Genomic DNA, 54,690 nt, shown 5'->3' with positions numbered 1-54,690 from the left:
TCCCCGACTCGATGCGCGCCGCCGACGGGACGCAGGTCAACGCCGTGCGCGGCTTCGCCGACACCATCGCGCGGATCCTCACCGACCGGCGCCCCTCGCGGCTCGTCTGCTGCCTCGACGCCGACTGGCGGCCGCGGTTCCGGACCGATCTGCTGCCCAGCTACAAGGCGCACCGGGTGGCCGAGGAGACCGGCGGCGGCAGCCCCGACGTCGAAGAGGTCCCCGACACGCTCACCCCGCAGGTCCCGATCATCCTCGACCTCCTCGGGGCCTTCGGGTTCGCCACCGCGGAGGCCGCCGGCTACGAAGCCGACGACGTCATCGGCGCGTTGGCCACCAAGGAGAAAAAGGACCCGGTCGAGGTGATCACCGGCGACCGCGACCTCTTCCAGCTCGTCCGCACCGAGCCGACGCCCACTTCGGTCATCTACGTCGGCAAGGGCTGGGCCAAGGCCGAGGTGCTCGGGCCCGCCGAGATCGCCGAGCGCTACGCACTCCCCCGCGAGACCGCCGGACCCGCCTACGCGGACATGTCGGTGATGCGCGGCGACCCCTCCGACGGGCTGCCCGGCGTCGCCGGCATCGGCGAGAAGACCGCCGCCAAGCTGATCACGCAGTTCGGGTCGCTCGACGCGCTCCTCAAGGCCTCCGCCGCCAGTGACAACCGCGTCCCCCTCAAGACGCGGCTGCGGCTCTCCGACGCCGCCGACTACCTGGCCGTCGCGCCGACCGTGGTCCGGGTCGCCGTCGACGCGCCGGTGGAGCAGTCGCGCCCCGACACCGTGCCCGCCGCCCCCGCCGACCCGGAGCGCGTCGCCGAGCTGGCCGAGCGGTGGAACCTCGGCAACTCGGTCGAACGCCTCCTCAAGGCCCTGCCCGGCGCCTAGAAGTACGTGCCGCACCACGGTGCGGCGATCGTGGTGAACAGTTCGTCGGCGCGCGCCTCCGCACCGGGGTGCACGACTTCGACGCGGCCGGCGTGCGCCAGTGCGGTCGCGCTCCACTGCCCGAGGTAGAGCATGCCGAGGGTGTCGACGTCGAGGGCCAGGTCCGCGGCGGCGTCCGTGCGGCGGGCGCCGTCCGGGCCGACCTCGTAGTGCCCGGTGTTGGCCGGCAGCATCCGGTCGCGCACCGCGAGCACCACCGGGTCCGCCGCGCGGTAGCTGCGGGCCGCGAGCGCGGCGGCGACGTCGACCGGGCGCAGCCACAGGTCGTCCTCGACGTCGCGGGTCTGCGCGTCGCGGTGGTCGGTCAGCATCGGGGCCAGCGGCTCGTCGACCGGGCGGTAGCGGCCGCGGATCCCGGAGACGAGGTCGACCGACAGCAGGAACCGCCAGAGCGCGGCGTGCGCGGCCGGGTCCACGGCGTTCAGCTCGCGGATCTTCAATACGGCACCCTCGTCCGGCGACTCCATCGTGCGCCGGTCCACGGTGTCGTACACGACGTACCCGTCGTCGCCGTCCGGTCCACTGTGGACGGCCACGACGTGGCTGCCGTGCGGGCCCACGAGCCGGTCGTGCGCGATCGGCCACCACACGGACGGCCTGCCGACCATCCCGGCCCGGTGCAGCCCGAGCCGCCGGTACAGCACGGGAACCTCCCGCACGGCTTCCTCGGGCGTGAGCAGCCGGATGTCCCCGCTCACCGGCACGCGGTCGTGGAGCCGGGCTCGGGGCCGCGGCACCCACACGGTCTTGCCGAGCGTCGCCGAGCCGTAGCCGAACCGGCCGTAGATCGTGGGCTCGCTGGCGTGCAGGGCGGCCACCGGGATCCCGCGCGCGGCGAAGTCCTCCAGCTGCGCGGCCATCATCGCGGTGAGCACCCCGCGCCGGGTGCGGTCGGCGCGGACGCCGACGCCGTCGACCGCCCCGAGCGCCAGGACACCGCCGCCGGGCACCGCGATCTGCGTGTCGTAGGAACTGGCGATCCCGATCGGGGTGGCACCGTCGAACGCGCCGAACTTGTGCGTGGCGGGCCAGGATTCCCCGTACCGGGACCAGTTCTCGTCGCTGACGCGGTTGGTGTGCAGCGAGCGGCCCAGCAGGTCGAACGTGGCGCGGCGCTCGTCCTCGGCCACGGGGCGGACGTCGAAGTCGGTCATGCCGCCGATCCTGCCGCCCGGCCCCGCCCGCGGCACCTCGATTTCCGGGCGCGTCAGAAGTGCGTGCCGCTCCAGGCCGCCACCCGCGTCCCGAACAGCAGGTCGGCCGCCGCCGGAGCGGCCGGGTCCCGGACCTCGATCCGGCCCGCCTCCGCCAGCGCCGACACCCGCCACGACCCGAGGTACACCATCGCGAGGGTCGTGACGTCGAGGCGCAGCGCCGCGGGCTCGTCGGTGCGCCCGGCACCGTCCGGGGTGATCCGGTAGGCCCCGCCGTTGGCCGGCAGCAGCGGGTCGGCCACCTCGACGACGACCGGCTCGGCGTGCCCGTACGCCCGCGCGGCCAGCGCCCGCGGGACGTCGACCAGGCGGACCCAGTGCTCGTCCCCGATCCGGTCGACCGTGCTGCGGCGGTGGTCGGCGAGGATCAGCTCGATCGGCTCGTCGAGCGGCCGCGCCTCGGCGACGATCGTGTCGACGAGGTCGATACCCAGCAGGAACCGCCACAGCCCGGCGAACGCGGCAGGCGAGCCGGTGAACATGTCCACCACCTCCAGGCTCTTCGTCCACGGGTGCGCGTGCAGGCCGTCGACGAAGTAGGTGGCGAAGCCGTCCGGCCCGTCGGGCCCGTGGTGCACCGCGGCCCGCATCGGCTGGGTGTTGCGGCGCGCCTGAGCCTCGAAGAGCCGCCACAGGTACTCCGGGCGGGACATCGTCCCGGGCCGGGCCGCCACGCGCTCGTAGACGCCGGGCAGGACCTCCAGGGCCTCGTCCAGCTCCAGCAGCCGGACCTCGCCCGAGGCCGGCGCGTCTTCGCGCAGCCGCGCCCGGTGGCGGTCGACGCTGTACGACCGGTGCCGCAGCGAAAGCCCGTAGCCGAACCGCCCGTAGATCGGCGCCTCCGACGCCAGCAGGCTCGCGGTGACCACCCCGCGCGCGGCGAAGTCCTCCAGCTGCGTCGTCATCAACGCCCGCAGCACGCCCCGCCGGGTCCGGTCCGGCCGCACCCCGACCCCGGTGACCCCGGCCATCGGCACCCGCGTGCCGCCCGGCACCGTCAGCTCGGCGTCGAACGACCGCGCCGTGCCGATCAAGGCGGGGTCGAACGCCCCCAGCGTCCGGCCGGGCTGGTACGCCCGCGCCGTGCGCTCCCAATCGGCGTCGGGGCACGGCGGCACGTGCAGTGTCGCCCGGAAGAGGTCACCCGCCGCGCGGACCTCGTCGTCGCCCAGCGTCCGGATCTCGAAGTCGCTCATCCCCGGATCATCTCCGGAAACGACGGGATCCGGCCACCGCAATTCGCGGCGACCGGATCCCGGGGTGGAGCTACTTCGTCGCGGGCGGGGACACCTCGTAGTTGCCGCCGTCGCCCTTGACCGTGATCGGGATCTGCGTCGGCTTGCCCGCGATGGTCGCGGTGCACTCGAACTTCGCGCCGTCCTCGACCTTCTGCTCGGCCGGGCACGTCACGCCGGTGACGCCGTCGATCTTGTACGTCTCGGTGAGCAGCTTCTGCACGTCGGTCTGCATCTGCGTGTTGTTGAAGACCTGCGTCTTGAAGAAGCCGGGCGCCACGAAGCCGAGGACGCCGACCACCGCGACGACCACGACCAGCACGATGACGCCGATCAGCAGGCCCTTCTTCGACTTCGCCGGCTGCTCGCCCTCCGGCGCGCCCTGGCCGGGGAACTGCTGCTGCTGGCCGTAGTCGTACTGGCCCGGCTGCTGCTGCCCGTACTGCGGCTGCTGCTGGGGACCGCTCTGCGGGTACGCCCCGCCCGGCTGCTGCCCGTACTGGGGCTGGGCCTGCGGGCCGCTCTGCGGGTAACCACCCCCGGGCTGCTGCCCGTAGGGCGGGGGCTGCTGACCCCACTGCGGCTGCTGCGGCGGCGTGTACCCCCCGGGCTGCTGGCCCCACTGCTGCGGTTGCTGGGGCTGCTGCGGCTGGCCCCACTGCTGCTGGTTCGGGTCGTACGAAGGCGGCTGCTGCTGCCCCCACTGCGGCTGCTCCTGCGGGCCGCTCGGGGGGTACGCGCCGCCCGGCTGCTGCCCGTACTGGGGCTGCTGTGGGTCGTTGCCGCCATACGGCGTGCTCATCGTCTGCCTCCGCCTGCTTCGCTCATCTCACTGACCACCCCGAAACCGCCGTAAAGCCGCGTACGCACGGTGTTGCAGGCGATCCAACCACAGGTCGGAGCCGAGCACACGTGTCCACGCGCCATGCCCGACCATGCCTAACACGGAGTTCACGCGGCGCCCGCGGCGACGACACCCCGCCGCAGCGCTTTGACCGCGTCGGCGGCCGCCGCGCCCACCGGGTCGCCCTTGCCGAGCACGTCCCGGATCTGGTCGAGCAGGTCGATCACCTGACGCGACCAGCGCACGAAGTCCCCCGCCGACAGCTCCTGCCCGTTGGCCTCGGCCGCGGTGAGCACCTTCTCCAGCGACTCACCGCGCGCCCAGCGGTAGACCGGCCACGCGAACCCGGCGTCGGGCTCGCGGGTGCGGTCGAGCCGGTGCCGCCGCTCGTCCTCGGTGAGGTCCACCCACAGCTTCACCGTCTCCTGCCACGCCTCCGGCACCGCGCCACCCGGCAGCCGCGGCTCACCGGCGGTGTCGCGCCGGGCCTCGAAGACCAGCGTCGAGACGACCGCGGCCAGCTCGGCCGGCCCCAGCTTGCGCCACACGCCGTGGCGGATGCACTCCGCGGCCAGCAGGTCGGACTCGCTGTAGAGCCGGGTCAGGCGCCGCCCGTGCTCGGTGACGCGGTCCTCGCCATCACCTGCCGACTCCGGTCCCAAGTACTCGCGCTCGCCCAGCAAGGCGAGAATCCGGTCGAACGCGCGCGCCAGCGAGTGCGTCGTCGCGGCGACCTTCCGTTCCAGCTGCTGGGTTTCCGCCGACAGCCGCTGGTACCGCTCGACCCAGCGCAGGTTCGCCTCGCGCTCGGCCAGCCCGTGGCACGGGTGCGCCCGCAGCGCCCGCCGCAACGCCGCCAGCTCGCCGTCCTCGTTCGTCCCGGACCGCCGCTTCTGCCTGCCCGGCAACGAGATCCCGGCATTGCGCAGCGTCGAAGCGATGTCCCGGCGCGTCTTCGGCGACCGCAGCTCGATGTGCTTGGGCAGCTTGATCCGCCCCAGCGCCTCCACCGGCGCCGGGAAGTCGGCCACCGACAACGGCCCCGACCACCGGTCCTCGGTCACCACGACCGGCCGCGGCTCGCGGATCGGGTCCAGCCCCGGGTCCACGACCACGGCCAGCCCCGCCCGCCGCCCCGCCGGCACGGCGATGACGTCACCCTTTCGCAGCTTCTCCAGCGACTCCGCCGTCCCCGCCCGCCGGGTCGCGGTGTTCTGCCGCGACAACGCCTTCTCCCGCGTCGAGATCTTCGCGCGCAGCTCCACGTACTCGAGCATCTCGTCGAAGTCCCCGGTGATGGCGGCCGAGTAGCCCTTCAGGGCCTCCTTGTTCCGCTCGATCCGGCGGGCCGTGCCGACCACCGACCGGTCGGCCTGGAACTGCGCGAACGACTGTTCCAGCAGCTCACGGGCCTCCGCCGCGCCGACCTGGGCGACCAGGTTCACGGCCATGTTGTAGCCGGGCCGGAACGACGACCGCAGCGGGTACGTCCGCGTCGAGGCCAGCCCGGCGACCTGCTTCGGGTCGACCCCCGGCTGCCACGCCACGACGGCGTGGCCCTCGACGTCGATCCCCCGCCGCCCGGCCCGGCCGGTCAGCTGCGTGTACTCCCCCGGCGTCAGGTCGACGTGCGCCTCGCCGTTGTACTTGACCAGCCGCTCCAGCACGACCGTGCGGGCCGGCATGTTGATCCCCAGCGCCAGCGTCTCGGTCGCGAACACCACCTTCACCAGACCGCGGACGAACAGCTCCTCGACGGTCTCCTTGAACGCCGGCAGCAGCCCGGCGTGGTGGCCGGCGATCCCGCGCTCCAGCGCCTCCCGCCACTCCCAGTAGCCGAGCACGCCGAGGTCGCCCTCCGGCAGGTCCGCCGTGCGCTCGTCGATCACCCGGCGGATCTCCTCGACCTCGCCGGGCCCGTTGAGCCGCAGCCCCGACCGCACGCACTGCGCCACGGCGGCGTCGCACCCGGCTCGGGAGAAGATGAACACGATCGCCGGCAGCAGCCCGGCCCGGTCCAGCTGCTCGACGACCTCGACGCGCGACGGCGGCCGGAACCGCGGCATCCGCGGCGGCGCACCCCGGCGGCCCCGCGGCCCGCGGAACCCGGCGGGCGCGTACTGGCGGCCGATCTCCTCGGTGCGGCGCAGCAGGGTCGGGTTGATCCGCAGCTCGGCGCCGGGCAGGTGGATGTCCTCACCGGCGAACAGGTCGAGCAGCCGGTTCCCGACCAGCATGTGCTGCCACAGCGGCACCGGCCGGTGCTCGTCGACGACGACCGTCGTGTCACCGCGCACCTCGACCAGCCACTCGCCGAACTCCTCGGCGTTGCTGACCGTGGCCGACAGCCCGACCACGCGGACGTGCTCGGGCAGGTGCAGGATGACCTCTTCCCAGACCGCACCGCGGAACCGGTCGGCGAGGTAGTGGACCTCGTCCATGACGACGTAACCGAGGTCGGTGATCGTCGAAGAGCCCGCGTAGAGCATGTTCCGCAGCACCTCGGTGGTCATCACGACCACCTGCGCGTTGCCGTTGATCGAGGTGTCGCCGGTGAGCAGGCCGACGGCGTCGCTGCCGTAGCGGGCGACGAGGTCGGCGTACTTCTGGTTCGACAGCGCCTTGATGGGCGTCGTGTAGAAGCACTTGCGCCCCTCGGCCAGCGCCAGGTGCACGGCGAACTCGCCGACGACGGTCTTCCCCGCCCCGGTCGGCGCGCAGACGAGCACGCCGTGACCGCCCTCGAGGGCCTCGCACCCGCGGATCTGGAACTCGTCGAACTCGAAGGACGCTTCCGCGGCGAAACGCGTCAGCTGGGGGTACTTCCCACGACGCGAGGAGGCCACATAGGCCTCGGCCGGGGAGGGAGAAGGGCTACTGGCCACGTTGTCAGGGTTCCACATCCCCCCGACAGTCCGCACGCCGCGTGACCGTCGGCGCTCCCGGCTTCTTTTCGGTCGAGCGACGCGAGGTGGTGATCACCACCGACGGGCGCGGTATAGGTCGTTATACACCGGGAACCGGTACGCGGGTGGCGGCGTCGGAGGCTGCATGACCGAACCGTGTCCGAGCTGCGGGCAGCTGGACCAGGTGCAGCACGTGCCCGCCGTCTACCAGGGCGGGCATTCGTTCTTCCGCGGGCAGGGGCCGGTCGTGGGCGTGCCGGCCGGGGACGGCGTGATCTACACGAGCAGCCAGGTCAGCGGGGTTTCGGTGTCGGCGGTGGCCCGGTCGCTGGACCCCTTCCCTCCCCCGCGCCGCAACGGCGGCCTGGTGGCGGCGGTGCTCGCGCTGGTGCTGGCCGGGAGCTGTTTCCTGGCGTTGCCGCTGTCGTCGGTGGACGACCCGCCGCCGGGCGGGGCCGCGTCGCAGGTGCTGGGGATCGCGGTGATCTCGTTGCCGGCGTTGTGCGTGTACGTCGCCGCGGGCGTGGTGATCTGGCTGTACGTGCGGCGGGTGCGGGCCCAGCGGCGTCAGCGGCGCGGGGTGCCGGCGGCGCGGCAGGTGTGGGAGCAGGGCTGGTTCTGCCACCGCTGCGGCGGGGTGTACTTCGCCGACGCCGGGCGGTTGCTGACGCCGGCGCACTTCCGGCAGCTCGTGGCGCGGGCCGGCGGGTACGACCGTTAGGCCAGCACGGTCAGCGCGCCCGGGACGCAGCTGACCGTCACCGGGACGCTCCCCTGCGGCTCGCCGTCGGCGTAGGCCGGCCAGCTGTTGCCCGTCAGCGAGACCGACCGGGCGCGCAGCGTCCGGACCGCCGGGTGGGTGAGGTGCTTGCCCGTGCGCAGGCCCGGCAGCATGCGGATCAGGCCGCGGCGGGTCACGTCCCCGACCACCGTCACGTCGAAGACGCCGTCCTCGGGGTCGGCCGTCGGGCAGATCGGGACGCCGCCGCCGTAGAAGCGGGTGTTGCCGACCGCCACGAGCGTCGCGTCGAGCTCCAGGCGTTCAGTGCCGGTGTCGACCACGATCGGGCGGGAGCGGAACGCGGCCAGCTCGGCGAGGATCGCCACGTCGTAGCGGCGCGGTCCGGACGGCCAGCGCATCCGGTTGGCGCGTTCGTTGACACTCGCGTCGAAGCCCGCGCAGAGCACGGTCGCGAACCAGGTGTCGCCGAGGCGCCCGAGGTCGATGCGCCGCCGGGCGCCGGACTTCAGGGCCGCCACCAGCGCCTCGACCGCAGGCAGGGGCTCGCCGGGGACGCCGAGGGCGCGGGCGAAGTCGTTGCCGGTGCCCGCCGGGACCAGGCCGAGCGCGACGCCGTGGTTCGCGCAGAACTGGACGCCCTGGTGCGCGGCGCCGTCGCCGCCCAGAACGATCAGGACGTCGAGGCCGGCGTCGTGGGAGGTCCGCATCAGCTCGCGGGACTCTTCGACGGTGTTGGCGACCAGCACGTCGAGGCGGTCGACCGCGGTGCGCAGCCGGTCGGCGACGGTGTCGGCGATCCGGGCGGCCGCGCCGTGCCCCGAGGCCGGGTGCACGGCGAGCGCGGCGTGGAGCCCCACTACGTGATGTCGTCGGTGCCGGAGGCCCGGCCGCCGGACGCGGTCGGGGCGGACGGTTCGTCGTCGATCTTGCTCGGCGTGTAGTCGAACGGCGCGGCCTCGTCGTCGTCGAGCTGGTCCCAGCCCTCGTCGGCGCGCTCCCGGTCCTTCTTGCGGTCGTGGATGCGCGCGAGCTGGATGGACAGCTCGAACAGCACGGTCAGCGCGCCGGCCAGGCCGAGCATCGAGAACGGGTCCGAACCCGGGGTGACGAAGGCGGCGAAGACGAACAACGCGAACACAATGCCGCGGCGCCACTTCTTCAGCTGCCGGTACTTGACCACGCCGACGCGGTTGAGCATCACCACCAGCAGCGGGAGCTCGAAGCTGATCCCGAAGATGATCAGCAGCGACAGCATGAACGAGATGTACTTGTCCGCGGTCAGCGCGGTGATGAACTCGCCCTGGCCGAAACCCATGAGCAGCTGCAGCGCGTGCGGGAACAGGATGTAGGCGAGCACCGCGCCGGCGGCGAAGAGGATCGACGCGAACCCGACGAAGGTCAGCGCGTACTTGCGTTCCTTCGAGTACAGACCTGGGGCGATGAAGGCCCAGATCTGGTACAGCCACACCGGCGAGAACAGCACCGCGCCGGCGGCGAGGCCGACCTTGAGCTGGATCATGAAGGCTTCGAACGGCACGGTTTGCAGCAGCTGGCAGCCCTGGGCGCCGTTGAGCCGGCGGTCCGGCGGGATGGCGCAGTAGGGGTCCTTGATGATCTCGCCGAGCGACGGGATCACGCCCACCTTGGTGCTGAACCAGAAGAACCCGACGATGCCACCGATGACGACGGCGAGCATCGCGAAGCCGAGCCGGCGGCGGAACTCGTAGATGTGCTCGATGAGCGTCATCGTGCCGTCGGGGTTCATGCGACGGCTGCGCTTGCGCCGCTTCGACCGGCGGCTGGTGCCGTTTCCGGAGGCGGGTTCCGCCACGGGGTGTTCCGTTCTCGTCGGAGTCCGGCGGAGCGCGCCGGGCCGGCGCGCTCCGTGGACCAGGGACCGGGTGTGGCCCAGCCGTCAGCTGGCGTTCTTCTGCGGCTGGTCGGCCGCCTGCTGCTTCTTCAGCTCGTCGAGCTGCCGCTGCAGGTCCGCGACCTGCTGGTCGGTCGCGCCGGCGGCGGGGGCCGCGGGGGCGGGCGTGGCCGGGATCTGCTTCGTCTCGACCGGCTCGGCGTCCTCGTGCGAGGAGCTCTTGTCGCCCGCGAGGTCCTTGGTCTCGGCCTTGAAGATCTTCATGGACTTGCCGATCGACCGGGCCGCATCGGGAAGCCGCTTGGCCCCGAACAGCAGCACGACGAGCAGCACCAAGATGATCAAATGCCATCCTTGCAATCCGTTGGCGAACAAGATGGCCTCCTATCTGCGTCTGGTAGGGATGTTACTGGTTTTCCGGTTTCCGGCGGCGCTCCGCGAAGGCGACGCGCAGCGCGGCCGACCGCGCGCGGAGCAATCCGGCCCGGTCCTGGGTGTTCGCAGCCACCATGCTTGCGGTCCGCCGGAAACCACGCAAGACCTTGACGGTCCGCACCAGCAGGGCCACGAGCAACAGCAGGCCGAACGCGGCGAGCACGACGGTGGGCAGGTACGGCACGTCGATCACCCTAGTGGTCGCAGGTTGACGGAAGGTGACGGGCTCGGGCCACGGCGTCGGCCGCCCGGCGTCCGACGTCCGACGCGAGGTCGGCCGGGCTCTCCACCAGCGCTTCTCCGCCCAGACCCAGCACGAGGCGCACCATCCAGGACTGGTCGGCGTAGCGCATCCGGATCCGCAGACGGCCGCCGTCGAGCTCGTCGAGCTCCTCGCACGGGTAGTACTCGGCTACCCAGCGTGCGTCCGGGTCGAGGACGAGCACCGCCTCCCGCTGGTCGGCACGCTCGCGGAAGACGCCTTCGGAAATGTCGGTCGGGTGCGCGTGCGCGGGCGGGCGCGACGGCTCGTCGAGGATCGTCAGGTCGTCGATCCGGTCGAGGCGGAACAGCCGGACGCCCTCGGCCCGGCGGCACCAGGCTTCGAGGTACCCGACCGCCTGGACGATCAGCAGCCGCATCGGGTCGACCGTGCGCTCGGTGATCTGGTCCTTGGACGCGGTGTAGTAGCGCATCCGCACGGCCCGCCCGCCCTGCAGCGCCCGGGCGACCTCCTCGCGGGTCCGCGCGGTCTTCTTGCCCTCGCGCACTCCCCCGCCGACGACCACGCCGGCCGGCTGGGCCTGCCCGGCGGCGGCTTCGATCTTGGCGATGGAGCGGCGGACGGCGTCGCCGTCGACCACGCCCGGGGTCTCGGCCAGCGCCCGCAGCGCGACCAGCAGCGCGGTCGCCTCGCCACCGGTGAGCCGCAGCGGGCGGTTCATGCCGGCGTCGTGGGTGACGACGATCGTGTCGCCCTCGAAGGACAGGTCGATCAGGTCGCCGGGCCCGTACCCGGGCAGCCCGCACATCCAGAGCAGCTCGAGGTCCTTGCGCAGCTGCTTCGGCGTGACGTCGAAGTCGTGCGCCGCGTCGTCGATGCGGACGCCCGGGCGCGCCAGCAGGTACGGCACGAGCGCGAGCAGCCGCGGCATCCGGTCGGTCGACCCGCTCACCGGCCGCTCCCCTGCCGGGCCACGACGGCTTCGAGCCGGTCCTGGACGGTCTTGGCCAGCACGTCGGGCTCGAGCACGACGACGTCCGGGCCCTGGGAGGTGATCCAATCGGCCGCCGACTCGGGGAAGTAGAGCCCGATCTCGACGAGGTCGCCCTCTTCGCCGTCGATCGTGGACCGGCCGATGACGGTGCCGCGCCGGCGGACCCCGGCGGCGCGGCCGTCGGCGACCCACAGCCGCGCGGTGGTCACCGGGGCCGGCTCGGACTCCGACGTCACGGACACGAGCTTGAGCAGGTTGACGCCCTCGGGGCGCTGGACTTCACCGGGCTTGCCGACGGTCCGGACCTGGCCGGTGACGCGGGAGAGGCGGAAGCAGCGGGTGGCGCCGCGGTCGCGGTCGTGCCCGACGACATACCAGCGGGCCCGCCACGACACCACGCCCCAGGGTTCGAGGGTGCGCATGATGCGTTCGGGCGAGCCGCTGCGGCGGTACTCGAAGCGGACCGCCTGGCCGTGCTGCACCGCGGCCAGCAGCGGCCCGAACGCCGGTTCGGCGCGCACCCGCGGCTCGACGACGGTCGGCGCCTGGTCGTCGACCTCCAGGCCGGCGGCACGCAGCTTCACGAGCGCGCCCTGCGCCTGCCCGGTCAGCTCCGGCGAGTCCCACAGCCGGGAGGCGAGCGCGACAGCGGCGGCTTCGTCGGGGGCGAGGTCGATCTCGCCGAGCTCGTAGTCCCGGCGGGCGATGCGGTAGCCCTCGATGGCGTCGAAGGCGGAGTTCCGGCCGGTCTCCAGGGGGATGCCGAGTTCGCGCAGCTCGGTCTTGTCCCGCTCGAACGTCCGGAAGAAGGCGTCGTCGCTGGCCGCGTCGCCGTACCCGGGCACGATGCCGCGGATCCGCTCGGCAGTGAGGTACTGCCGGGTGGACAGGAGGGCCAGTACCAAGTTGACCAGCCGTTCGGCGCGTGCGGTGGACACCCGGTAGAGACTAGCCCGCGCCGCCCGGCCCGATCGTGAGGTCCGGGGTGCGCGCGTCGTAATCGGTCCGGGCGGCGGCCACCGCGTCGAAGTTCGCCTCGGCCCAGTCCTTGAACCCGGCCATCGGCGCGCGAAGGCTTTCCCCCAGCGGCGTAAGGGAATAGTCGACGCGGACGGGCACCGACGGAGTCACTTCGCGGCGGACGAGCCCGTCGCGTTCGAGCACCCGCAGGGTCTGGGTGAGCATCTTCTGGCTGACCCCGGCGATGCGCCGCGAAAGGTCGCTGTAGCGCTGCGGCCCGTCACCGAGCGCGACGAGGATCAGGCTGACCCACTTGCCGGCGATCTCGTCGAGCAGCTTCCGGGTCGGGCAGGCGGCGAGGTAGGCGTCGTAGGCGGCCTTTTCGGCTTGGCGCCGCTGTTCCGCCGTGCGCGTGGGCACCGGGCGAACCTCCTGGTACGTGGGGAACCTGCGAGTGCGTACTTCCCGGTGGAGAGTAGCTCCCCATAGGTTCGCGGGGAAAGGTTCCGGTCGGCGAACGGAGTGGTGATGCGGGCGGTCGTGGTCCGGCGGTTCGGGGGTCCCGAGGTGCTGGAGCCGGTGGAAGTGGCGGTGCCCGAGCCGGGTCCGGGGCAGGTCCGGATCCGCGTCGCGGCGGCCGCGGTGAACCCGGTGGATCTCGCGACCCGAGCCGGGATTTTGAGCGGGGCGGGGGTGATTCCGCCGCGGGAGGTGCTGGGGATGGGCTGGGACGTGGCGGGCGTGGTGGAGGCGGTGGGTAGCGGGATGTCCGAGATCGGCGGGCCGGGGGCTCGGGGTGCGGATGTCCGCGGCGACCGGGAGGGCGGCCGGTCGGGCTCCCGGGCCCCGCGCGCTCGGGACGGGGAGGCCACCGGCGGCCGGTGGGGCTCGGGGACACCGCGCGCTCGGGGCGGCGAGGCCACCGGCGGCTGGCCGGGCGCTGGATGGGCGCGGGGCGGGCAAGCCACTCCGGTCGGGAAGGTCACCGGCGACCTCGCGGCCGGTCGGCCGGGCGAAGCCGCGGGCCGGCCGGGAGGCGGGCCGTGGGCTCTGGACGGTGAAGCCACCGGCGGCCGGCAGCCTCCGCTCCGCGTGGGCGATGCCGTCATCGGGCTGCGCGACCGGATCGCCGCTCCCCTGGGCGCCTATGCCGAGCGGATCGTCCTCGACGCGTCGGCGGTCGCCCTCGCCCCGGCCGGCTTCACCCCCGCCGAAGCCGCCACCCTCCCGCTCAACGCGCTCACCGCCGCCCAGGCCCTCGACCTCGTCGAAACCGACGGGACCGTGCTGGTCACCGGCGCGGCGGGCGCGGTGGGCGGGTATGCGGTCGCGCTGGCCCACGCCCGGAAGCTGCGGGTGGTCGCCGTCGCGTCCGAGCCCGACGAAGCCCTCGTCCGCGGCTTCGGCGCGGACGAGTTCCTCCCCCGCGGGCCTGCCCTCGGCGACCGGGTCCGCGCACTCGTGCCCGGCGGGGTCGACGCCGCCCTCGACACCGCGCTCCTCGGCCTGGAGGCGCTCGACGCGGTCCGTGGCGGCGGCGAGTTCGTCGCCTTCGCCGCCGGTGCCGCTCCGATCCCGTTGCGCGGGGTCCGGGTGCGCAGCGTCTGGATCCGCGCCGACGGGCAACGGCTGGCCGAGCTGGCGAAACTCGCGGAAGAAGGTGTCCTGCCGCTGCGGGTCGCCGAGGTCCTGCCGCTGGCGGAAGCGGCGGCCGCCCACGAACGGCTCGCGAGGGGCGGCCTGCGCGGCCGGCTCGTGCTGACGCCCTGACCCGGGCGCCGACCGTTCCGTGCCGCCGCCGTCGATTCTCCCTAGCCTGAACGGCATGGATGATCGCGTTCTCCTCATCACCGGTGCCTCGCGCGGCCTCGGGGCCGCCACCGCTCGCCTCGCCGCCGCCTCCGGGTTCAAAGTCGCCCTCGTGGCTCGCAAGGCCGAATCCGTCGCCTCCCTCGCCGCCGAGCTCGGCGAGGACAACGCCCTCGCGCTCGGTGCCGATGTCGGGGACTGGCCGAGCATCTCCGGTGCCGTCGCCCGGGCCGTCGAGCGGTTCGGGCGGCTCGATGCCGCCTTCGCCAACGCCGGCATCGGCGTCGGGACCTCCTTCTTCGGCACCGACGACCCCGACCCGCGCCAGTGGGAGGAGATGGTCCGCACGAACGTCCTCGGCGCGGCCTACACCGCCCGCGCGGCCCTGCCCGCGCTCGAGGAGTCCGCCGGGCACCTGCTGATCACCGGCTCGGTCGCCGGCCGCTACATCCGCAACGCCAGCCTCTACTCGGTGACGAAGTGGGCCGTGACCGGGATGGCCGGCGCGATCCGCGAGGAGGCCGTCGGCACCGGGGTGCGCGTCACGCTCATCAACCCCGGCATCACCGACACCGACATCCTCAACGACGACCAGCGCAAGAAGCCCAAGCTCGACGCCGCCGACATCGCCCGCGCGGTGCTCTACGCGCTCCAGCAGCCGCCCTCGGTGGACGTCAACGAGATCATGGTCCGCCCGACCGGCCAGGTCCTCTAGCGAAGCCGGGCGACGCGGCCCTGGGCACCGCTCGCCCAGCAGGCCGCGCCGGCGCAGTCGACGCTGTCGAAGCTGCCCGTGTCGAACGACGTCCAGTGCCGGCCGCCGTCCGGGCTGTGGTCGCTGCCGCCCGGCCCGACGGCCAGCAGCGTCCCGCCGCGCCAGGCCACCCCGGAGCGGTACCCCGCCGGGTACTGCGCCGGCGTGCGCCAGGTGCGGCCGGCGTCGCCGGTCAGCGCGACGGCCGGGCCGGGCGCCGTCGGGTTCGCGAAGTCGCCGCCGATCGCGACGCCCTGGCGCGGGTTCCGGAACGCGAGCGCGAACACGCCGGCGGACGGGCTGCTCGGCAACGGCGTGTCGGAGACGCTCCAGTGGCGGCCGGCGTCGCCGGAGTGCAGGACGCGGGCGGTCGCGCCGCCGCCGGTCGCGAGCCACGCGTCGAACGGGCCCGCCGTCGTGATGCACTGCCCGCTGGCCGCGAACCCGGCCTCGCCGGGCAACGCGGGCGGGAAGCCGCTGTCCGGGACCTGCCGCCAGCTGCGGCCGCCGTCGAAGGTGGCCTGGACGCGGAACCGGCCGTCGACCGGGTCGCTCATCGCGAGGCCGCGCCACGGGTCGAAGAAGGCGAGGCAGTCGTAGAACGCCGCCGCGTCGGTGTTCTGGAAGGTCTGCCGCCAGTGCGCGCCGCCGTCGTCGGTCCGGTAGACGCGGGAGTCGGTTCCGGGACCGATGGAGAGCGTCACGGCGTGCTCGGCGTCGAAGGCTTCGATGTCACACAGCTCGAGCGTCTCCGCGCCGGGTGGCCCCACGGACTTCCACGTGGCGCCGCCGTCGGTGGTGCGCAGGACGGTGCCCTGCGTGCCGCTGACCCACGCGACCCGCCCGCTGACGGCGGACAGGCCGCGGAACTGGGCGGTGACGCCGGTCGGTTTCAGGTCCCAGGCGGGCCGGTGCTCAACCGCCGCCGCCGGGACCGCGAGGGAGACCAGCAGGGCGCACACGAGCAGCACGACACGCATGCCGGAGATCCTGCCGCACCCGCCCGGCGACTTTCGTAGGGAACACCGGGCGGGTACGCAGAATCAGAGCGAGCTGATCAGGCGCTCCACGCGCTCGTCGACCGAGCGGAACGGGTCCTTGCACAGGACCGTGCGCTGGGCCTGGTCGTTCAGCTTCAGGTGCACCCAGTCGACGGTGAAGTCGCGGCCCGCGGCCTGGGCGGCGGCGATGAAGTCGCCGCGCAGCTTCGCGCGGGTCGTCTGGGGCGGGGTGTCCTTGGCGGCCTCGATCTCGCCGTCGTCGGTGACCCGGCGGACCAGGCCCTTGCGCTGGAGCAGGTCGAAGATGCCCCGGCCCCGGCGGATGTCGTGGTAGGCCAGGTCGAGCTGCGCGATGCGCGGGCTGGAGAGGTCCAGGTCGTGCTTGTGCCGGTAGCGCTCCACCAGCCGGTGCTTGATCGCCCAGTCGATCTCGGTGTCGATCTTGCCGAAGTCCTGCTGCTCGACCGCGTCCAGCGCCCGGCCCCACAGCTCGACGACGCGCTCGTTCGCCGGGGTCGAGCCGTTGTCCTTGAGGTGCTGGACGGCGCGGGCGTGGTACTCGCGCTGGATGTCCAGGGCCGAGGCCTCGCGCCCGCCGGCGAGGCGCACCTGGCGGCGGCCGGTGAGGTCGTGGCTGATCTCGCGGATCGCCCGGATCGGGTTGTCCAGGGTGAAGTCGCGGAACTGGACGCCGGCCTCGATCATCTCCAGCACCAGGTTCGCCGAGCCGACCTTGAGCATGGTCGTCGGCTCGGCCATGTTCGAGTCGCCCACGATGACGTGCAGGCGCCGGTAGCGCTCGGCGTCGGCGTGGGGCTCGTCGCGGGTGTTGATGATGGGCCGCGAGCGCGTGGTCGCGCTCGAGACGCCCTCCCAGATGTGTTCCGCACGCTGGGAGAGGCAGTAGACCGCGCCGCGCGGGGTCTGCAGCACCTTGCCGGCGCCGCAGATGAGCTGCCGGGTCACCAGGAACGGCAGGAGCACGTCCGCGATCCGCGAGAACTCACCCGCGCGGGTCACCAGGTAGTTCTCGTGGCAGCCGTAGGAGTTGCCCGCGGAGTCGGTGTTGTTCTTGAAGAGGAAGATGTCGCCGCCGATGCCCTCGTCGGCGAGCCGTCGTTCGGCGTCGACCAGCAAATCCTCGAGGATCCGCTCGCCCGCCTTGTCGTGCGTGACCAGCTGGACCAGGTCGTCGCACTCGGCCGTCGCGTACTCGGGGTGCGAGCCGACGTCCAGGTAGAGCCGGGAGCCGTTCGACAGGAAGACGTTCGACGAGCGTCCCCAGGACACGACCCGCCGGAAGAGGTAGCGCGCCACCTCGTCGGGCGAGAGCCTGCGCTGTCCGTGGAAGGTGCACGTGACCCCGAACTCGGTCTCGATGCCAAAGATCCGCCGCTGCATCCCCCCAGAGTAGGCGCTGCACCCCCTTCGACGGTGCGCCGTTCGGGCGTCGACACGCCCCCGGTCTGCCACAGACGGTGAAATCTCCCCGATTCAGGCACGATTGGAGCACTGCTCTTGACGACTTGGGGAAGGCGACTCCTTGACACACCAGCTGATCCAGGCCTTCCGGCGGGTCGGGCGCACCGACCGCGCCCTCATGCGGCGCACCGCCGCCCTCCCGGCCACGAAAGCCGACGACGCGCTGATGGCGCTGTCCAGATCGGCGAACAAGTCCCGCCTGTGGTGGGGCGTAGCGGCGCTGCTGGCGGTGCAGAAGGGGCCGACGCGGCGCGCGGCGCTGCGCGGGGTCGTCGCGATCGCCGGGGCCAGCGCCGCGGCGAACCTGATCGGCAAGCCGCTCTTCCCCCGCCGCCGCCCGGCCGAGGAAGAGACGCCGATGCGCCGCCGCCTGCGGAAACGCCCGACGTCGTCCTCGTTCCCGTCCGGCCACTCCGCCTCCGCGGCCGCCTTCGCGACGGCGGTGGCGATGGAATCGCCGCGCGCCGGCCTCGCCGTGGCGCCGCTCGCGCTCGCGGTCGCCTACTCCCGCGTCCACACCGGGGTCCACTGGCCGTCGGACGTGGGCGTCGGCCTGGGCATCGGCGTCGGCGTCGGCCTGGCGACCCGGCACTGGTGGCCGCTGCACGACGACGTCCCGGCCCGCACCGCCCACGACGCGGACGCGCCGGAGATGGTCGACGGCGACGACATGCTCGTGCTGGTCAACCCGAAGTCCGGCATCGACGGCCAGGACCCGACCGAGGACGCCCGGCACGCCTGGCCCAAGGCCGAGATCCTCCACCCGGACCCCGACCAGGACCTGATCGCCCAGCTCGAAGGCGAGATCGACGCCCGCGGGACCGTTCGCGCACTCGGCGTCGCGGGCGGGGACGGCACCGTGGCCGCGGTCGCCGCGGTCGCCGCCGAACGCGACCTGCCGCTCGCGCTGATCCCGGCGGGCACGCTCAACCACTTCGCCCGCGACGTCGGCGTCCGGTCGATGCCCGACGCCGACGCGGCGACCGAAGTCGGCAACGCCGTCGGCATCGACCTGGGCGAGGTCGAGATCGAGGGCGGCGACGGCACCGCGCACCGGTGGTTCGTCAACACCGCGAGCCTGGGCGGCTACCCGGAGATGGTCCGGCTGCGCGAGAAGCTGCAGGAGAAGCACCCGAAGTGGCCCTCCGCGGCGATCGCACTGACCCGCACGCTGCGCCACGCCCGGCCGCTGACCGTGCGGCTCAACGGCAAGCGCACCCAGGTCTGGCTGCTGTTCGTCGGCAACGGCACGTACGCGCCGAAGGGCTTCGCGCCCAGCCGGCGGCCCGCGCTCGACACCGGCCTGCTCGACGTCCGGTACCTGCGTGCCGACCTGCCCTACTCGCGAGCCCGGTTCCTGCTGGCGATGGTCACCCGCAGCCTCGCGGCCAGCCACGTCTACCAGGAGCTGGACGTGGCCGAGCTGGACGTCGAGCTGCTGGACGGCCACCGCCGCGTCGCGACCGACGGCGAAGTCGGCCCGCTGGGCAACCGGTTCCGCTTCCGGTCGAACCCCAGCGCGTTGACCATCTACCGCCTTTAAGGGCTCTTTACCTCCTCTCAACGAACCCACAGCGTCCCCTGGCTAGCGTCTTGATCGAGATGCGGGCGACCCTGCCCGTGGCCAGGGGACGAGCGGGGATTCGATGGACGCGCACGGCCTGGCGAGCGGCCTCCACCGGGCCGTCGCCGACCCGGTGCTGCCCGGCGACGTCACCGCGCGCGCCCGTGACCTGGGCCCGTTCGAGTCGCCGCTCATCTGGCTCGCCTTCGCCTCGGCCGCCGTCGCGGTCCTCGCCGCGGTCATCGCGCTGTGGCACCGGCGCCGGACGCGCCGCTGGGGCTTCACGGCGTTCGGCGTCCTGCTGCTGCTCGCCGGGGTAACTGCGCTGAACAGCTACGTCGGGTACGTGCGCACCTCCGACGACCTCGCGCGGCTGCTCCAGAAGGGGCCCGGCGTCGTCAACCTGGCCGGGCGGCTGCTCGACGACGGCAAGGAGGCACCGGTGTCACGCCCGGGCGCCGGCAGCGCGGCCGCCGGCCAGCGGATCGACGTGGTGAACCTCCCCGACCCCGCGCACGGCGTCCCGTCCGGCAGCAACTACGTCATCCTCCCGCCGGGCTACAACGCCGACGCGGCCCGGCGGTACCCGGTCGTCTACCTGATCCACGGTTACCCGTTCGGCGGCCCGCGCGACTGGCTGACCTCGGGTGACGCGCCCGGCACGCTGCTGGCCCTGCAGCAGGCGAACGTGATCGCGCCGATGATCGTGGTGAGCGTCGACCTGACGGCCGGGGTGCCCAGCACGGACTGGGAGTGCCTCGACGTCCCGGGCGGCCCGCAGCTGGAGACGTACCTGGCGCGCACGGTGGTCCCGGCGATCGACCAGCGCTACCGGACGGTGGCCGACCGCAGCCACCGGGCGCTGGGCGGCATGTCCGGCGGCGGCTTCGGGGCGCTGAACATCGGCCTGCACCACGTGGACGAGTTCGGCACGCTCCTGATCGCGTTGCCGTACGACGATCTGAACGACTCGGTGGGCGTTCTGGACGGCAACCGGGCCGCGATCGCGGCCAACACGCCGCGTCGGTACTTGCCGACGATGGACTTTCCGGCGCCGGTTTCGGTGATGTTGGCGGTGGGCACGGGCGCTCCGACCGATGTCACGACGGCTCGTCGGATCGCGGAGGCGTTGCGCGCTCGGGGGCAGGAGGCGGTGGTTCACGCTGAGCGGGGGTTCAACCACACTTGGCATACGGCTCGGGCGACGTTGCCTTATCTGCTGGCGTTCGCCGACCAGGGCTTTCGGGCTTCTCCGGCCGCGTCTTGATGCCTGGGTGGGCTTCGGGCGTTCGTCGTTTTTTCGAAAGATGTCCTCGCCGGACGGGCAGGCTCTGGGATGGCCTCGGTCTTTGTGGGCTTCTTGCGTTCTCGTTTGGGCCGCTGGGTGGTCATCCCGTCGCCTGATTGAGGCCAATCACTTTGAGCCAGGCCCGCAAGGTTGCGTTGCCGGCTCGCTTCTTGCGGGTGGGTTGCGGGCCTGGCTCAAAGTGATTTTTGCGGCCTCAGGCGACGGGATGACCACCCAGCTCCTTTTGTCTGGGTTGGCCAGTCTGGCCGTTGTCATCGTCTGGCGCATGACGGCGGGGCGTGGCCGGTGGCCACGCCCCGCCTTTGGAAAAGTTCTTACTCGCCTTCCGGCTTGCTCTCCGGCTCCTCGCCCACCGGGTCCGGTACCGGCAGCAGCGCGTCCAGCGCTGTGCCCGTCAGGCGGCGGAACGAGCGGCGGGGGCGGTCGCGGTCCAGGACCGCCACCTCCAGCTTGATCGGGTCGGCCTCGCCGTTGCCGTTCGCCGACGACGACGACGACGCTGCCGAGGAGCCCGACGACGTCGTCGTGGACGGCTGGCTCGGGGTGCGCAGCGCCGCCACCGCCACGCCCAGCGCCGCCTGGAGGTCCAGGCCGTCCTCGAACGTCTCCTTCAGCTTCGTGGCGATCTTGTCCGTCTGGCCGCCCATCACGATGTACTGCGGCTCGTCGAAGATCGAGCCGTCGTAGGTCAGGCGGTACAGCTGATCCTCCGCCGCGCTCGCGCCGACCTCCGCCACGCAGACCTCCACCTCGAACGGCTTCAGCTGCTCGGTGAAGATGCTGCCCAGCGTCGCCGCGTAGGCGTTCGCCAGCGCCCGGGCGCTCACGTCGCGGCGGTCGTACTGGTAGCCCTTGAGGTCCGCGTGCCGGATGCCCGCCACGCGCAGGTTCTCGAACTCGCTGTAGCGCCCGACCGCGGCGAAGCCGATCCGGTCGTAGATCTCGGACACCTTGTGCAGCGTGGCCGAGGGGTTCTCCGCCACGAACAGCACGCCGCCCGCGTACTTCAGCACCACGACGCTCCGGCCGCGCGCGATGCCCTTGCGCGCCAGCTCGGAACGCTCCCGCATCAGCTGCTCGGGAGAGGCATACAACGGCATCGTCACGGTGTGCGCTCCAGGTCTTCCGGTGGTTCCACGTTCACTGGTTCTCCGCCCGCGTCAGGAAAGCCGGCGCTGCTGGCGCTCGATCCGCCCCGCCACCACGGCTTCCGCGACCGCGGCGGTCTCGGACTCCGACAGCTGCACGGCGCCGTGCTCGGCGGTGATCGTCACGACGCTCGGGAAGATCCGGCGCACCAGGTCCGGGCCGCCCGACGCGGTGTCGTCGTCCGCCGCGTCGTACAGCGCCTCCACGGCGACCCGCACCGCGCCCTCGACGTCGGCGTCCGGGTCGTGCAGCTTCTTCAGCGCGGACTTCGCGAACAGCGAACCCGAGCCGATGCCCGCGTAGCCGCCGTTCTCCTCGTAGCGCCCGCCCGCGGCGTCGTACGACACGATCCGCCCGGCGTGCTTGGCGTCCTCGGCCTCCAGGTCGTACCCGACGAACAGCGGGATGGCCGCCAGCCCGGCCATCGCCATCTCGAGGTTGCCCTTGACCATCCCGGCCAGCTTGTTCGTCTTGCCGTCCAGCGACAGCGAAACGCCCTCGATCTTCTCGTAGTGCGCGAGCTCCACGGCGTAGAGCCGCACCATCTCCACGGCCAGCCCCGCCGTGCCCGCGATGCCCACCGCCGAGTACTCGTCGGTGACGTGCACCTTCTCGATGTCCCGGCTCGCGATCAGGTTCCCCGATGTCGCCCGCCGGTCACCCGCGATCAGCACCCCGCCCGCGAAGGTGCAGGCGACGATCGTCGTCCCGTGCGGCACGCCCAGCTCGGCCACGCCCGGCGCCACCTTCCGCTGGGGGAGCAGGTCAGGCGCCTGCTCGCGCAGGAAGTCCGAGAACGACGACGTCGCCGACGAGAAGTACGCGGCCGGCAGCGCGGGACCCGAGATGCCCCTGGTGTTGTCCATACGTGCTCAAAAATCCCATCTGTGCGGGCCAGAGCGACCAGAGCCCCCCGTGCGGCACGCCGTCACGCGGAGCCCCGGCCGCCGGCTGAACGGTCGGCAAGGGCGCGGGGCCCGAGCGGCTTACTCGCCGCCCTTCTGCACGTAGGCCCGGACGAAGTCCTCGGCGTTCTCCTCGAGCACGTCGTCGATCTCGTCCAGGATCGTGTCCACGTCCTCGCCGAGCTTCTCGCGCCGCTCCTGACCCGCCGCGCCGGTGTCGTCGAACTCCTCGTCGGAGTCACCACCGCCGTGCTTTTCGATCTTTTCCTGGGCCATCTCGCCTCCCGGTCTGGCTGATGTTTCCTAGCCTACCCAGCGGCCCCGACATTCGGGGCAACGCCGCGATCGCTGGTGCGTCACGCCTAGTCCGAACCGGTGAGCGCCTCCACCAGGTCCTCGGCGGTCGCCGACTCGTCCAGCAGCTTGCCGACGTGCGCCTTCGTCCCCCGCAGCGGCTCCAGGGTCGGGATCCGCACCAGCGACTCCTTGCCCACGTCGAAGATGACCGAATCCCACGACGCCGCGGCGATCGAGGTCGCGTACTTCTCCAGCGCCCGGCCGCGGAAGTAGGCCCGCGTGTCCGACGGCGGCGTCGTCACCGCGGCCACCACCTCTTCCTCGGTGACCAGCCGCTTCATCGACCCGCGCGTCACGAGCCGGTTGTACAGGCCCTTCGCCAGCCGGACGTCGGAGTACTGCAGGTCGACCAGGCGCAGCCGCGGCGCGCCCCAGGCCAGCTGGTCCCGCTGCCGGTAGCCCTCCAGCAGCCGCAGCTTGGCCGGCCAGTCCAGCCGGTCGGCACACTCCTGCGGGTCGCGGGCCAGCGCGTCCAGCACCTCGCCCCAGACCCGCAGGACCTCCTTCGCCGCCTCGTCCGCCTCGATGCGCTCCAGGTTCTGCGACGCGATCTCGTGGTAGGCGAACTGCAGGTCCAGCCCGGTGTACTTCTTCCCGTTCGCCAGCGCGACCTGCGTCTTCAGCGTCGGGTCGTGGCTGATCTGGTGCACCGCCTTGACCGGCTCGTCGAGCTTCAGGTCGTCGAACCGGATGCCCGACTCGATCAGGTCCAGCACCAGCGCCGTCGTCCCGACCTTGAGGTACGTCGAGTACTCCGACATGTTCGCGTCGCCGATGATGACGTGCAGCCGGCGGTACTTGTCCGCGTCCGCGTGCGGCTCGTCGCGCGTGTTGATGATCCCGCGCTTCAGCGTCGTCTCCAGGCCGACCTCGACCTCGATGTAGTCCGCACGCTGGGAGAGCTGGAAGCCGGCTTCCTCGCTCTGCTGGCCGATCCCGACCCGGCCCGAGCCGGTCACGACCTGCCGCGACACGAAGAACGGCGTCAGCCCCGCGATCACCGCGGTGAACGGCGTCGAGCGCGCCATCAGGTAGTTCTCGTGCGTGCCGTAGCTCGCGCCCTTGCCGTCGACGTTGTTCTTGTACAGCTGAAGCTGCGGCTGGCCGGGCACGGACGCCGCCTTCAGCGCGGCCTCCTCCATCACCCGCTCCCCCGCCTTGTCCCAGATGACGGCGTCGCGCGCGTTCGTCACCTCGGGTGCGGAGTACTCCGGGTGCGCGTGGTCGACGTACAGCCGCGCGCCGTTGGTCAGGATGACGTTCGCCGCGCCGAGGTCCTCGACGTCCGGGTCGTGCCCCGGGCCGCCGGGGCCGGTCAGGTCGAACCCGCGCGCGTCGCGCAGCGGCGACTCCACCTCGTAGTCCCACCGCGCCCGCCGGGCCCGGGGGATGTCGGCCGCGGCCGCGTAGGCCAGCACGACCTGGGTCGAGGTGAGTACCGGGTTCGCCGTCGCGTCGCCCGGCACGGAGATGCCGTACTCGACTTCGGTTCCCATGATCCGCCGCATGTCCACCACCCTACGGGGTCGCCCTAGTGGAACGATGCACCCATGCCAGGCAGTGACGAACTCGTTGCCCTCTATGACCAGGCTGGCTCCGTCGTCGGTTCGACGACCCGCTCCCGCCTCCGCGCCGAGGGCCTGTGGCACGCCGCCGGCGTCGTGCTCGTCCGTTCGGGTGACGGCAGCGCCGTCTACGTGCACCTGCGCACCGCGGTCAAGGACGTCTTCCCCTCGACCTGGGACTGCTGGGCGGGCGGCGTGGTCGCCGCGGGCGAAACCCCGGCCGAGTGCGCTCGCCGCGAACTGGCCGAAGAGCTCGGCGTCCAGGGGGTGGAACCCGTTCCGCTGTTCACCAAGGTCTACGACGACGGCCGCAACCGCTGCCACAACTTCGCGTTCGAGGTCCGCTGGGACGGCCCGATCCACCACCAGGCCGAAGAGATCGTCGAGGGCCGCTGGATCGCCTTGGAAGACCTCCGCGCCTGGGTCGACGACCCGGCACCGGAGCTGCCGTTCATCCCCGACGGCCGCGAAGGCGTCCAGGAATGGTTCCGCCGTTACGGCTGAGCCGTCAGCTTCGCCGTCATCGCGGGGAGAAGGCGTTTCGCCGCGTCCACGGCCCGCGTCCCGGTGCTCGCCGAGACGGTCAGCTCGGACACGAGCTTTCCCTTGGCCAGCAGCACCGTGCAGGTCTTGCCGTCGCTCCAGGCCTGCTGCCGCTCGACCCCGGGCTGGGCGGGGACGCCCACGGTCTTGCCCGCGCACTCGTTGTCCGCGACGGCCTGGGCGGCCGACCCGTCCGGGAACACCAGGACGCGGTGGCTCAGCGCCGACCCGCTGGGGTAGCGCCAGGTCACGGTCCGGCTGCCCGCCGACGGCCCGTCCGCCAGGCAGCCCGCGACCTCGTTCGAGGCCGGCTGCACACCTTCCTCCGCGACGTCCGCATCGGACAGCAGCGCGGGTTCCGCGAGCAGCCCGGCATCGGGCTCCGGCGGCGTGACCGGAGCGGCCTTCGCGGGGCTCACCGGCACTTCGGCGGTCGTGACCGGCGCGGACGTCGGCGCCGGATCGTCGTAGTACGTCTCGAGGTTGTTCGGGTCGGGCCCGTCGCAGGCCGTGAGGCCCGCCAACGCGAGCGCGGCCAGGGCGACCACCTGCCGATGACGCACTTGCTCCGGCCTCCCTGTCGTCCGCTGGTGCCTGCGAAGGGTAGTGCAGCCGCTCAATCCCACGCCAAGGAGGACCGGTGTCGCCAGTACGCGCCGGGGTCCTCGGCGAGCCCGGCAAGCGCGTCCTGGTCGGCCGCGCCCAGCGCCACCGCCGTGGCCCGCAGGTTCGCTTCCAGCTGAACCGGGCTCGCGGGGCCGATGACAGCGGTGTCCACCCAGTCCTGGGCCAGCACCGCGGCGATCGCGACCGCGTCCGGGCCGATCCCGTGCGCCGACGCGATGCCGAGGACGGTCTTCGGCGCCTCCACCGCGAGCCTGCCGTTGGCGAGGGTTTCCTTGACCAGCACGCGTTTCCCGCCCGTGTGCGCCGCGGAGAGCGCCCGGCCGGCCGACTGCTCCAGGACGTTCCACGTCGACTGCACCGCGGAAAACACCGGCTGTCCGGCCACTTCCAGCGCGAACGCCCGCTCGATCGCGGCCGCCTGCGCCGGTCCGGAGGTCGAGAACCCGACCGCGACGCCGTTCGCGGACAGCTCCGCCAGCGCCTCGACCAACGGCTCGTCGGTGAACAGCGGACTGTCCACAGTGAGCGAATGCACCTGGTACAGCCCGACCCGATCCCCCAGCAGGGTCAGGGTTTCCGCCCACTGCGTCGCGAACCGCGCCGCCGAGTGCTCCTTCACCTCGTGCACGTCGGCGTCGAGCCGCCAGTCCCCGACGTACGCGTAACCCCACTTGCTGGAGACCTCGACGTCGCCGTGCCCGCGTTCGGCGAGCCAGCCGGCCAGGAACTCCTCCGAGCGCCCGTACGAGCGGGCGACGTCGACGTGCCGGACGCCCGCCGCGTAGGCGTCGTCGAGCACCGCGAAAGTGGCGGCCCGCATGGAATCGACGTCCCGCACCGGTGGCAGGGCGCCGTCGCGGCCGAGGTTGATGTAGGCGGGGCGGCCCAGCGCCGCCAGGCCGAGCGCGACGCGGTCCACGGCGCCCTTCACGCGGTCTGCTTGTGCCGGAGGATGGCCAGCCACTGGTCGGAGTTCTGCGCCTGGCGGTGCAGCTTCTCCAGGCGCGCGGCCGGGGCCCGGACGTAGCCCTTGCCGAAGACCGGCGCGATCTGGCGCAGGCTCGCACCGCCTTCGCGCGCGGCGAGCAGCGCCCAGTCGGACGCGTCGGCACAGGCCGCCGAGGCGCGGCGGAGCTCGCCGAGGATGTCGATGAGCTCCTGGGCGCCCACCTCCCCCGCCTGGACGGCGGCCGCCGTCGTCTCCAGCCAGGCCAGGACGTCGGACTCGGTGATCGGCGCGCGGGGCCGGTGCGTTTCTTCGCTCACAGCCGGTGAGTATAGGTCGTTATACGTCGATATACTCGGTGGCAGCCATGACGACACGCGCCGAATCGCCGCCGGACGTCGAGCAGCTGCTCGACGTCTTCAAGGCGCTCGCGAACCCCGAGCGGTTGCAGATCCTGCTGTGGCTGCGCGAGCCGGAGAAGCACTTCCCCGTCGAGCGGGCGATCGCCGACCCGGCGGAGGTCGGCGTGTGCGTGAGCCACATCCAGGAGAAGACGGGGCTCGCGCAGTCGACCGTCTCGGCGTACATGGCCGCGCTGCAGCGCGCCGGCCTGGTGCACGCGACGCGCGTCGGGAAGTGGACGCACTACAAGCGCGACGAAGCCCGGATCGCCGGGTTCGTCGCGGTGCTGGGCCGCTCCCTCTGACCTGTCCCCTCCCCCGGCTGGGCACCCGCCGGGTTGACTCATATCGCAGTTCTGCGATACTTCGATCCATGACCACCATCGAGGGCATGCGGCTCGGCCGCTACGGGATCTGGACGTTCGACTTCGAAGGCCTGCCGGCGAGCCGGATCCGGGAATCCGCGCAGGAGCTGGAAGAACTGGGCTGGCCGGCGATCTGGGTCCCGGAGACCGACGGCCGCGAAGCGCTCACCCACGCCGGCTTCCTGCTGGCGAGCACCCGGAACCTGGCCGTCGTCAACGGCATCGCGCAGATCGGGTCGCGCGGGCCGCGCTGGACGCAAGGCGGGGCCGCGCTGCTCGCGGACGCCTACCCGGACCGCCACCTGCTCGGCCTCGGCTTCGGCGGAGTGCCCGGCCCGAAGCCCTTGACGGCGGTGAGCGAGTACCTCGACGCGATGGACGCCGTCACGAACGGCAACCCCGCGCCGCAGGGCCCGACGCGGCGCCTCCTGGCCGCGTACGGCCCCAAGATGCTGGAGCTCGCCCGCGACCGGACAGCGGGCGCGCACACTTACCACGTCACCCCCGAACACACGGCTCAGGCACGCGAAATCCTCGGCGACGACTCGTTCCTGGGCGTCGAGCACGCGGTGCTGTTCGAGACCGACGCGGAGAAGGCGCGCGAGACCGCCCGCGAACACCTGCAGCCGTACCTCACGCAGCCGTACAACATCGCGAAGTTCCGGCGCCTCGGCTACACCCAGGAGGAGATCGACGGCGCGGCCGACCGGATCGTCGACGACCTGGTGTTCTGGGGCGACCTCGAGACGATCACCGCGAAGCTGCGCGAGCACCTCGACGCGGGCGCCGACCACGTCGGCATCCAGGTCATCGGCATCGCCCCGGGCGGGTCGGCGATGCCGCACTGGCGCCGGCTGGCCGAGGCGCTGCTACCGGTCGCCGCGTAGGCCGAACCGGGCGGTGCAGTGCCAGACGCGCTTGAGCACCTGGGGATCGTGCCGGCCGGCGCGGACGGCCTCGCCGATCACGCGGGCGTCGAGCCTGCCGTCCTCGGCGATCTCCTTGCCGGCCCGCACGACGTCCTCGCCGCGGTAGTCCGCGTGCTCGGCCAGCACCTCGACCGGCAGGCGGAACCCGTGGTGCCAGCGGGTCGGAAACGGCAGGTCCGCGGCGGCCGCTTCGACGCCGGTGCCGCGGAACGCCGGGTCCAGCACGAGCGCCTCGACGTCGGCCGCCAGCCGGAGCGGGCCGTGGACGTGGGCCTCGATGTGGTCGTCCAACTCGTCCTGGACGTCCGCCTCGGCGAGGCGCAGCAACGGCATGTGGACGGCGGTGCCGAAGTCCTCCGGCTCGCCGAAGCTGTCCGGGTAGCAGAACGTCGTCCGCGCCAGCACTTCCCGCTTCAGCACCAGGTGGGACGAGCCGAACCGGACGGAACCTCCGGCCGGGCGGCGGCGGTAGTTGAGCGAGCCGTACTTGGGGCGGGCCGACGGCGGCAGGTCGTCGTAAGCGCCGCCGAAGATGCGGTGCTCCCAGCGCCACCGGTCTCCCCCGGCGTGCGCGGTGAGGCCGCCGTTGCTCGTGCCCGTCTCGAACTGCGAGCGGTAGACGCCGTCGGTGGCGAGGTGGCGCAGCAACGGCACCTCCCCCACCAGGCGGTCCGGGTGGAAGTGGACGGTGACGTCCAGCCCCTCGGGCAGCGGCGGCCCGCTCACGAGGCCGGCGACGTGCGCCACCGCTCGCCGCCATCCCGGTTCCCCAGCCGCCATGGGCGCATCCTACCCCGACGCGTATAGGTCGTTATACGGAATGGAGAGGTCCGAAAACCGCTGGCTTCACCCCCGGCGTCCCGGCTTGACTGCGCCCATGCGGCTCGAAGGTTTCGGCGTCACGGTGCGGTTCGCGCTGCTGGCCGTCGTGTGGGGTGCGAGTTTCCTGTTCATCAAGGTGGGGCTGGCCGGGCTCTCCCCCGCGCAGATCGCGCTCGCACGGGTAGCGCTGGGCGCGCTCGCGCTGGCCGTCGTGCTGGTGGCGCGCCGGCGGCCACTCCCCCGGGATCCCGTGCTGTGGGGCCACCTCGCGGTCGTTTCGGTGCTGTTGTGCGTGGTGCCGTTCCTGCTGTTCTCGTGGGCGGAACAGTACATTTCGTCCGGTTTGGCCAGTATCTTCAACGCGACGACACCGCTCGTCACGATGCTCCTCGCAGCCGCCGCGCTACCCGAAGAGCGGTTCACGCCGCCGCGGGTGCTGGGCCTGTCGCTCGGTTTCCTCGGCGTGCTCACGATCGTCGGGGTGTGGCACGGCGTCGACGTCTCGCACCAGCTGACCGCGCAGCTCGCGTGCCTGGGCGCCACGACGTGCTACGGCGCGTGCTTCGTCTACATGCGCCGGTTCGTCTCTCCGCGTGGCGCCGACCCCGTCGTCGTCGCGTTCGGTCAGACCGGCTCGGCGACGGTCATCCTCGGCTTGCTGGCGCCCGCGATCGCGGTCACGCCGGTGCACCTGGACTTCGCGGTGGTGGCGAGCACGGTGGCGCTCGGCGTCTTCGGAACCGGGATCGCGTATGTCTGGAACGTCCGGATCATCGCGGCCTGGGGAGCAGCCAACGCCTCCGCGGTGACCTACCTCACACCGGTGGTCGGGGTCCTGCTCGGCGTGCTGGTGCTGGGCGAGCCGGTGAGCTGGAACCAGCCGGCCGGCGCGGTCCTGATCGTGGTGGGCATCCTCGCGGCCCACGGCCGCCTGCGGCGGCGCACGCGCGAACCCGAGATGGTCAGCCGCTAGACACGCCGATGGGGCGGCCACCGAGGTGACCGCCCCATCGCGCGTCGGACTTACAGGTACTGACCGGTGTTCGTGGCGGTGTCGATCGCCCGCCCCGAGTCCTGGTTCTTGCCGGTGACGAGCGTGCGGATGTAGACGATCCGCTCGCCCTTCTTGCCGGAGATCCGGGCCCAGTCGTCCGGGTTGGTGGTGTTCGGGAGGTCCTCGTTCTCCGCGAACTCGTCGACGATCGCGTCGAGCAGGTGCTGGACGCGCAGACCCGGCTGCTTGGTCTCCAGCACCGACTTGATCGCCGACTTCTTCGCCCGGTCCACGATGTTCTGGATCATCGCGCCCGAGTTGAAGTCGCGGAAGTACAGGACTTCCTTGTCCCCGTTGGCGTAGGTCACCTCGAGGAACCGGTTCTCGTCGCTCTCCTCGTACATGCGCTCGACGGTGTGCTGGATCATCGCGTCGAACGTCGCCTTGGCGTCGCCGCCGAACTCGGCGAGGTCGTCCGCGTGGATCGGCAGCCCTTCGGCCAGGTACTTGGAGAAGATGTCCTTCGCGCCTTCGGCGTCCGGACGCTCGATCTTGATCTTGACGTCGAGCCGGCCCGGCCGCAGGATCGCCGGGTCGATCATGTCCTCGCGGTTGGAGGCGCCGATGACGATGACGTTCTCCAGGCCTTCGACACCGTCGATCTCCGACAGCAGCTGCGGCACGATCGTGGTTTCGACGTCGGACGACACGCCCGACCCACGGGTCCGGAAGATCGAGTCCATCTCGTCGAAGAACACGATCACCGGGGTGCCTTCGGAGGCCTTCTCCCGCGCCCGCTGGAAGATCAGGCGGATGTGCCGCTCGGTCTCCCCGACGAACTTGTTGAGCAGCTCGGGACCCTTGATGTTCAGGAAGTAGGACTTCCCGTCCTCGTTTTCGCCCCGGGCCGCGGCCACCTTCTTGGCCAGCGAGTTCGCGACCGCCTTGGCGATGAGCGTCTTGCCGCAGCCCGGCGGGCCGTAGAGCAGGACGCCCTTGGGCGGGCGCAGCTGGTACTCCTGGTACAGGTCGGCGTGCAGGAACGGCAGTTCCACCGCGTCGCGGATCTGCTCGATCTGCCGGGTGAGGCCGCCGATGTCCTCGTAGCGGACGTCCGGCACCTCCTCCAGCACCAGGTCCTCGACCTCCGCCTTCGGCACGCGCTCGTACGCGTAGCCGGCCTTGGAGTCGACCAGCAGCGAGTCGCCCGGCTTGAGCGGCTGCTCGGCCAGCAGGTCGGAGAGCAGGACCACCCGCTCTTCGTCCGCGTGCCCGACCACCAGCGCGCGAAGGCTGCCGCCCTCGACGTCGGCGGCGAGCACCTCACGCAACGCGCACACCTCGCCGGTGCGTTCGAAGCCGCCGGCCTCGACCACGGTGAGCGCCTCGTTGAGCCGCAGCGCCTGGCCGCGTCGCAACGTGGAGAGCTCGACCGCGGGCGACACCGACACCCGCATCTTGCGGCCCGCCGTGTAGACGTCCACCGTGTTGTCCTCGTACGCCTCGACGAAGACGCCGTAGCCGGACGGCGGCTGGGCCAGCCGGTCGACCTCCTCACGCAGCGCGAGGAGCTGTCCTCGTGCCTCACGCAGGGTTTCGACCAGCTTGGTGTTGCGTTCGGTGAGCTGGCTCACCCTTTCCGAGGCCTCGGCGAGCCGCTGTTCGAGAACTCGGTTCTGCCGTGGCGAGTCGGTCAGTTTGCGGCGCAGCAGCGCCACTTCCTCCTCGAGAAAACGGATCTGCCGAGCCTGCTCGTCCGCCGTCGTCCCAGCTCCGGATGTTGCTGAAGGGTCGGCTTCCTCGCGCCGACCTCCGGGAAGGTCATGATGCATCGGGCACCTCCTCGGAGTGCTTTTCATTCCACGGTACCGGCGATCACCGACAAGAAAAGGCCTTTCCGGATCACAAGATCGGCGCGTCGCGGTTTCCTCGCCTGGTCCAGCACGGACATTCCCGCAGCGCAAGAGGCCATTTCGGTGCCGTGGCCCCGGCGCGTCGCGGGCCCGTCCGGGCCGGGACGAACCAAGCACGTCGGGAGTACCCGGCCCTCCGGGGCGCCAACCCCGCCCGAGCCGGGCAATTCCGGCCACTTCCGCCCTAACCGCGCGGCGGAGCGGCCCGATGGCTAGCATCGGGCCGACGTCGGCCGCCTCGAAGGCCGGGTCACCGTCGAAGGAACGCTAGGGGGCACCACCCATGACCTACCCGCCGCAGCAACCGGGCGGCTACGGCCAGCAGCCCGGGGGTTACGGGCAGCAGCCCGGGCCGTACGGCCGGCAGCCCGGCGGCTACCCCCAGAGCGGACCGCAGCCCCAGCCGGGCTACGGCGGCACCCAGCAGTTCGGGCAGCCCGATCCGTACGGTCAGCCGCAGCAGGGCGGTTACCCGCCCCAGACGGGCCCTCAGCCCCAGCAGGGCTACCCCCAGTACGGGCAGCAGGACCAGTGGGGGCAGCAGCAGCCCCAGCAGGACCAGTGGGGGCAGCCGGCCCAGCAGCAGCCCGGCTTCGGCGGTTACGACCCGTACGGAGGCGGCGGCTTCGGTGACGCGCCCCCGCCCAAGAAGAAGACCGGCCTCATCGTCGGCATCGCGGCCGCCGCGGTGATCCTCGTCGGCGGCGGCGTGACGTGGTTCGTCCTGGCCAACGGGGACGACAACAACACTGCGGCACCGCCCGCCAGCAGCAGCTCCGCGGCCCCGACGTCCGCGCCGAAGACGTCGACCTCGAAGCCGAAGACCAGCTCGCCGACGAGCCCCTCGACGAAGAGCAGCAAGCCCGCGAGCGGCCCCGCGCCGTCCGGCAAGGGCAGCTCGCAGGAGCTGTTCGACGCGACGATCGACGCCTACAACGCGGGCGACGAGAAGGCGCTGGCCGACACGATCTGCCGGAGCGTCTTCGAGGGCACCACGGGCGAGATCCCGAAGGTCACGGTGAAGCTGACCGGCTCGCCGCAGGACACCGGGGACAAGTCCACCGTGCGCTACTCGGCAACGGACGGCAGCAAGACCAAGGTCGGCACGATGTCGGCCCAGAAGGAATCCGGCCTCTGGTGCCTGTCCAACGTCAAGGCGGACGGCTCGTGAGCCCCCGCGTTCGGTGAACCGCGCGCTCGCCGCCGGGCTCGTGCTGCTCGGCGTGGCCGGGGCGGGCGTGGTGCTGGGACTGCTGCTCGTCGCGCCGTCCGGCTCCCCGCCCGCGCCGTCGAGCCCGGCCCCGGTGACCCGCACCTCGACGTCGGCGGCGCCGAGCGCGGTCGACACCGCGGCGGTGAACGTGCTGGCCCGCGCGATCGTCGACGCGATCACGGCCCACGATTCGGCGGCGTTCGGCAAGCTGACGTGCCGCCCGCAGACCGCGGACGCTCTGGGGAGGCTGCAGCGGATGTGGGACGCGGCCGGCCCGGTGAAGGCGACGTTGCCGGAGCCACCGGAGGTCCGCGGCGAGTCAGCGACGGCGAAGGTGCACGTCGAAGCCCCGGGCGGGACGAAGGACACGCCCTTCCCGCTGCACAAGGAGAACGGCCGCTGGTGCGTGCCCGGTTAAGTGGGCGGCGGGAAGCCGGCGGGCCATCGGGTGGTGCCGTCGGCCCTGATCCCGGCGAGGTCCGCGCCGGCCAGGTCCGCGCCCGTGAGGTCGGCGCCGCGCAGATCCGCGTCCCGCAGGATCGTGCCGGTCAGCGTCGCGCCGGTGAGGTCCGCGTTCCGCAGCACCGCGCCCGCCAGGTTCGCCCCCGCGAAGCAGACTCTCGGGATCGCCAGGCCGGCCAGATCGGCGTTCCGCAGGTCGACCCGCTCGAGCTCGGAGCCCGCGTCGGGTTCGATCATCCCGCCGCGGCCCAGCGCCGCCACCGCAGCCGAAACGTCGTCCGCCGGACCGCTTTCGCGGTCCGCTGCCTCGGGTTCCCACGGCGCCCGGGAGCAGATGAAGGACGTCAGCAGCGCGTGGATGTGCCCGCGATAGCGGGGATCGAGATCGGCCAGCTGCTCGAGCGCGTAGACGGCGCCCTGCCGGGTCGGCCCCTGCTCGGCCCCGAGCTGGTCGATCGCCTTGGTGAACAGGTCGATCGATCGGCTTTCCCGGTTGAGCACCAGCTGCCGGGACGTGAGAAGCGCACCGAGGCCGACACCCGCCAGCGCGAGCAGGCCGCCGAGCGCCTGCAGCAGCGTGGCACGAACGTCGTTGACGGCCTTCAGCCGATCCGCCGGCGCCAGGCCCGGCGAAGTCCCGACGAGCCACCCCGGCGCGAAGACCACGCACAGCACCACCAGGCCGGTCACGACGGCGGCTGCCACCGCGAACCCGGCCTTCCGGCGCGAAGACACCCTCGCTAGCCCTTGCCCTTCGAGGGGCGCCGGGACACGCGGGGTGACACCGTGCCGTCCGCGAGCCGGCGCGCGGTGAGCAGGAACGCCGTGTGCGCGACCATCCGGTGGTCCGGGCGCACCGCCAGGCCCACCACGTGCCACGGCCGCATCAGCGTTTCCCACGATTCGGGCTCGGTCCAGCACTGCTGCTCGCGCAGCGACTCCGTCACGCGGGACAGCTGCGTCACCGTCGCCACGTACACCGTCAGCACGCCGCCCGGCACGAGGTGCGCGGCGACGTTCGGCAGCTGGTCCCACGGGGCCAGCATGTCCAGCACGACCCGGTCGACCTCGCCCTCGTGGGTCGCCAGGTCCGCGACCGTCAGCGTCCAGTTGGCCGGCTTCTCCCCGAAGAACTTCACGACGTTGTGCTCGGCGTGCACCGCGTGGTCGTCGCGGATCTCGTACGAGCTCACGTGCCCTTCGGAGCCGACCGCGCGCAGCAGCGAACACGTCAGCGCGCCGGAACCCGCGCCCGCCTCGAGCACGCGGGCGCCCGGGAAGATGTCGCCCCACATCACGATCTGCGCGGCGTCCTTCGGGTAGATCACCTGCGCGCCGCGGGGCATCGAAAGCACGTAGTCCGGCAGGAGCGGGCGCAACGCCAGGTACGTCGACCCGCCCGCCGACATGACCACCGAGCCCTCGGGACGGCCGATGAGGTCGTCGTGGGCGAGCGCGCCGCGGTGGGTGTGGTACTCCCCGCCGTCGGCCAGCGTCAAGGTGTAGTGCCGCCCCTTCGAGTCGGTCAACTGCACCCGATCACCCGCGCGAAACGGTCCGCTGACCGACAACACTTCCTCCTGTACCCCGAATGGCCGACGACAGATCTTCGCAGGCCGCCCGGGGCCCGGCCTCAGCGGGTACGGCGGTTCAGCGCGGCGCGCAGGTCGTCCCGGCGCAGCACGCCCGCGGGGCGGCCCTCGTCGTCGACGACCAGGAACTGCCACGCCGCCGTCTCGCGGACGCGCTCGACGACGTCCTCCCCCGGTTCCGAGGCCAGCAGGACGGTTTCGGCGCGGATCGGCTCCGCCGCGAGCTCGGCGGGCGCGTGCGGCGAGGTGCCCGCGAGGCGTTCCGCCGCACCGGTGTCGAGCAGCCCGGCCGCGACGCCGTCCGCGCGGACGAGCACCACGCCCCGGCCTGCCGACGCCGCCAGCGCGTCCGACACCGGGCTTTCGGCGGGCAGCTGCAGCACCGGCCGCACCAGCTCGGTGAGGTCCAGTCCTTCCGGCCACGTGCGGCGCGACTCGGCGTTCAGCTCCGAGCGCGCGCCGAGGACCACGAACCACGCCGTGACGACGCAGACACCCAGGCGCAGCCACCGGTCCGGGCTGCCGGCCGCCAGTCCCCACAGTGCCCACACGAGCAGTCCCGCGGCGACGACCGCGCCGCCGGCGACGGCGGCGCGCGTGCCCTTCGCGCGGATCCCGGTGGCCGCCCAGACGCCGGCGCGGACCAGCCTGCCGCCGTCGAGGGGCAGGCCGGGCAGGAGGTTGAACACGCCGACGGCGAGGTTCGCCACCGCGCACTCGGCCACCAGCATCCAGACCGCGCCGTCCGGCGGGACGGCGAACATCAGCAGGCCGCAGAACCCGCCCAGCAGCAGCGAGACCGCCGGGCCCGCCGCGGCGACCAGGCCCTCGTGGACCGGCCGCTTCGGCGTCCTGGCCACTTCGGACAGCCCGCCGAGCAGGAACAGGCGCACCCGCCGCACCGGGATCCCCAGCCGCAGCGCGGCGACGCAGTGCCCGAGCTCGTGCGCCAGCACCGACAGGCCCAGCAGCAGCGCGAAGGCACCGGCCAGCAGCCACGACGTCAGGGTCGAGGCGTCCGGGAGCAGCCTGCCGACCAGCGGCGTGTAGAGCACGACGACGATCAGCGACCCGATCCACCAGGACGGCGCGAGCAGCACGGGCACGCCGGCGACCCGGAACAGCAGGAGCCCGCCGTCCGGGAGGACGGCCTGCCGGGTGCCCCCGGTGCCCTGTTCACTGGTCGCGGCCATGCGGGAGAGCCTAGAGCCCCCGGTGTGGGAAGCGGGTGACCCGGTCCGGGTGGTGCCGCCCACGGCGAGGAGCGCCCCAATGTGGCCTTGGTTGCTCCTCCCATGCCCCCGCCACCACCCTCAACGGAGGCGCTTCGCGCCGCAGTGTCATTCAACGCACCCAAGGCGGCCTTCGGTGCGTCTCACGCACCGAAGGCCACATTGGGGCGCTTGGGCGGCGGGAGCGGGTGCCGGGCGTTGCGGTCGCCGGAACTGTCGTACCCCGGCGTTACGCTCTGCCCATGCCCGACGCCGACACCGTCACCACGGATCCCCCAGCAGCCATCGCCGTCGCCACCGAGGTGCGGCGGCGGCCCGCGCTGTCGCCGTCGAGGGCCAGCGACTTCAAGCAGTGCCCGCTGCTCTACCGGTTCCGCGCGGTCGACCGGCTGCCGGAGGTCCCGACCAAGGCCCAGCTGCGCGGCACGCTCGTCCACTCCGTGCTGGAGCGGCTGTTCGCGCTGCCCGCCGCCGAGCGGGTCCCGGCCCAGGCGAAGGAGCTGCTCGGCCCGGCGTGGACGGACCTGTCCGCCGACCGTCCGGAATGGATCGAGCTGTTCGACGGAGAAAAGCCCGACGAGCACGCGGACTGGCTGCGGTCGGCGGAAAAGCTGCTGGACGCCTACTTCGAGCTGGAGGACCCGCGGCGGCTCGAACCCGAGGCCTGTGAGCTGCACGTCGAGATCGAGCTCGGCTCCGGCGTCCTGCTGCGCGGCTACATCGACCGCGTCGACGTCGCGCCGACCGGCGAGATCCGGGTCGTCGACTACAAGACCGGCGCCGCGCCGCGGGAAATCGGCGAGGCCAAGGCGATGTTCCAGATGAAGTTCTACGCGGTCGTGCTGTGGCGGCTGCGCGGCGTCGTGCCGCGCCAGCTCAAACTCATGTACCTCACCGACGGCCAGTCGCTGGCCTACACACCCGACGAGGCCGAGCTGGTGCGCTTCGAGCGCACCCTCGAAGCCATCTGGCAGGCCATTCTCAAGGCGGGCCGGACCGGCGACTTCCGCGCGAACAAGAGCAAGCTGTGCAACTGGTGCGACCACCAGGCGCACTGCCCCGAGTACGGCGGCACCCCGCCGGACTACCCCGGCTGGCCGGAGCCCGACGCGGGCGAGGAGACGCCGCTGGACCGGGCCGACTGATGGCCGACGCGTTCTACGTGCCCCTCGGCGAGGGCCGCTACTCCGCGACCGCGCACACGGCCGGGCCGTGGTCGTCCGAGTCCCAGCACTTCGGCCCGCCGTCGGCGTTGCTGGTGCGCGCCCTCGAAACCGTCGAACAGGCGCACCCGGCCGAGCTGGCGCGCGTGACCGTCGAAATCCTCGGCCCGGCGCCGGTCGCCGAACTCACCGTGCGGGCCCGGGTCGAACGGCCGGGCCGGTCGGTGGAACTGCTGCAGGCCGAGCTGGCGAGCACCGACCGCGTCGTGGCCCGGGCTTCGGCGTGGCGCATCGCGACGTCGGACACGGCCGAGGCCGCCACGGACGCCGGGCCGCTGCTGCCCGCGCCCGACACCGTGACCGAGTCGCCGTGGCCCGAGGGCTGGCAGGCCGGTTACCTCGACGCCGTCGAGTGGCGGGCCGTGCGCGGCGGCATGGACGTGCCCGGCCCGGCGGCCGTCTGGGCCCGCCAGCGCGTCCCGCTGGTCGACGGCGAGGAGCCGAGCGGGCTGCAGCGGCTGTTCGCCATCGCCGACTCCGGCAACGGCGTGTCGAACTTCCTCGACCCGCGCAAGTGGTGGTTCATCAACTCCGAGCTGACCCTGCACCTGCGGCGGGTGCCCGAAGGCGAGTGGATCGGCCTCGACGCGGTCACGCTGGTCGGCAAGCACGGCATCGGCACGGCGACGAGCATCCTGCACGACGCGGAGGGCCCGGTGGCCACCGGCGCGCAGGCGCTGATGGTGCGACCGCGACAGGCCGGGGGCGGATAGCCACCCACAACGGCCCCGCATCCAATAACCTTCGCGGAACGACCGACTTGAGGAGCGCTCCGGCATGCAGATCACCTCGGTGGTCAACCAGAAAGGCGGGGTCGGCAAGACCTCACTGAGCGTCGGCACCGCGGCCGCCCTGGCCGAGCGGGGCCGGCGCGTGCTGCTCGTCGACCTCGACCCGCAGGGCCACGCGACGACCGAGATGCTCGGCCTGTCCGAGGTCCGCGGAGACACACCGACCTTGGCGAAAGCGCTGGCCAAGACGTGGAAGGGCCCGATCGAGGAGCTCGTCGTCCCGCACCCGCGCAGCAACCTCGGCAAGGGCGGCGCGCTCGACGTCGTGCCGACGTCGCCGGGGATGTTCGACCTGATCCGGCGGCTCGACTCGTTCCGCGTGCCCGGCTGGCAGCTGGCCAGGGTCATCCAGTTCGCCAACTACGACCACTGCGTCATCGACTGCCCGCCCGCGCTGGACGTGCTGACGAACAACGCGCTCGCGGCGTCGCACGGCATCCTGGTCCCGGTCCAGCCGGACAAGACGAGCATCCGCGCGCTGCGGCTGCTGGCCGACCAGGTCCGGTACGTCGAGCAGACGGTCGGGCGGCAGCCGCTGTCGTGGTTCGGCCTGGTGCCGAGCCTCTACCGGCGCCCGATCTCGCACTACGCGGCGGCGGCGCTGCAGGAGATGTACGAGTTCGGCATCCCGATGCTCTCGCACCTGCCGCTGGGTGTGGTGATGAACGAGGCGGCCGCGCACGGCGTCCCGGTGACGACGTACGCGCCGGAGACGCTGCAAGCGCTGTCTTTCCGCGAGATCGCGGGCACTCTCGACAGCTACCTGGAGCAGAACCAGGCCCCCGCGGTGGTCCCGGCCGACGAGGAGTTCGTCTTCGAGGACTTCATCTCGGAGGTCGCGGTGGCCCGCAACGTCAACGACAACGGCGCCCGCAAGGGGCTGTACGACCTGCTGCCGAAGAAGCCCAACCGGCCTCGCTGACCCACGGTCGTGAGTGGGAAACAGTGTTCCAGCCCTGTTTCCCACTCACGACCGTGGTGTGTCAGAGGCGGCAGGAGCGGATGTCCGACGCCAGGATCGCCTTGGCGCCGACCTCGGCCAGCTCGTCCATGATCAGGTTGACCTTCTTGCGCGACACCATCGCCCGCACGGCCACCCAATCGTCGTCGGCGAGCGGGGCCACCGTCGGTGACTCCAGGCCCGGCGTGATGGCGATGGCGCGCTCCACCAGCTCCCGCGGGCAGTCGTAGTCCAGCATCATGTACTGCTGCGCGAACACGACGCCGCGCAAGCGCGCCGCCAGCTGCGACTTCGCCTTGCTCTCCTCGGTGCCGCGGCGCTGCAGCAGCACCGCTTCCGACACGCAGATCGGGTCGCCGAACGCGACGAGGTTGTTCTGCCGCAGGGAACGGCCCGACTCGACGACGTCCGCGATCGCGTCCGCCACGCCCAGCTGGATCGAGATCTCGACCGCGCCGTCGAGGCGGATCACCTCGGCCTCGACGCCGTGGCGGGCGAGGTCGTCGCGGACCAGCCGCGGGTACGACGTCGCGAGCCGCTTGCCGTGCAGGTCGGCCGGCTTCCACTCGCGACCGGCCGGGGCGGCGTAGCGGAACGTCGAACCGCCGAAGCCGAGCGCCTGGATCTCCTCCACCGCCGCGCCCGAGTCGAGCGCCAGGTCCCGGCCGGTGATGCCGAGGTCGAGGTCGCCGGAGCCGACGTAGATCGCGATGTCCTTGGGGCGCAGGAAGAAGAACTCGACCTCGTTCACCGTGTCGAGCACGGTCAGGTCGCGCTGCTCATGCCGCTTCCGGTAGCCCGCCTCGCCGAGCATCTCCGTCGCCGCGGCGGCGAGGGCTCCCTTGTTCGGCACGGCAACACGCAGCATTTCGCTCTTCTCCTCGTTCTTCGGGTTCTTCGGGAACCACCCGTCACAGGTAGCGGTAGACGTCCTCGGTCGACAGACCGCGGCCGAGCATCAGCACCTGCACCCGGTACAGCAGCTGGGAGATCTCCTCGGCGAGCCGGTCGTCGGACTCGTGCTCGGCGGCGATCCACACCTCGCCGGCTTCCTCCAGCACCTTCTTGCCCTGGGCGTGCACCCCGGCGTCGAGGGCGACGACGGTGCCGGACCCGTCGGGACGGGAACGCGCGCGCTCGGCAAGCTCCGCGAACAGCTCATCGAAGGTCTTCACGATCTGCAGATCCTTCCACCCCGGACCCGGCCACGCCGCCCCGCCCCGCCGCGGATGCCGTGGATCTCACACCGAAGTGGACGCCGCCTCCCGAAGATTGGGACGGCGTTCGAAGTCGAGGAGGTACCGCTTCCGCTCCAAGCCGCCGCCGTACCCGGTCAGCGAACCCGTCGAACCGATGACCCGGTGGCACGGCACGATGATCGAGATCGGGTTCTTGCCGTTGGCCAAGCCCACGGCCCGCGCGGCCGCCGGCTTGCCGAGCAGCTGCGCGAGCTCGCCGTAGGACGCGGTTTCGCCGTACGGGATGTCGAGCAGCGCCGCCCACACCGACCGCTGGAACGGCGTGCCGGCGAACGCCAGCGGGAGGTCGAACTCCCGCCGCTGCCCGGCGAAGTACTCCATCAGCTGGGTTTCGGCGAGGGCGAAGAGGCCGACCGAGCCGGGCGAGCCGAACGTCGCCTGGGCCGGGCGGTGGCGCTGTTCGTGCATGTACAGCCCGCAGAGCGCGTCGCCCTCGGCGACCAGGGTCAGCGGGCCGCAGGGACTGTCGATGACGACGTGGGAACGCATGGGACCTCCTAGGCGGCGGGCATCCGGTTGATCGCGTGGTCACCGGTGGCCCACAGGTGCTGGGTGGCGTAGGCGCGCCACGGGCGCCACGCCGCCGACCGGGCGACGACGGCAGCCTGGCCGCCAAGGCCGAGCGTCTCCGCGGCGTACTTGATGCCGAGGTCGGTGGGCAGGAACGCGTCGGGATCGCCGAGGGCCCGCATGGCGATGCTCTCGACCGTCCACGGTCCGAAACCGGGCAACGCGGTCAGCGCCGCCCGGGTCCCGGCCCAGTCGCTGCCCGCGCCGAGGTCGAGGCCGTCCGTCAGCGCCTCGACCAGCGCGAGCAGCGTCCGACGGCGAGAGCGCGGCATCGCCAGGGTCTCCGGGTCCAGGGACGCGAGCGCGTCCGGCGACGGGAACAGGTGGGTGAGGCCGCCCTCGGGGTCGTCGATCGGTTCGCCGTGGGCCACGACGAGCCGGGCCGCGTGGGTGCGGGCCGCCGCCGTCGAGACCTGCTGGCCCAGCACAGCCCGCACGGCGAACTCGGCGCCGTCGACCGTGCGCGGTACCCGGCGGCCCGGCGCGGCCGCGACCAGCGGCGCGAGCAGCGGGTCGCCGGCGAGCTGGTCGTCGACGGCGACCGGGTCGGCGTCGAGGTCGAGCAGCCGACGGCAGCGGCTGGTCGCCGTGGGGAGGTCCCGCAGGTCGGTCAGCGTCAGCCGGCAGGCGATGTACCCGTCCTCCGGCCGCAGCGCGGCGACGCCGTGGCCGTGCGGCAGCCGCAGGGTCCGGCGGTAGGCGCCGTCGCGCCACTCCTCGACACCCGGCACTCCGGTGGCCACGAGGTGGCCGAACAGGTTGTCCGGGCACAGCGGCTTCCGGTAGGGCAGGCGCAGCGGGATCGCGCCCGCCGTCGCCGAGGGCTTGCCCTTCGCGCGCTGCCGCAGCTCGGTCGGCGAGAGGGCGAACACCTCGCGGACGGTGTCGTTGAACGCCCGGATGCTGCCGAACCCGGCGGCCATGGCCAGCTCGGTCATCGGCAGGGTGGTGGTCTCGATCAGCGTCCGCGCGGTCTGCGCGCGCTGAGCCCTGGCCAGGGCCAGCGGGCCGGCGCCGACCTCGGCGAACACCTGGCGCTGGACCTGCCGGACGCTGTAGCCCAGCCGATCGGCGAGGCCCTGGACGCCTTCGGTGTCGACGACGCCGTCGGCGATCAGCCGCATGGCGCGGGCCACCAGGTCGGCGCGCTCGTTCCACAGCGGCGAGCCCGGGCTCGCGTCCGGGCGGCACCGCTTGCAGGCGCGGAACCCGGCCTGCTGCGCGGCCGCCGCGCTCGGGTAGAAGCTCATGTTCCGCGGCTTCGGCGGCACCACCGGGCAGCTGGGCCGGCAGTAGATCTTCGTCGTCAGGACGGCGGTGTAGAACCACCCGTCGAACCGGGCGTCCTTCGCCTGCACGGCCCGCACGCACCGCTCGAAATCATCGTGCACGGGACCCAGCATCGCCGAGCGCGACGGCGACGGCTAGCGGAAATGCGACATGGGCGTGCTCAGCCCAGCAGGGCCGCCAGCGCCGGCACGTCGACGCCGACGAGCGAGTCGCGGAACACGCGCCGCTCCCCCGGTTCGACCGGGACGTCGTTGGGGATGACCAGGACGGTGCAGCCCGCCGCGACCGCCGACGCCGTGCCCGGCGGCGAGTCCTCGACCGCGACGCACCGCGCCGGGTCCACGCCGAGCAGCTCCGCGCCCTTGAGGTACGGGCGCGGGTGCGGCTTGTTGAGCCCGTCGACCTCGTCGCCGCAGACCGTGACGTCGAAGAACTCGCGCCCGATCGTGTTCAGGGCCAGCTCGGTCAGGTCCCGCTCGGTCGAGGTGACCAGCGCCGAGCGCAAACCGGCTGCACGCACCGCCGTCAGGGCTTCGCGGGCGCCGGGGCGCCACGGCAGCTCGTCGTCGAAGAGGCCGGCCGTGCGGCGGCGGATCTCCGCGCCCGTCGACGCGATCGACTCGGGGCTCACCGGAAGGCCGACGACCTCGAGCAGGTACGCCGACGTGTCGTCCATGTTGGACCCGACGAGCGTCATCCGCTGTTCCTCGGAAAGCTTGCCGCCGAGCCATTCCGCCGTCTCGTAGAGAGCGATGTCCCACAGCTTCTCGGAATCGACGAGCGTGCCGTCCATGTCCCACAGCACGGCATCGAGTCCGTCCACAGTGGATTCTCCCTCAGGTGTTGAAGTACTTCGCTTCCGGGTGGTGGCAGACGATCGCGTCGGTCGACTGCTCGGGGTGCAGCTGGTACTCCTCGGACAGCTTGACGCCGATCCGGCCCGGCTCGAGCAGCGCGACGATCTTCGCCCGGTCCTCGAGATCGGGACAGGCGCCGTAGCCCAGTGAGAACCGTGCTCCACGGTAGCCGAGCTTGAAGAAGTCCTCGACGTCGTCGGGGTCCTCTGAGGCGACCGCCACACCGCCGGGGAAGGTCAGCTCGCCCCGGATGCGGCAATGCCAGTACTCGGCGAGTGCCTCGGTGAGCTGGACGCCGAGGCCGTGCACCTCGAGGTAGTCGCGGTAGGCGTTCGCGGCGAACAGCTCGTTGGCGTAGTCGGCGATGGGCTGGCCCATGGTGACGACGGTGAACGGGACGACGTCGACCTCTCCCGATTCGCGGGGCCGATAGAAGTCGGCCAGGCAGAGCCGCCGGTCGCGGCGCTGGCGCGGGAAGGTGAAGCGCAGCCGCTCCGGCGCGGCCGGTTCGGGCTCGGTGAGCACGACCAGGTCGTCGCCCTCGGCGACGCACGGGAAGTAGCCGTAGACGACGGCCGCGTGCGCGAGGACGCCGTCGGCGGTCAGCCGGTCGAGCCAGTACCGCAGCCGCGGCCGGCCTTCGGACTCGACGAGCTCGTCGTACGTCGGCCCGGCGCCGCCGCGGGCGCCCTTGAGGCCCCACTGGCCCATGAAGGTCGCGCGCTCGTCGAGCATCGCGGCGTAGTCGGCGAGGGCGACGCCCTTGACCACGCGGCTGCCCCAGAACGGCGGGGACGGCAGCGGGACGTCGGTGGCGACGTCCGAGCGCGCGGGCGGCGGCCCTTCGAGGGCTTCTTCCTCCGCCTTGCGGGCTTTCCGCGCCTCCGCGATCCGCAGCGAGCGTTCACGGCGTTCCTTGCGCTCGGCGCGCTTCTTCTCCGCGTCGGCGTCGACCAGCGGCGACTCCCCGCGCTTGGCGGCCATGATCGCGTCCATCAGCCGCAGCCCCTCGAACGCGTCGCGGGCGTAGCGGACGTCGCCGGAGTACAGCTCCGTGAGGTCGTTCTCCACGTAGGACCGGGTCAGCGCGGCGCCGCCGAGCAGCACCGGCCAGCGCGCGGAGACGCCCCGGGAGTTCATCTCCTGGAGGTTCTCCTTCATGATCACCGTGGACTTGACCAGCAGCCCGGACATCCCGATGGCGTCGGCGCCGTGCTCCTCGGCGGCGTCGAGGATGGTCGTGATCGGCTGCTTGATGCCGAGGTTGACGACCTCGTAGCCGTTGTTGGACAGGATGATGTCGACGAGGTTCTTGCCGATGTCGTGGACGTCGCCGCGGACGGTGGCCAGCACGATCCGGCCCTTGCCGGAGTCGTCGTCCTTTTCCATGTGCGGCTCGAGGTGCGCGACGGCGGCCTTCATGACCTCGGCGGACTGCAGCACGAACGGCAGCTGCATCTGCCCGGACCCGAACAGCTCGCCGACGGTCTTCATGCCGGACAGCAGCGTGTCGTTGATGATCTGCAACGCGGGCCGCTGTTCCAGGGCCGCGTCGAGGTCGCCGGTGAGGCCGTTGCGCTCGCCGTCGACGATCCGGCGTTCGAGGCGTTCGAACAGCGGCAGCGCGGCCAGCTCTTCGGCCCGTGACGCCTTCGACGACGCCGCGCTGACGCCCTCGAACAGCGCCATCAGTTCCTGCAGCGGGTCGTAGCCCTCGCGGCGGCGGTCGTAGACGAGGTCCAGCGCGACCGCGCGCTGGTCGTCCGGGATCCGGGCCATGGGCAAGATCTTCGACGCGTGCACGATCGCGGTGTCCAGTCCGGCTTGGACGCATTCGTGCAGGAACACGGAGTTGAGCACCTGCCGCGCGGCGGGGTTGAGGCCGAAGGAGATGTTCGACAGGCCGAGCGTGGTCTGGACCTCGGGGTGGCGGCGCTTGATCTCGCGGATGGCCTCGATCGTCTCGATGCCGTCGCGGCGGGATTCCTCCTGCCCGGTGGCGATGGTGAAGGTCAGGGCGTCGATGATGATGTCGGACGTCCGCACGCCCCAGGTGCCGGTGATGTCCTCGATGAGCCGGGTGGCGATGTCGGCCTTCGTCTGCGCGGTCCGCGCCTGGCCCTCTTCGTCGATCGTGAGGGCGACGACCGCGGCGCCGTACTCGCTGACCAGTTCCATGACCTGGGTGAAGCGGGACTCGGGGCCGTCGCCGTCCTCGTAGTTGACGGAGTTGACCGCGCAGCGGCCGCCGAGCCGTTGCAGGCCCGCTTTCAGCACGGGGACCTCGGTGGAGTCGAGCATGATCGGCAGGGTCGACGCGGTGGCCAGGCGCCCGGCCAGTTCGGCCATGTCCGCGGTGCCGTCGCGGCCGACGTAGTCGACGCACAGGTCCAGGAGGTGGGCGCCGTCGCGGGTCTGCTCGCGGGCGATCTCGACGCAGTCGTCCCACCGGCCCTCGAGCATCGCGGTGCGGAACGCCTTCGAGCCGTTCGCGTTGGTCCGCTCGCCGATCATGAGCACGCTGGCGTCCTGCTTGAACGGCACGGCCTGGTACAGCGAGGACACGCCGGGCTCGGGCCGCGGCCGCCGGGCCGCCGGCGCGGTGTCCGCGACGGCGGCGGCGAGCTGCCGGATGTGCTCGTCGGTGGTGCCGCAGCAGCCGCCGACCAGGCCGACACCGAACTCGCGGACGAACCCGGTCAGCGCCTCGACCAGGGCTTCCGGGCCGAGCGGGTAGACCGCGCCGTTCGGACCGAGCTCCGGCAGGCCCGCGTTCGGCATCACCGACAGCGGCACCCGGGCGAGCTTCGCCAGCTGCCGCAGGTGCTCGCTCATCTCGGCCGGGCCGGTGGCGCAGTTGAGGCCGATGACGTCGATGCCGAGCGGTTCCAGCGCGGCCAGCGCCGCCCCGACCTCGGTGCCGAGCAGCATCGTGCCGGTGGTTTCGACGGTGATCGAAGCGAGGATCGGCACCCGGCGGCCCTCGGCGGCCATGGCGCGCTTCGCGCCGATGATCGACGCCTTCGTCTGAAGGATGTCCTGGGTCGTCTCGACGATCACCGCGTCGGCGCCGCCGGCCAGCAGGCCGCGGACCTCCTCGCGGTAGGCGTCACGCAGCGTGGTGAACGGCGCGTGGCCGAGCGTCGGCAGCTTGGTGCCGGGGCCGACCGAGCCGAGCACGAACCGCGGCCGGTCCGGCGTCGCGAACTCGTCGGCGGTCTCGCGGGCCAGCCGCGCGCCTGCCTCGGCCAGCTCGAAGATCCGCTCGGTGATGTCGTACTCGGCGAAGTTGGCGAAATTGGCCCCGAAAGTGTTCGTCTCGACGGCGTCCGCGCCCGCCTCCAGGTAGCCCCGGTGCACCGAGCGGACCACGTCCGGCCGGGTGACGTTGAGGATCTCGTTGCAGCCTTCGAGGCCGTCGAAGTCGGCCAGGCCGAGGTCGTGGGCCTGCAGAGCGGTGCCCATGGCGCCGTCGGCCACCAGAACGCGCGAGCGCAGGGCTTCGAGGAAGGGCGACGACAGGCGGTCGGACATGCTGAACAGGGTAAGGCCGGTGGTCGTAGGCTGGTCCGGTGAGTGAGCCCGTCGACGAGACCCCGCGGCCGCCCGGCGACCGCCCCGAACCCACCCGTCCGCTGATGGTCGTCGCCTTCGAAGGCTGGAACGACGCCGGCGACGCGGCCAGCCGCGCGGTGGAGCACCTGCAGCTGAACTGGGACGCCACGCCCCTGGCCGAACTGGAGCCCGACGACTACTACGACTTCCAGGTCAGCCGCCCGACCGTCCGGATGGTGGACGGCGTCACTCGACGGGTGGACTGGCCGACGACAACGCTGTCGGTGTGCCGCCCCGACGGGTTCGACCGGGACGTCGTGCTGGTGCAGGGCCCCGAGCCGAACATGCGCTGGCGCGCCTTCTGCGCGGAGCTGCTGGAGCACATCAAGCAGCTCGACGTCGCGACCGTGGTGACGCTGGGCGCGCTGCTCGCCGACACCGCGCACACGCGGCCGGTCCCGGTCACCGGGACGGCGTACGACAAGGACACCGCGTCGCTCTACGGGCTCGACCTGAACAACTACCAGGGCCCGAGCGGCATCGTCGGGATCCTGCAGGACTACTGCGTGCAGGCGGGCATCCCGGCCGTGTCGATCTGGGCCGCGGTGCCGCACTACGTGTCGCACCCGCCGTCCCCGAAGGCGACCCTCGCCCTGCTGCACAAGCTGGAGGACATCCTCGACGTCGAGATCCCGCTCGGGGCGCTGCCGGAGCAGTCCGAGGAGTGGCAGCGCACGGTCAGCGAGATGGCCGACGAGGACGAAGAGATCAGCGAGTACGTCCGCAGCCTCGAGGAGCGCGGCGACGCGCAGATCGAGGTCGCCGAGCAGGACGTCAGCGGCGACAAGATCGCCGCCGAGTTCGAGCGCTACCTGCGCCGCCGCGGCCGGGGCGGCGGGCAGGAAGGTTTCGGGCTCCGCTGAATCATCCGAGCCGGCTGGTGGCGAACGCCCGCGCGGGGTTCGCCACCAGCGCGGCCGTGACGACGTCGCCGCCGAGCCGCCTGGTCAGCCCTGGCGCCAGCGTGGTGAGCAGGTAGGACGCGCCCGGCTGGTGCCGCGCGGCGGCGGTGGTCGTGTCGCCGCCGAGCAGGAGCTGCCCGCCGTGCCCGGCCTCGACGAGGGCTTCGAGGCCGTCGAACAGCCGCCAGTCGGTGGCGTGGTTGGCCCGCGACGGCCCGTCGAAGCCGAGGAACACGCCGGTCTCGGCAATCTGCCGCTGGGTGCGCGGGTCCGGGTTGCGGTTGAGGTGCCCGAGAATCACCTTTTCCGGTGAGACGTCGAGTTCGTCGCACAGCAGCTCGACCGTCTCCAGGGCCGCCGTGCCCAGTTCGAGGTGCACGGCGATCGGCGCGCCGGTCTCCTGGTGGGCGACCGCGGCGGCGGTCATCGTCAACCGGGCGTGGGCGTCGATCGTGTGGAAGGCGCCGGCCACCTTGATCAGCCCGGCGCGCGGCGCGGTGTCCGTGGTCAGGTCTTCGACGAAGACGCGGGCCAGATCGTCGACGACCCGGCTCAGCGCGGCGGGCGCGTAGTGCTCGGCGCGGTGCAGCCCGGTGGCGCCGACGAGGTGGACCCCCGTCTCCCGCGAGAGCCGGGCGAGGTCGTCCATCCTGCGGCCGAGCCCGTGCGGCGTCCATTGGACGAGGGCCGCCCCGCCTGCCGCCTGGAAGCGGTTCAGTTCGGTCGCCGCGGCCGCCGGGTCGTCGAGTTCCTGGCCCGGCAGGAGTTTCGAGGCGAAGAAGAGGTGGTCGTGCGCGTTCGTCACGCCCAGTTCGGCCGGATCGATGTCGCCCAGCACCGTGCGGATCATTGCTTCCCCAGTCATGGGACCGAGTGTAACGCCTGACCCGTTACACTCGGAGTGTGTCCGAAGACTTCCGCCTCGACATGGGCGCTCCGTGGCTCAACCTGCTCGCCACTCGTGGCCGCCACTTCGGGGCACAGCCGGTCGAGCGGATCCCGACGGTCGAGCGGCTGCGCGACTGGCTGGCGTGCGTCGAGCTGACGCCGCTCGCGCCGGTCACCGACCGGGACCTCGAGGCGGCTTACCGGCTGCGCGAGGCACTACGGCCGCTCGCGTTGGGCGCGGTCGACGGTGTCGCCCCGACCGCGGACGAGGTCGGGTCTTTGTCTCGCTTTCTCAAGCCCGAGCCGGTGCAGGTGGCCGCCCTGGACCGGCTCTATCGTGACGCCCCGCCGACGGCGGACGCGGCGTTCGCCCGGCTCGCCCACCAGGCGGCCGACTGGCTCACCGGACCGCTGCGCCACGACCTGCGGGCTTGCCCGGAGCAGGACTGCCGGGGCGTATTCGCCGACCCGGGCGGCCGGCGGCGCTGGTGTCCTTCCCCGGCGTGCGCCAGCCGGGGCCGGGTGAGGGCGCTCAGGAAGCGGCGACGCGGAGAATCTTGACGGCGCGCTTCGGCACCGCCGTCACGACGGCCACAGGATCCGCCTCATCGGCACCGCGCCGCGCGCCCGCTTGCGCCACTCGCGCGGGTAGCCCAGCGAAACCTCCTCGAACCGCACCCCGTCCGCCTCGGTCGTGCGCGGGATGTGCAAGTGGCCGTACACCGCGATCTCCGCTCGGTAGCGCACGTGCCAGTCCTCGGTCTTCGTCGTGCCGCACCACAGGGCGAACTCCGGCCAGTACAGCGGCGCCGTCGGGTGGCGGTGCAGCGGCCAGTGGGACATCAGGATCGTGCCGTGGTCGGCCGGGATCGCGTCCAGGCGCTCGGTGCTGATCTTGAGGCGGTCCTCGCACCACGCCTGGCGGCTCGGGTACGGGTCCGGGTGCAGGAAGTACTCGTCCGTGCAGACCACGCCGGCGGCCCGCGCCTGGCTCAGCGCCTCCTCCAGGGACTTGCCCTCGGCCTCCGGGGTCCGCCAGCTGTAGTCGTAGAGCAGGAACAGCGGCGCGATCGTCAGCGGCCGGGCGGCGTGCGGCCAGACCGGGTACTCGTCCTCCGGCGTCAGGACCCCGAGCTTCCGGCACTCGTCGACCAGGTGCTCGTACCGGGCCTGCCCGCGCAGCTGGCACGGGTCGCCGTTCGTCGTCCACAGCTCGTGGTTGCCCGGCACCCAGACGACCTTCGCGAACCGTTCGCTCAGGGTCTTCAGGGTGCCGATGGTCGCTTCGGCCCGCTCGGCGACGTCCCCGGCCACGAGCAGCCAGTCTTCGGGCGTCTCCGGGACGACCGAGTCGAGGATGGGGCCGTTGCCCTCGTGGGTCACGTGGAGGTCGCTGGTGGCGAAGAGGTGCGGCACCCCTCCACCGTAGCCACCGCGGTGGCGGGTTCTTCGCGAAACCTGCGGATTACGGGTGGTTTGCGCACCACTACGAGGATTCCCGCCAGCACGTAGACCCCGGCCTGGACGTTCAGCAGCACCGCCGGCCCGGTCGTCGCGACCAGCGTCCCCGCCAGCAGCGCCCCCGCCGTCGTGCACAGGGCGACCGCCGCGAACGTCGTGCTCAGCACCCGGCCGGCCCGCTCCGGCGCGACCGCGCTCTGGATCTCCGAGAGCACTCCCGCGCCGACGACCACGCCCGGCGCTCCGGCCAGGACGAACAGGCCCACGTACACCCCCAGCGCCGTCGTCACCATCGCCAGGTTCCAGATGACCGCCGACAGCAGGCCCAGCGCGATGGCACCCCAGCCGAGCAGCGCCGCCGGCGCCACCCGCCGGGCCACCGTGGCCAGCGCGAACCCGGCGGCCAGGCCCCCGATCGCCTGCACACCGCGCAGCAGGCCCGCGTCGGCTTCGCTGCCGCCCAGCACGTCGAGGACGTACACCACGAACAGCACCAGGAACATCCCCTGCGCCAGCGATGTGAACACCAGCGCGAGCCCGGTCCGCCACAGCCGGCGGTTGTGCGTCAGCTCGCGCAGCCCGTCCAGCCAGGCGCGCACCACGGGTTCGGGCGCGGCCGCCGGCGCGGGCGCGCTCACCCGGCGGAACGGCTTGGCCAGCAACGCCGCCGCCACGGCCAGCACCGCCAGGTAGCCGGTGATGACGTCGGCGAGCCCGCCGAAGCCGAGCAAGGCACCGCCGGCCCAGCCCCCGGCCAGCCGCGCGACGCTGCCGTTCACGCTCATCAGCCCGTTCGCGCCGGTGACCTCCTCGACGCCGACCAGCTCCGGCACCAGGGCGTTGCGCGCCGGCTCGAACACCGAGGCCAGCGCCGCCTGCGCGGCCATCACGGCGTACACCACGGTCACGCCCGGCGACGCGAGCAGCGGCAACGCGACCACGGCCAGCCCGCAGCAGACGCCGAACAGCACCGCGCGCCGGTTCCACCGGTCGGCGACCACGCCGGCGACCGGGCTCAGCAGCACCGCGGGCAGCAGGCCGAGCACGATGCTCAGCGCCGTCGTCGCGGCGGAGCCAGTGCGCTGGAAGACGTACACCGGCAACGCCACCTGCAGCATCCACTCGGCCGTCTCGCCGAAGAACGCGGCGACCCACAGCCGCGCGAACGCCGGTACCCCCAGCAGCTGCTTCATTCCTCCGCCTTCCCCGAGTGTTCGATGCGCGGGAACGCCCGCAGGCCGACGTGCACCGGGCGGGCGTCCGCCGGGGCGTCGGTCCGGATGGCCCCGACGTAGGGCCGGACCAGGGCGTCGATCGCGTCGGTCAGCCGGGTCAGCTCCTCCGGCGTGACGCGCAGCGCGTAGGTGATCAGCCCGGACGCCCCGCGCCACTGCGGGTCGAGGTCGTCGAGCGAGTCCAGGTACCGCTGGGTCAGCTCCTGCTCGTGGCCCAGGGTCGCGCCCACCATGCCGAGCTGGGCCGCGCGGTGCGCGGGGTCGTCGGCCAGCTCCCCCATCTCCAGGCCGACCTGCCGGGCGCGCCACGGCCGTTCCCGGCCGTCTTCGGCGTCCGCCCGCTCGACCAGCCCGTACTGCGCGAGCTGCCGCAGGTGCCAGCTGCAGTTGGACGCGGTCGAGCCGACCGCCTCCGCGCACTCGCTGGCGGTGCGCGGGCCGACGGCCGTGAGGTGGTTCAGCAGCGCCGACCGCAACGGGTGCGACAGGGCGCGCAGCAGCTCGACGTCCTCGATCCGCTTGCGCGGCGGCAGCTCGGCCATCGGCCATTCCTATCTGAAAGAGTCATTTCGAAAGTTCTCTTTCAGATTGGGTCCCGCCTGCGGGTTTGTCAAGCCGGTTCGCTATCGTTCGCCGGGCAGCCACTGCGCAGGGCAGTGACTGCGCGATCACCCGACCTTGGATGGACCTTGCCCGACCAGCGTGAACTCGCCACCGCCGCCGCTCTCGCCCTCCCCCGGTTCGTCGGCTCGACCGCCCTCTTCCACGCCGCGGTGGCCGAGCGGATGGCCGTCACCCCCACCGAGCTGCACTGCCTGCACCTGCTCCACGGCGGCGTCAGCGACTCCCCGACCGAGCTGGCCCGGCTGCTCGGGATGTCGACCGGCGCGTTCACGCGGCTGCTCGACCGGATGGAACAGCACCGGCTGGCCGAGCGTGCCCCGGATCCGGCCGACCGGCGCCGGCTCGTCGTCCGGCCGCTGCCCGACCGGATGGCCGAGCTCGCCGAGCTGTACGCACCCATGGCCCGGTTCGTCGGCGAGCGGCTCGCCCACCTGGACCGCCGTCAGCTGACCGCGCTCGTCGGGTTCCTCACCGACGGCACCGCGGCCGCCGAACAGGCGTCGGCGAATCTGCCGGATGTGACCCAGGCCATAACCGGTTGACTAACTCTACTGATGTTGCGTTAACCTGGCTCCACTATGAGGAACTGAACCGCGCCCATCCCGCTTCCGAGGCGGCACCCGGTCGAGCCCGACGCTCCCGCGTGCCACGACGCCCGGCGGGATTTCCGCTCTTCTCATCCGGGCCCGGTGATGCGCAATGTCTACCCTTTTCCCTTTGCAGGCCAAGGACGTCGTCTTCGGCTACGGCACCCGCGTCGTCCTCGACGGCGTCTCGCTGACCGCGTCGGCCGGGCAGCGGCTCGGCCTGGTCGGCGAGAACGGCACCGGCAAGTCCACCCTGCTGCGGCTGCTCGCCGGGCTCGAAGAACCCCGCTCCGGCGAGGTGCTGCGCGGCCCGGACGTCGGGTTCCTGCTGCAGGAGCTGCCGTTCGGCCCGGACGCGACCTTCAGCGACGTCCTCGACGACGCGCTGGCCGAGATCCGCGTCGCCGCGGCCCGGCTCGACGAGCTGACCACGGCGATGACCGACCGGCCCGACGATTCCGCGGTCCTGGAGGAGTACGGCCGGGTCCTGGAGTGGGCCCAGGCCCACGACCTCTGGGACGCCGACCGCCGCGCGAAGCTCGTGTGCGACGGGCTCGGCCTGGGCGGTGTCGAGCCGGACCGCCGGCTCGGCACGCTGTCCGGCGGGCAGCGGTCCCGGCTCGGCCTGGCCGCGCTGCTGGTCCGGCGACCGGAAACGCTGCTGCTCGACGAACCGACCAACCACCTCGACGACGCCGCGATGGCGTTCCTGGAACGCCACCTCACGGAGCTGACCGGGATCGTCGTGCTGTCGTCGCACGACCGGGTGTTCCTCGACGCCGTCTGCACCGACATCGTCGACCTCGACCCGGCCGCGGCCGACCGCCAGGCCGGCGGCGCGGTCCGCTACGGCGGCAGCTACACCGACTACCTCGGGCACAAGAAGGCCGAGCGGGCCCGGTGGGAGCAGCGGTTCGCCGAAGAACAGGAGGAGCTGAAGGAGCTGCGGGAGACCGTCGCGGTCACCGCGCGCGACGTCGCCTACGGCCGGGCGCCCCGCGACAACGACAAGTTCATCCACAAGTTCAAGGGCGCCCGCGTCCAGAAGACGATCTCCCGGCGGGTGCGCGACGCCGAGCAGCGGCTCGAAAACCTGGAACGCGATCAGGTGCGCAAACCGCCGGCGCCGCTACGGTTCCGGGCGGAGCTGACCGGCCGCTCCACCGGTGACGGACCGGCGATTTCGGTGCGGTCACTGGAAGTGCCGGGGCGGCTTCGGTTGCCGCACCTCGACGTCGACGGTTCGGCTCGGCTGCTCGTCACCGGCGGGAACGGCGCCGGGAAGTCGACGCTGCTGTCGGTGCTGGCCGGCCGGCTCACGCCCGCGGCCGGCGCCGTCCACTTCGGACACGGAGTGCGGGTCGGGTTGCTGGAGCAGGACGTCGCGTTCGCCGAGCCGGAGCGGACCGCGGCCCGGGTGTACCGGGACACGCTGGGCGAGGACGCTCCCCCGCTCGGACACCTGGGCCTGCTGGCGTCCCGGGATCTCCGGCAGCCCGTCGGAGCGCTCTCGGTCGGTCAGCGGCGACGGCTGGCGCTGGCGATCCTGCTCGCCGAACCGCCGGACGTGCTCCTCCTGGACGAGCCGACGAACCACGTTTCGCTGACCCTGGCGGAAGAACTGTTCGCGGCCCTCGAAACGGCGCCGGGCGCGGTCGTCATCGCGTCCCACGACCGGTGGCTGCGCCGGGACTGGCAAGGCGAGCACCTGGAACTGGCCGACGGCCACCCCGCCGCCGTGTAGGTCGTTATACAGGGCGGCACTTTCACGTGAAAGTGCCGCCCTGGGCCTCGTCAGAGGGTGATGCCGAGGAGGGCGTCGACGGCGATGCGGATCAAGCCCGGGGCCGTCGAATCCGTGCCGTCGCGGCGCAGGGCCTCGTTCGCCCACGCGTCGATCGCCGCCAGGGCCTTCGGCGTGTCCAGGTCGTCGGACAGGTGATCACGCAGCCGGGTGATCGTGTCCTCCGCCGAGGGGCCGGTCGGCAGCGAAACGGCTTCGCGCCAGCGCGCCAGCCGCGTCTCGGCTTCCGTGAGGAGCGCGTCCGTCCACGGCCGGTCCTCGCGGTAGTGGCCGGCGAACAACGCGAGCCGGATCGCGCCCGGGTCGACCTGGTCGGCCC

At 72.4% G+C, this 54,690-nt stretch carries 54 protein-coding genes and 2 pseudogenes (2 of these 56 running past the window's edge); 20 read left to right on the top strand and 36 right to left on the bottom strand.

Annotated features, from left to right (window positions below):
* Nucleotides 1–887 carry the 3' portion of a 5'-3' exonuclease H3TH domain-containing protein gene (locus ACIQWX_RS21375; protein ID WP_400873510.1) on the top strand. The gene continues 61 nt to the left of window position 1, outside the view, so 887 of the gene's 948 nt are visible here — the last part of the coding sequence; its start codon lies beyond the left edge, outside the window; it ends in the stop codon at nucleotides 885–887.
* Here the strand turns inward: ACIQWX_RS21375 and ACIQWX_RS21370 are convergent.
* The 4 genes from ACIQWX_RS21370 to ACIQWX_RS21355 form a co-directional block, all read right to left on the bottom strand.
* On the bottom strand, nucleotides 884–2,101 hold the full coding sequence (locus tag ACIQWX_RS21370; protein ID WP_400873507.1) for a GNAT family N-acetyltransferase: 1,218 nt from the start codon (nucleotides 2,099–2,101) through the stop codon (nucleotides 884–886). The genes ACIQWX_RS21375 and ACIQWX_RS21370 overlap by 4 nt on opposite strands.
* 53 nt (nucleotides 2,102–2,154) lie before the next feature.
* Nucleotides 2,155–3,357: a GNAT family N-acetyltransferase gene (locus ACIQWX_RS21365; RefSeq protein ID WP_400873504.1), complete on the bottom strand. Its 1,203-nt coding sequence runs from the start codon at nucleotides 3,355–3,357 to the stop codon at nucleotides 2,155–2,157.
* 70 nt (nucleotides 3,358–3,427) lie between these two features.
* Nucleotides 3,428–4,198, bottom strand: coding sequence for a DUF4333 domain-containing protein (locus ACIQWX_RS21360; protein WP_400873501.1), 771 nt, complete (start codon nucleotides 4,196–4,198; stop codon nucleotides 3,428–3,430).
* A 149-nt stretch (nucleotides 4,199–4,347) separates the two neighbouring features.
* A complete protein-coding gene (locus ACIQWX_RS21355; RefSeq protein ID WP_400873498.1) occupies nucleotides 4,348–7,143 on the bottom strand; it encodes a DEAD/DEAH box helicase in 2,796 nt (931 codons plus the stop codon).
* Between the two features lie 148 nt (nucleotides 7,144–7,291).
* On the opposite strand from ACIQWX_RS21355, the gene ACIQWX_RS21350 reads away from it, so the two are divergent.
* Entirely contained in the window at nucleotides 7,292–7,867 is a 576-nt protein-coding gene (locus tag ACIQWX_RS21350; RefSeq protein WP_400873495.1) for a hypothetical protein, read from the top strand.
* Here ACIQWX_RS21350 and ACIQWX_RS21345 read toward each other — a convergent pair.
* From ACIQWX_RS21345 to ACIQWX_RS21315, 7 genes are all read right to left on the bottom strand, one after another.
* Nucleotides 7,864–8,745, bottom strand: a complete 882-nt coding sequence (locus tag ACIQWX_RS21345) for a diacylglycerol/lipid kinase family protein (protein WP_400873492.1) — start codon at nucleotides 8,743–8,745, stop codon at nucleotides 7,864–7,866. The two genes, ACIQWX_RS21350 and ACIQWX_RS21345, sit on opposite strands and share 4 nt — an antisense overlap.
* Complete coding sequence (tatC, locus tag ACIQWX_RS21340) at nucleotides 8,745–9,719, bottom strand: twin-arginine translocase subunit TatC (protein ID WP_400873489.1); 975 nt, start codon at nucleotides 9,717–9,719, stop codon at nucleotides 8,745–8,747. The genes ACIQWX_RS21345 and tatC overlap by 1 nt, the downstream gene beginning before the upstream one ends.
* A gap of 84 nt (nucleotides 9,720–9,803) precedes the next feature.
* Nucleotides 9,804–10,133: a Sec-independent protein translocase subunit TatA gene (gene tatA / locus ACIQWX_RS21335; RefSeq protein WP_400873486.1), complete on the bottom strand. Its 330-nt coding sequence runs from the start codon at nucleotides 10,131–10,133 to the stop codon at nucleotides 9,804–9,806.
* Between the two features lie 31 nt (nucleotides 10,134–10,164).
* Nucleotides 10,165–10,377: a bacteriophage holin gene (locus ACIQWX_RS21330; RefSeq protein ID WP_400873483.1), complete on the bottom strand. Its 213-nt coding sequence runs from the start codon at nucleotides 10,375–10,377 to the stop codon at nucleotides 10,165–10,167.
* 10 nt (nucleotides 10,378–10,387) lie between these two features.
* Complete coding sequence (locus ACIQWX_RS21325) at nucleotides 10,388–11,368, bottom strand: helix-turn-helix transcriptional regulator (RefSeq protein ID WP_400873480.1); 981 nt, start codon at nucleotides 11,366–11,368, stop codon at nucleotides 10,388–10,390.
* Nucleotides 11,365–12,348, bottom strand: coding sequence for a helix-turn-helix transcriptional regulator (locus ACIQWX_RS21320; RefSeq protein WP_400873477.1), 984 nt, complete (start codon nucleotides 12,346–12,348; stop codon nucleotides 11,365–11,367). The genes ACIQWX_RS21325 and ACIQWX_RS21320 overlap by 4 nt, the downstream gene beginning before the upstream one ends.
* 10 nt (nucleotides 12,349–12,358) lie before the next feature.
* Nucleotides 12,359–12,790 (bottom strand): winged helix-turn-helix transcriptional regulator, encoded by a 432-nt coding sequence (locus tag ACIQWX_RS21315; RefSeq protein ID WP_400873474.1) that lies wholly within the window; start codon nucleotides 12,788–12,790, stop codon nucleotides 12,359–12,361.
* Between the two features lie 108 nt (nucleotides 12,791–12,898).
* Here ACIQWX_RS21315 and ACIQWX_RS21310 point away from each other — a divergent pair.
* The 3 genes and pseudogenes from ACIQWX_RS21310 to ACIQWX_RS21300 all read left to right on the top strand — a co-directional run.
* Nucleotides 12,899–13,136: pseudogene (locus tag ACIQWX_RS21310) on the top strand (alcohol dehydrogenase catalytic domain-containing protein); the annotation flags it as partial.
* A 326-nt stretch (nucleotides 13,137–13,462) separates the two neighbouring features.
* Nucleotides 13,463–14,140 (top strand): annotated as a pseudogene (locus ACIQWX_RS21305) (zinc-binding dehydrogenase); the annotation flags it as partial.
* Nucleotides 14,141–14,195: 55 nt separating this feature from the next.
* On the top strand, nucleotides 14,196–14,894 hold the full coding sequence (locus tag ACIQWX_RS21300) for an SDR family oxidoreductase (protein ID WP_400873471.1): 699 nt from the start codon (nucleotides 14,196–14,198) through the stop codon (nucleotides 14,892–14,894).
* On the opposite strand, the gene ACIQWX_RS21295 is transcribed toward ACIQWX_RS21300, so the two are convergent.
* Entirely contained in the window at nucleotides 14,891–15,913 is a 1,023-nt protein-coding gene (locus ACIQWX_RS21295) for a WD40/YVTN/BNR-like repeat-containing protein (RefSeq protein ID WP_400873468.1), read from the bottom strand. The two genes, ACIQWX_RS21300 and ACIQWX_RS21295, sit on opposite strands and share 4 nt — an antisense overlap.
* A 63-nt stretch (nucleotides 15,914–15,976) precedes the next feature.
* Nucleotides 15,977–17,335 carry a Pup--protein ligase gene (gene pafA / locus ACIQWX_RS21290; protein WP_125316382.1) on the bottom strand — a complete coding sequence of 453 codons (1,359 nt, stop codon included), beginning with the start codon at nucleotides 17,333–17,335 and terminating at the stop codon, nucleotides 15,977–15,979.
* Nucleotides 17,336–17,534: 199 nt separating this feature from the next.
* On the opposite strand from pafA, the gene ACIQWX_RS21285 reads away from it, so the two are divergent.
* The gene (locus ACIQWX_RS21285; RefSeq protein ID WP_400875845.1) at nucleotides 17,535–18,959 is read left to right on the top strand and encodes a bifunctional phosphatase PAP2/diacylglycerol kinase family protein; all 1,425 of its coding nucleotides are present in this window, start codon (nucleotides 17,535–17,537) and stop codon (nucleotides 18,957–18,959) included.
* 103 nt (nucleotides 18,960–19,062) lie between these two features.
* Nucleotides 19,063–20,247: an alpha/beta hydrolase gene (locus ACIQWX_RS21280; RefSeq protein WP_400873464.1), complete on the top strand. Its 1,185-nt coding sequence runs from the start codon at nucleotides 19,063–19,065 to the stop codon at nucleotides 20,245–20,247.
* Between the two features lie 356 nt (nucleotides 20,248–20,603).
* On the opposite strand, the gene prcA is transcribed toward ACIQWX_RS21280, so the two are convergent.
* The 4 genes from prcA to dop all read right to left on the bottom strand — a co-directional run bounded on the left by prcA (nucleotide 20,604) and on the right by dop (nucleotide 24,208).
* Nucleotides 20,604–21,395 carry a proteasome subunit alpha gene (gene prcA / locus ACIQWX_RS21275; RefSeq protein WP_400873460.1) on the bottom strand — a complete coding sequence of 264 codons (792 nt, stop codon included), beginning with the start codon at nucleotides 21,393–21,395 and terminating at the stop codon, nucleotides 20,604–20,606.
* Nucleotides 21,396–21,449: 54 nt separating this feature from the next.
* Complete coding sequence (gene prcB, locus ACIQWX_RS21270) at nucleotides 21,450–22,304, bottom strand: proteasome subunit beta (protein ID WP_400873456.1); 855 nt, start codon at nucleotides 22,302–22,304, stop codon at nucleotides 21,450–21,452.
* 120 nt (nucleotides 22,305–22,424) lie between these two features.
* Complete coding sequence (locus ACIQWX_RS21265) at nucleotides 22,425–22,619, bottom strand: ubiquitin-like protein Pup (protein WP_013226725.1); 195 nt, start codon at nucleotides 22,617–22,619, stop codon at nucleotides 22,425–22,427.
* Nucleotides 22,620–22,705: 86 nt separating this feature from the next.
* Nucleotides 22,706–24,208: a depupylase/deamidase Dop gene (dop, locus tag ACIQWX_RS21260; RefSeq protein WP_400873452.1), complete on the bottom strand. Its 1,503-nt coding sequence runs from the start codon at nucleotides 24,206–24,208 to the stop codon at nucleotides 22,706–22,708.
* A 42-nt stretch (nucleotides 24,209–24,250) separates the two neighbouring features.
* Here dop and ACIQWX_RS21255 point away from each other — a divergent pair, with 42 nt between their 5' ends.
* A complete protein-coding gene (locus ACIQWX_RS21255; RefSeq protein ID WP_400873449.1) occupies nucleotides 24,251–24,769 on the top strand; it encodes an NUDIX domain-containing protein in 519 nt (172 codons plus the stop codon).
* Here ACIQWX_RS21255 and ACIQWX_RS21250 read toward each other — a convergent pair.
* From ACIQWX_RS21250 to ACIQWX_RS21240, 3 genes are read right to left on the bottom strand one after another with little or no spacing between them, the layout of a single operon-like run.
* Complete coding sequence (locus tag ACIQWX_RS21250; protein ID WP_400873446.1) at nucleotides 24,760–25,371, bottom strand: hypothetical protein; 612 nt, start codon at nucleotides 25,369–25,371, stop codon at nucleotides 24,760–24,762. The genes ACIQWX_RS21255 and ACIQWX_RS21250 overlap by 10 nt on opposite strands.
* Nucleotides 25,372–25,424: 53 nt before the next feature.
* Nucleotides 25,425–26,366: an aldo/keto reductase gene (locus ACIQWX_RS21245; RefSeq protein ID WP_400873444.1), complete on the bottom strand. Its 942-nt coding sequence runs from the start codon at nucleotides 26,364–26,366 to the stop codon at nucleotides 25,425–25,427.
* Nucleotides 26,363–26,701: a hypothetical protein gene (locus tag ACIQWX_RS21240; RefSeq protein ID WP_400873441.1), complete on the bottom strand. Its 339-nt coding sequence runs from the start codon at nucleotides 26,699–26,701 to the stop codon at nucleotides 26,363–26,365. The genes ACIQWX_RS21245 and ACIQWX_RS21240 overlap by 4 nt, the downstream gene beginning before the upstream one ends.
* Nucleotides 26,702–26,748: 47 nt before the next feature.
* Here ACIQWX_RS21240 and ACIQWX_RS21235 point away from each other — a divergent pair, with 47 nt between their 5' ends.
* Nucleotides 26,749–27,087 (top strand): ArsR/SmtB family transcription factor, encoded by a 339-nt coding sequence (locus tag ACIQWX_RS21235; RefSeq protein WP_400873438.1) that lies wholly within the window; start codon nucleotides 26,749–26,751, stop codon nucleotides 27,085–27,087.
* Between the two features lie 68 nt (nucleotides 27,088–27,155).
* Nucleotides 27,156–28,034 (top strand): TIGR03620 family F420-dependent LLM class oxidoreductase, encoded by an 879-nt coding sequence (locus ACIQWX_RS21230; protein ID WP_400873435.1) that lies wholly within the window; start codon nucleotides 27,156–27,158, stop codon nucleotides 28,032–28,034.
* Here the strand turns inward: ACIQWX_RS21230 and ACIQWX_RS21225 are convergent.
* Complete coding sequence (locus ACIQWX_RS21225; RefSeq protein WP_400873431.1) at nucleotides 28,017–28,856, bottom strand: DUF3626 domain-containing protein; 840 nt, start codon at nucleotides 28,854–28,856, stop codon at nucleotides 28,017–28,019. The genes ACIQWX_RS21230 and ACIQWX_RS21225 overlap by 18 nt on opposite strands.
* Nucleotides 28,857–28,953: 97 nt before the next feature.
* Here ACIQWX_RS21225 and ACIQWX_RS21220 point away from each other — a divergent pair, with 97 nt between their 5' ends.
* Nucleotides 28,954–29,871 carry a DMT family transporter gene (locus ACIQWX_RS21220; protein ID WP_400873427.1) on the top strand — a complete coding sequence of 306 codons (918 nt, stop codon included), beginning with the start codon at nucleotides 28,954–28,956 and terminating at the stop codon, nucleotides 29,869–29,871.
* A 50-nt stretch (nucleotides 29,872–29,921) separates the two neighbouring features.
* On the opposite strand, the gene arc is transcribed toward ACIQWX_RS21220, so the two are convergent.
* Nucleotides 29,922–31,724, bottom strand: coding sequence for a proteasome ATPase (arc, locus tag ACIQWX_RS21215; protein WP_400873424.1), 1,803 nt, complete (start codon nucleotides 31,722–31,724; stop codon nucleotides 29,922–29,924).
* 364 nt (nucleotides 31,725–32,088) lie between these two features.
* On the opposite strand from arc, the gene ACIQWX_RS21210 reads away from it, so the two are divergent.
* Together ACIQWX_RS21210 and ACIQWX_RS21205 are read left to right on the top strand one after the other, a co-directional pair.
* A complete protein-coding gene (locus ACIQWX_RS21210; protein ID WP_400873421.1) occupies nucleotides 32,089–32,976 on the top strand; it encodes a hypothetical protein in 888 nt (295 codons plus the stop codon).
* 13 nt (nucleotides 32,977–32,989) lie between these two features.
* Nucleotides 32,990–33,436, top strand: coding sequence for a hypothetical protein (locus ACIQWX_RS21205; RefSeq protein WP_400873418.1), 447 nt, complete (start codon nucleotides 32,990–32,992; stop codon nucleotides 33,434–33,436).
* On the opposite strand, the gene ACIQWX_RS21200 is transcribed toward ACIQWX_RS21205, so the two are convergent.
* From ACIQWX_RS21200 to ACIQWX_RS21190, 3 genes are all read right to left on the bottom strand, one after another.
* Nucleotides 33,433–34,215: a pentapeptide repeat-containing protein gene (locus ACIQWX_RS21200; RefSeq protein ID WP_400873415.1), complete on the bottom strand. Its 783-nt coding sequence runs from the start codon at nucleotides 34,213–34,215 to the stop codon at nucleotides 33,433–33,435. The genes ACIQWX_RS21205 and ACIQWX_RS21200 overlap by 4 nt on opposite strands.
* 5 nt (nucleotides 34,216–34,220) lie before the next feature.
* Nucleotides 34,221–35,051 (bottom strand): tRNA (adenine-N1)-methyltransferase, encoded by an 831-nt coding sequence (locus ACIQWX_RS21195; RefSeq protein ID WP_400873412.1) that lies wholly within the window; start codon nucleotides 35,049–35,051, stop codon nucleotides 34,221–34,223.
* A gap of 62 nt (nucleotides 35,052–35,113) precedes the next feature.
* Nucleotides 35,114–36,265 carry a site-2 protease family protein gene (locus ACIQWX_RS21190; protein ID WP_400873409.1) on the bottom strand — a complete coding sequence of 384 codons (1,152 nt, stop codon included), beginning with the start codon at nucleotides 36,263–36,265 and terminating at the stop codon, nucleotides 35,114–35,116.
* Nucleotides 36,266–36,546: 281 nt separating this feature from the next.
* Here ACIQWX_RS21190 and ACIQWX_RS21185 point away from each other — a divergent pair, with 281 nt between their 5' ends.
* The 3 genes from ACIQWX_RS21185 (at nucleotide 36,547) to ACIQWX_RS21175 (ending at nucleotide 39,240) form a co-directional block, all read left to right on the top strand.
* The gene (locus tag ACIQWX_RS21185; RefSeq protein ID WP_400873406.1) at nucleotides 36,547–37,449 is read left to right on the top strand and encodes a RecB family exonuclease; all 903 of its coding nucleotides are present in this window, start codon (nucleotides 36,547–36,549) and stop codon (nucleotides 37,447–37,449) included.
* Nucleotides 37,449–38,240 (top strand): thioesterase family protein, encoded by a 792-nt coding sequence (locus ACIQWX_RS21180; RefSeq protein WP_400873403.1) that lies wholly within the window; start codon nucleotides 37,449–37,451, stop codon nucleotides 38,238–38,240. Before ACIQWX_RS21185 ends, ACIQWX_RS21180 begins: the two co-directional genes overlap by 1 nt.
* Nucleotides 38,241–38,304: 64 nt before the next feature.
* Entirely contained in the window at nucleotides 38,305–39,240 is a 936-nt protein-coding gene (locus ACIQWX_RS21175; RefSeq protein ID WP_400873401.1) for a ParA family protein, read from the top strand.
* A gap of 61 nt (nucleotides 39,241–39,301) precedes the next feature.
* Here ACIQWX_RS21175 and hisG read toward each other — a convergent pair whose 3' ends face one another.
* The 6 genes from hisG to metH form a co-directional block, all read right to left on the bottom strand.
* Nucleotides 39,302–40,147, bottom strand: coding sequence for an ATP phosphoribosyltransferase (gene hisG, locus ACIQWX_RS21170; RefSeq protein WP_400873398.1), 846 nt, complete (start codon nucleotides 40,145–40,147; stop codon nucleotides 39,302–39,304).
* 43 nt (nucleotides 40,148–40,190) lie between these two features.
* The gene (locus tag ACIQWX_RS21165; RefSeq protein ID WP_247023247.1) at nucleotides 40,191–40,454 is read right to left on the bottom strand and encodes a phosphoribosyl-ATP diphosphatase; all 264 of its coding nucleotides are present in this window, start codon (nucleotides 40,452–40,454) and stop codon (nucleotides 40,191–40,193) included.
* Between the two features lie 66 nt (nucleotides 40,455–40,520).
* Nucleotides 40,521–41,027 carry a methylated-DNA--[protein]-cysteine S-methyltransferase gene (locus ACIQWX_RS21160; protein WP_400873394.1) on the bottom strand — a complete coding sequence of 169 codons (507 nt, stop codon included), beginning with the start codon at nucleotides 41,025–41,027 and terminating at the stop codon, nucleotides 40,521–40,523.
* 8 nt (nucleotides 41,028–41,035) lie between these two features.
* Nucleotides 41,036–42,499 carry a DNA-3-methyladenine glycosylase 2 family protein gene (locus ACIQWX_RS21155; RefSeq protein ID WP_400873391.1) on the bottom strand — a complete coding sequence of 488 codons (1,464 nt, stop codon included), beginning with the start codon at nucleotides 42,497–42,499 and terminating at the stop codon, nucleotides 41,036–41,038.
* Nucleotides 42,500–42,558: 59 nt separating this feature from the next.
* Nucleotides 42,559–43,191 carry an HAD family hydrolase gene (locus ACIQWX_RS21150; RefSeq protein WP_400875842.1) on the bottom strand — a complete coding sequence of 211 codons (633 nt, stop codon included), beginning with the start codon at nucleotides 43,189–43,191 and terminating at the stop codon, nucleotides 42,559–42,561.
* Between the two features lie 43 nt (nucleotides 43,192–43,234).
* Entirely contained in the window at nucleotides 43,235–46,789 is a 3,555-nt protein-coding gene (metH, locus tag ACIQWX_RS21145) for a methionine synthase (protein WP_400873388.1), read from the bottom strand.
* Between the two features lie 38 nt (nucleotides 46,790–46,827).
* On the opposite strand from metH, the gene ACIQWX_RS21140 reads away from it, so the two are divergent.
* The gene (locus ACIQWX_RS21140; RefSeq protein WP_086681120.1) at nucleotides 46,828–47,733 is read left to right on the top strand and encodes a PAC2 family protein; all 906 of its coding nucleotides are present in this window, start codon (nucleotides 46,828–46,830) and stop codon (nucleotides 47,731–47,733) included.
* Nucleotide 47,734: 1 nt separating this feature from the next.
* Here the strand turns inward: ACIQWX_RS21140 and ACIQWX_RS21135 are convergent, their stop codons facing one another.
* Complete coding sequence (locus tag ACIQWX_RS21135; protein WP_400873385.1) at nucleotides 47,735–48,637, bottom strand: phosphotriesterase; 903 nt, start codon at nucleotides 48,635–48,637, stop codon at nucleotides 47,735–47,737.
* A gap of 38 nt (nucleotides 48,638–48,675) precedes the next feature.
* On the opposite strand from ACIQWX_RS21135, the gene ACIQWX_RS21130 reads away from it, so the two are divergent.
* A complete protein-coding gene (locus ACIQWX_RS21130) occupies nucleotides 48,676–49,221 on the top strand; it encodes a CGNR zinc finger domain-containing protein (protein WP_400873383.1) in 546 nt (181 codons plus the stop codon).
* Between the two features lie 21 nt (nucleotides 49,222–49,242).
* Here ACIQWX_RS21130 and ACIQWX_RS21125 read toward each other — a convergent pair whose 3' ends face one another.
* The 3 genes from ACIQWX_RS21125 to ACIQWX_RS21115 are packed head-to-tail and all read right to left on the bottom strand — an operon-like array spanning nucleotide 49,243 to nucleotide 51,898.
* Complete coding sequence (locus tag ACIQWX_RS21125) at nucleotides 49,243–50,076, bottom strand: metallophosphoesterase family protein (RefSeq protein WP_400873380.1); 834 nt, start codon at nucleotides 50,074–50,076, stop codon at nucleotides 49,243–49,245.
* Complete coding sequence (locus ACIQWX_RS21120; protein ID WP_400873377.1) at nucleotides 50,040–51,314, bottom strand: MFS transporter; 1,275 nt, start codon at nucleotides 51,312–51,314, stop codon at nucleotides 50,040–50,042. Before ACIQWX_RS21120 ends, ACIQWX_RS21125 begins: the two co-directional genes overlap by 37 nt.
* The gene (locus ACIQWX_RS21115; RefSeq protein ID WP_400873374.1) at nucleotides 51,311–51,898 is read right to left on the bottom strand and encodes an ArsR/SmtB family transcription factor; all 588 of its coding nucleotides are present in this window, start codon (nucleotides 51,896–51,898) and stop codon (nucleotides 51,311–51,313) included. Before ACIQWX_RS21115 ends, ACIQWX_RS21120 begins: the two co-directional genes overlap by 4 nt.
* Nucleotides 51,899–52,045: 147 nt before the next feature.
* On the opposite strand from ACIQWX_RS21115, the gene ACIQWX_RS21110 reads away from it, so the two are divergent.
* Nucleotides 52,046–52,522: a MarR family winged helix-turn-helix transcriptional regulator gene (locus ACIQWX_RS21110; RefSeq protein ID WP_400873372.1), complete on the top strand. Its 477-nt coding sequence runs from the start codon at nucleotides 52,046–52,048 to the stop codon at nucleotides 52,520–52,522.
* 157 nt (nucleotides 52,523–52,679) lie between these two features.
* Nucleotides 52,680–54,311 (top strand): ABC-F family ATP-binding cassette domain-containing protein, encoded by a 1,632-nt coding sequence (locus ACIQWX_RS21105; RefSeq protein WP_400873369.1) that lies wholly within the window; start codon nucleotides 52,680–52,682, stop codon nucleotides 54,309–54,311.
* Nucleotides 54,312–54,361: 50 nt separating this feature from the next.
* Here the strand turns inward: ACIQWX_RS21105 and mshC are convergent, their stop codons facing one another.
* Nucleotides 54,362–54,690, bottom strand: the 3' portion of a protein-coding gene (gene mshC, locus ACIQWX_RS21100) for a cysteine--1-D-myo-inosityl 2-amino-2-deoxy-alpha-D-glucopyranoside ligase (RefSeq protein WP_400873366.1). The gene runs 910 nt beyond the window's last position; the window shows 329 of its 1,239 coding nt (coding positions 911–1,239); the start codon falls outside the window, past its right edge — the gene reads right to left on this strand; it ends in the stop codon at nucleotides 54,362–54,364.

Origin of the sequence: Amycolatopsis sp. NPDC098790, from assembly GCF_044759945.1 — a bacterium.
Taxonomy (GTDB): Bacteria; Actinomycetota; Actinomycetes; order Mycobacteriales; family Pseudonocardiaceae; genus Amycolatopsis.
Note: the sequence above shows the minus strand (reverse complement) of the source record. Positions and strands in the feature narration are given on the sequence as shown.

Excerpts from the sequence above, each read along its gene's own strand:
- ACIQWX_RS21370 (WP_400873507.1), bottom strand. The coding sequence starts at position 2,101 with ATGACCGACTTCGACGTCCGCCCCGTGGCCGAGGACGAGCGCCGCGCC.
- ACIQWX_RS21365 (WP_400873504.1), bottom strand. The coding sequence starts at position 3,357 with ATGAGCGACTTCGAGATCCGGACGCTGGGCGACGACGAGGTCCGCGCG.
- ACIQWX_RS21360 (WP_400873501.1), bottom strand. The coding sequence starts at position 4,198 with ATGAGCACGCCGTATGGCGGCAACGACCCACAGCAGCCCCAGTACGGG.
- ACIQWX_RS21355 (WP_400873498.1), bottom strand. The coding sequence starts at position 7,143 with ATGTGGAACCCTGACAACGTGGCCAGTAGCCCTTCTCCCTCCCCGGCC.
- ACIQWX_RS21350 (WP_400873495.1), top strand. The coding sequence starts at position 7,292 with ATGACCGAACCGTGTCCGAGCTGCGGGCAGCTGGACCAGGTGCAGCAC.
- ACIQWX_RS21300 (WP_400873471.1), top strand. The coding sequence starts at position 14,196 with ATGGATGATCGCGTTCTCCTCATCACCGGTGCCTCGCGCGGCCTCGGG.
- ACIQWX_RS21295 (WP_400873468.1), bottom strand. The coding sequence starts at position 15,913 with ATGCGTGTCGTGCTGCTCGTGTGCGCCCTGCTGGTCTCCCTCGCGGTC.
- pafA (WP_125316382.1), bottom strand. The coding sequence starts at position 17,335 with ATGCAGCGGCGGATCTTTGGCATCGAGACCGAGTTCGGGGTCACGTGC.
- ACIQWX_RS21285 (WP_400875845.1), top strand. The coding sequence starts at position 17,535 with ATGCGGCGCACCGCCGCCCTCCCGGCCACGAAAGCCGACGACGCGCTG.
- ACIQWX_RS21280 (WP_400873464.1), top strand. The coding sequence starts at position 19,063 with ATGGACGCGCACGGCCTGGCGAGCGGCCTCCACCGGGCCGTCGCCGAC.
- prcB (WP_400873456.1), bottom strand. The coding sequence starts at position 22,304 with ATGGACAACACCAGGGGCATCTCGGGTCCCGCGCTGCCGGCCGCGTAC.
- ACIQWX_RS21265 (WP_013226725.1), bottom strand. The coding sequence starts at position 22,619 with ATGGCCCAGGAAAAGATCGAAAAGCACGGCGGTGGTGACTCCGACGAG.
- dop (WP_400873452.1), bottom strand. The coding sequence starts at position 24,208 with ATGCGGCGGATCATGGGAACCGAAGTCGAGTACGGCATCTCCGTGCCG.
- ACIQWX_RS21255 (WP_400873449.1), top strand. The coding sequence starts at position 24,251 with ATGCCAGGCAGTGACGAACTCGTTGCCCTCTATGACCAGGCTGGCTCC.
- ACIQWX_RS21235 (WP_400873438.1), top strand. The coding sequence starts at position 26,749 with ATGACGACACGCGCCGAATCGCCGCCGGACGTCGAGCAGCTGCTCGAC.
- ACIQWX_RS21230 (WP_400873435.1), top strand. The coding sequence starts at position 27,156 with ATGACCACCATCGAGGGCATGCGGCTCGGCCGCTACGGGATCTGGACG.
- ACIQWX_RS21225 (WP_400873431.1), bottom strand. The coding sequence starts at position 28,856 with ATGGCGGCTGGGGAACCGGGATGGCGGCGAGCGGTGGCGCACGTCGCC.
- ACIQWX_RS21220 (WP_400873427.1), top strand. The coding sequence starts at position 28,954 with ATGCGGCTCGAAGGTTTCGGCGTCACGGTGCGGTTCGCGCTGCTGGCC.
- arc (WP_400873424.1), bottom strand. The coding sequence starts at position 31,724 with ATGCATCATGACCTTCCCGGAGGTCGGCGCGAGGAAGCCGACCCTTCA.
- ACIQWX_RS21210 (WP_400873421.1), top strand. The coding sequence starts at position 32,089 with ATGACCTACCCGCCGCAGCAACCGGGCGGCTACGGCCAGCAGCCCGGG.
- ACIQWX_RS21190 (WP_400873409.1), bottom strand. The coding sequence starts at position 36,265 with ATGGCCGCGACCAGTGAACAGGGCACCGGGGGCACCCGGCAGGCCGTC.
- ACIQWX_RS21185 (WP_400873406.1), top strand. The coding sequence starts at position 36,547 with ATGCCCGACGCCGACACCGTCACCACGGATCCCCCAGCAGCCATCGCC.
- ACIQWX_RS21180 (WP_400873403.1), top strand. The coding sequence starts at position 37,449 with ATGGCCGACGCGTTCTACGTGCCCCTCGGCGAGGGCCGCTACTCCGCG.
- ACIQWX_RS21175 (WP_400873401.1), top strand. The coding sequence starts at position 38,305 with ATGCAGATCACCTCGGTGGTCAACCAGAAAGGCGGGGTCGGCAAGACC.
- hisG (WP_400873398.1), bottom strand. The coding sequence starts at position 40,147 with ATGCTGCGTGTTGCCGTGCCGAACAAGGGAGCCCTCGCCGCCGCGGCG.
- ACIQWX_RS21160 (WP_400873394.1), bottom strand. The coding sequence starts at position 41,027 with ATGCGTTCCCACGTCGTCATCGACAGTCCCTGCGGCCCGCTGACCCTG.
- ACIQWX_RS21150 (WP_400875842.1), bottom strand. The coding sequence starts at position 43,191 with ATGGACGGCACGCTCGTCGATTCCGAGAAGCTGTGGGACATCGCTCTC.
- metH (WP_400873388.1), bottom strand. The coding sequence starts at position 46,789 with ATGTCCGACCGCCTGTCGTCGCCCTTCCTCGAAGCCCTGCGCTCGCGC.
- ACIQWX_RS21135 (WP_400873385.1), bottom strand. The coding sequence starts at position 48,637 with ATGACTGGGGAAGCAATGATCCGCACGGTGCTGGGCGACATCGATCCG.
- ACIQWX_RS21120 (WP_400873377.1), bottom strand. The coding sequence starts at position 51,314 with ATGAAGCAGCTGCTGGGGGTACCGGCGTTCGCGCGGCTGTGGGTCGCC.
- ACIQWX_RS21115 (WP_400873374.1), bottom strand. The coding sequence starts at position 51,898 with ATGGCCGAGCTGCCGCCGCGCAAGCGGATCGAGGACGTCGAGCTGCTG.
- ACIQWX_RS21105 (WP_400873369.1), top strand. The coding sequence starts at position 52,680 with ATGTCTACCCTTTTCCCTTTGCAGGCCAAGGACGTCGTCTTCGGCTAC.